Below are 56896 nucleotides of genomic sequence, written 5' to 3' on the forward strand. Positions count from 1 at the left end.
CGCCATACAAACCGCACCCCCCGAGCTCTCACGCGAAGCGGGGTCGAAGGGGCAGCCGCCCCTGGGGATGATGGGTGTCCCCCCCCGCTCGAGCGAAGTCGAGAGTGGGGGAGGGCAGGGGCGGCGGGGGCGAGAAAACTCTCAGGACCAGCGACCGGTACGACCCAGCAACAACGCCCCCGCCGCCGTCCCCGCGGTCGACGTACGCAACACACTCGGCCCCAACCGATACGCCAAGGCCCCCGCCTCCCCGAACAGCGCCAACTCCTCCGGAGACACACCCCCTTCGGGGCCCACGACAAGCACGATCTCCCCCGCCGAGGGCAACTCGGCCGTGGCCAGAGTCCCCTCCCCGCTCTCATGCAGCACGGCCGCGAAATCCGCCCCCGCAAGAATCCCGGCAACCTGCTTACTGCTCGCCAACTCCCCGACCTCGGGAAACCGCACCCGCCGCGACTGCTTCCCCGCCTCCCGAGCCGTGGCCCTCCACTTCCCGAGCGCCTTGACCCCCCGCTCGCCCTTCCACTGCGTGATGCAACGCGAAGCCGCCCAGGGCACGATCGCGTCGATCCCGACCTCGGTCATGGTCTCGACGGCCAGCTCCCCTCGATCCCCCTTGGGCAACGCCTGCACCACGGTGATACGGGGCTGCGACGGCGGCTCCTCGTGGACGGTCTCCAGGTCCATCACCACAAGCCGGTCCTTGCCCTCGGCGGCCTTGACGACCCCCTCCGCCCACCGCCCGCGCCCGTCCGTGAGGACGACGTCCTCACCGGCGCGCAGCCGCTTCACGGAGACGGCATGCCGTCCTTCCGGCCCGTCGAGGACGAACTCCCCACCGCACCCGCCCGGCAGCACAAGCGAGTCGACGACGAAGACGGGCGCGGTCATCGCACGTCTCCCCGGGACACGCCCCCGGCCCCAGCCCCGCTCGCACCCGCGGCGGCGGCGATCTCGGCAGCCAGCACCTCCACCAGCTCTCCGGCCGGCAGTTCCCGCGCCATCCGGTGCCCCTGCCCGGCCCACAGGGCCATGCCCTGTGTGTCCCCGGCCGCGGCGGCGGCCTTGCGCAGCGGCGAGGTGAGGTGGTGGACCTCGGGGTAGGCGACGGGCGCGTAGGGGCCGTGCTCGCGCATGAAACGGTTGACCAGGCCACGGGCCGGCCGCCCGGAGAAGGCGCGGGTCAGCTCCGTACGGACGAAGAGGGGGTTGGTCAGCGCCTGCTTGTGCATGGCGTGGGCGCCGGACTCGGGGGTGGCGAGGAAGGCCGTGCCGAGCTGGGCGGCGCTCGCGCCGGCGGTGAGTAGGGCGGCGATCTGACCGCCGCGCATGATGCCGCCGGCCGCGACGACGGGCAGGGCCACGGCCTCGCGGACCTGGGCGAGCAGGGAGAGCAGCCCGATGCCGGCGCAGTCCCGCTCCGGGTCGTCCCGGTGGGTGCCCTGGTGGCCGCCGGCCTCCACGCCCTGCACGATCACCGCGTGGGCGCCCGACCGCTCCACGGCCTGCGCCTCCTCCGCCGAGGTCGCGGTGACCAGGGTCAGCGTGCCCTTGCGGGCGAGGGAGTCGATCACCTCGGGCGTGGGGCAGCCGAAGTGGAACGACACGACGGGCACCGGGTCGTCGAGCAGCACCGCGATCTTCGCCTCGTAGCCGTCGTCGCGCCCGCTGTCGGGGTCCCCCAGGTCGGCCTTGTACCAGGCGGCCTCGCCGGCCAGCTGCTCGGCGTACACCTCGACCGCCGCGGGGTCGCCGTGCTCCGGCTGCGGCATGAACAGGTTCACCCCGAACGGGCGCCCTGTCAGCCCCCTCAGCTGCTTGATCTCCTGATACATGCCGTCCGCCGTCTTGTACCCGGCGGCGAGAAACCCCAGCCCACCCGCTTCGGACACGGCAGCGGCCAGTCGCGGGACGGACACACCGCCCGCCATCGGGGCCTGCACGATCGGAAGCGGAAAAAGATCGGTCAGCGCGGAGGACATGACGGCATGTTGTCACGTCCTCCGGACAACACCGAATCCCCCCGGGGGTGAGCTGTTCGTCTGCGGACCGGTGGGGGCTGGTCGCGCCCACGCGGCGGAGCCGCATATGTCACAGCCCCGCGCCCCTAAAAGCATGGGGCGAGCCCGGTGTCTTCAGGGGCGCGGGGAACTGCGCGAGCAACCACGAACAACCCGCAGCCGACGAACAAACGGTCAGCGCCCGTTGAACGCGTCCTTCAGCCGAGAGAACAGCCCCTGCTGCCCGGGCTGGAACTGCCCGGTAGGCCGCTCCTCCCCCCGCAGCACAGCCAGTTGCCGCAACAACTGCTCCTGCTCAGAGTCGAGCTTCGTCGGCGTCTGGACCTCGACGTGGACGATCAGATCGCCACGACCGCCGCCCCGCAGATGCGTGACGCCCCGCCCGTGCAGCGGAATCGACTGCCCGGACTGGGTCCCGGGCCGGATGTCGACCTCCTCCAGCCCGTCCAGCGTCTCCAGCGGCACCTTCGTACCGAGCGCCGCCGCGGTCATGGGAATCGTCACCGTGCAGTGCAGATCGTCGCCACGCCGCTGGAACACGGCATGCGGAAGCTCATGGATCTCGACGTACAGGTCGCCGGCGGGACCGCCACCGGGCCCGACCTCGCCCTCTCCGGCCAGCTGGATCCGCGTGCCGTTGTCGACACCGGCCGGGATCTTGACCGTCAGCGTCCGCCGCGACCGCACCCGCCCGTCGCCCGCGCACTCGGGGCAGGGGTTGGGGACGATCGTGCCGAAGCCCTGGCACTGCGGGCAGGGCCGCGAGGTCATGACCTGACCGAGGAAGGACCGCGTGACCTGCGAGACCTCGCCGCGGCCCCGGCACATGTCACAGGTCTGGGCGGTGGTGCCCGGAGCCGCGCCCTCGCCACTGCACGTGGCGCAGACGATGGCCGTGTCGACCTGGATGTCCTTCGTCGTGCCGAAGGCCGCCTCGTCGAGGTCGATCTCCAGCCGGATCATCGCGTCCTGCCCGCGCCGCGTACGCGACCGCGGGCCCCGCTGGGACGCCGTACCGAAGAAGGCGTCCATGATGTCCGAGAAGTTCCCGAACCCGCCTGCGCCGAAGCCGCCCGCGCCTTGGCCGCCCGCCTGGGACAGCGGGTCGCCGCCGAGGTCGTAGACCTGCTTCTTCTGCGGGTCCGAAAGCACCTCGTACGCGGCGTTGATCTCCTTGAACCGCTCCTGCGTCTTCGGATCGGGATTGACGTCCGGGTGCAGCTCGCGAGCGAGCCTCCGGAACGCCTTCTTGATCTCGTCCTGGGACGCGTCGCGGCGCACGCCGAGTACGGCGTAATAGTCCGTGGCCACTTAAGACTCCGCCAGGATCTGTCCGACGTACCGTGCCACCGCTCGTACCGCTCCCATCGTTCCCGGATAGTCCATGCGCGTAGGTCCGACCACGCCCAGTTTCGCTACTGCCTCGCCGCCCGAACCGTAGCCGACGGAGACGACGGACGTGGAGTTGAGTCCCTCATACGCGTTCTCGTGACCGATGCGTACGGTCACGCCCGAATCCCCGGCCTCACCAAGCAACTTGAGGAGGACGACCTGTTCCTCCAAGGCTTCCAGAACGGGCCGGATGGTGAGGGGGAAGTCATGTCCGAAGCGGGTGAGATTGGCGGTGCCGCCGATCATCAGCCGCTCCTCGTTCTCCTCGACGAGGGTCTCGAGGAGGGTGGAGAGCACCGTCGAGACCGTGCCCCTGTCCTCCAGGTCGAAGGCCTCCGGCAGGTCCTCGACCAGGCGCGGTACGTCGGAGAACCGGCGGCCCGCGACCTTGCTGTTGAGCCGGGCACGCAGATCCGCGAGTGACGTTTCCCCGAAGGGCGCCGGGCAGTCGATCATGCGCTGCTCGACCCGTCCGGTGTCCGTGATCAGCACGAGCATCAGCCGGGCGGGGGCGAGCGACAGCAGCTCCACGTGCCGCACCGTCGACCGCGTGAGCGACGGGTACTGCACCACGGCGACCTGCCGCGTCAGCTGCGCGAGCAGCCGCACGGTGCGCGCCACCACGTCGTCGAGGTCGACGGCGCCGTCCAGGAAGTTCTGGATGGCGCGCCGCTCGGGCGGGGTCATCGGCTTGACGCCGGCCAGCTTGTCGACGAAGAGCCGATACCCCTTGTCCGTGGGGATGCGGCCCGCGCTGGTGTGGGGCTGGGCGATGAAGCCCTCGTCCTCCAGCGCCGCCATGTCATTGCGGACCGTCGCCGGGGAGACGCCCAGGTTGTGCCGCTCGGTGAGCGCCTTGGAACCCACCGGCTCCTCGGTGCCGACGTAGTCCTGGACGATGGCGCGCAGCACCTGAAGCCTGCGTTCACTGAGCATCGCGCACACCTCCAGCTCGGTCTCGTCGTCTCCGGTGACTCCCCCTTGGCACTCACCTCGGGCGAGTGCCAACACTCCCCGCCCAGTGTACGGCGGTGGGGTACGACCCCGGCAAGGCCGGTCCAGCCATGACATGGCGACGTGTACCGACCTGTCCGGCGATGTCGCACCGTTTTCTACCGACGGGTAGAGGCGGGCGAGGTTCCTTGCAGCTACGGCTAGCGTCGAGTCATGACGGTGAGTTGGGAAGAGTCCGGGTGGGAGGGATTGGCGCCTCGGGTCGGACGGTGCCGCCTCCCTGGCTGGGACTGCACGGTCGGGCTGGTGGCCGGGGAGGGTGCGGCCCTCATGATCGACACGGGGTCGAGCCTGCGGGAGGGCGCGCGGTTGCGCACCGAGGCGCGGCGACTGCTGGGCGGCGCCCGTGTGACGCATCTCGCGCTCACCCATCCCCACTTCGACCATGTCTTCGGCGCCGCCGCCTTCGCCGGCGTGGAGGTCTTCGGCGCGGTCGGCCTGGACGCGGTTCTGACCCACGACCGCGAGGAGCTCCGCGCCGACGCCGTACGGGGCGGCCTGGCCCCCGGTGAGGCCGCCGAGGCCGCGGACATCCTGGTCCCGCCCCGCCACCATGTCTCCGGCGAGTGGACCCTCGACCTGGGCGGCGGGCTCCAGGTGCTGCTGGCGAACGTGGGGCCGGGGCACACGGCGTACGACCTGGCGGTCCTGGTACCGGGCTCGCCCGGCTCTCCGGAGATCGTCTTCTGCGGCGACCTGGTGGAGGAGTCCGGCGAGCCCCAGGCCGGCCCCGACGCGGTCCCCGCCCACTGGCCGACGGCCCTGGACCGGCTCCTGGAGCTGGGCGGCGAGGACGCGCTGTACGTCCCCGGGCACGGGGCGGTGGTCGACGCGGCGTTCGTACGGGCCCAACGCGACGCGCTGGCACGCCGTTTCGGCGTGTCGTGACCGGCCGTACGGCCTCGACCGGCCCTCTTCTCCTATCGTCATCCGAATGCGCCAGTACTCACCCGACCTGACCCCTCCCTGGAAGAAGCCCAAGCCGGCCCCCGAGGTCCCGGCCGACCCCGGCCTGGTGGTCGAGGAACCCGGCACCGGTTTCTGCGGCGCGGTGATCCGCTGCGAGGCGGGCACGGTGACGCTGGAGGACCGCTTCGGCAAGCACCGGGTGTTCCCGCTGGAGCCCCGGGGCTTCCTGCTGGAGGGCAGGGTGGTGACGCTGGTCCGCCCCTCAGCGGCGCCGACACGGCCGAGCCGTACGGCATCCGGCTCGGTCGCCGTTCCGGGCGCCCGCGCCCGCGTGGCCCGCGCCGGCCGTATCTACGTCGAGGGCCGCCACGACGCCGAGCTCGTCGAGAAGGTCTGGGGCGACGACCTGCGCATCGAAGGCGTCGTCGTGGAGTACCTGGAGGGCGTGGACGACCTGCCGTCGATCGTCGCGGACTTCGCCCCGGGCCCCGATGCGAGGCTCGGCGTCCTGGTCGACCACCTGGTTCCGGGCACGAAGGAGTGGCGTATCGCCGAGTCGGTGACCAGCGAGCACGCCCTGGTCGTCGGCCACCCGTACATCGACATCTGGGAGGCGGTGAAGCCGTCGTCCCTGGGGATCCCCGGGTGGCCGCGGGTGCCGTACGGGCAGGACTGGAAGACGGGGGTGTGCCGGGCGCTGGGGTGGCCGACAGAGAACACGGGGGCGGTGTGGCAGGCGATCCTGGCCAGGGTGACGTCCTACAAGGACCTGGAGCCAGAGCTACTGGGCTGCGTGGAACGCCTTATCGACCACGTGACCGTGCCCTGAAGGGTTCTGGGACGATCAGCTCGTCCACGCGGCCCAACAGGTCGTCGTCCCCGCCCACGCGGGGTCAGCCGCTCAGTCCACCAGGTCCCGCACCACCGCGTCCGCCAGGAGTCGACCCCGCAGCGTCAACACCGCCCGTCCCTCGTCGTACGGCTCCGGCGCCAGCAGCCCCTCCTCCAGCGCCCGGCGTGAGGCCGTGAGCCCCTCCTCCCGCAGCAGCGACAACGGCGCCCCCTCCCGAAGCCGCAGCTCCAGCAGGATGCGTTCGACTCTCCTGTCCTCCTCCGACAGGAGCTCCCGGCCCGCCCCCGGAGAGCGTCCGGACGCCAGCGCGCCCGCGTACGCCCCCGGGTGCTTGACGTTCCACCAGCGCACGCCGCCCACGTGGGAGTGGGCACCCGGCCCCGCGCCCCACCAATCGGCGCCGCGCCAGTACAGCTCGTTGTGGAGGCAGCGGGCCGCCTCTGACGTGGCCCAGTTGGAGACCTCGTACCAGTCGAAGCCGGCGGACGAGAGCATCTCCTCCGCGATCAGGTACCGGTCCGCGTGGACGTCGTCGTCCGTCATCGGGACCTCGCCCCGGCGGATGCGACGGGCGAGCTGCGTGCCCTCCTCGACGATCAGGGCGTACGCGGAGATGTGGTCGGGGTCGGCACCGAGCGCGGCGTCCAGAGAGGCCCGCCAGTCGTCGTCGGACTCGCCCGGGGTGCCGTAGATCAGGTCGAGGTTGACGTGTGCGAAGCCGGCCGCGCGGGCCTCGGCGACGCAGGCCTCCGGGCGCCCCGGCGTGTGCGTACGGTCGAGAACCTTCAGGACGTGCTGCCGCGCGCTCTGCATGCCGAAGGAGACGCGGTTGAAGCCACCCGCCCTCAGCGCCTCCAGATACGCGGGGTCCACCGACTCCGGGTTCGCCTCCGTGGTCACCTCGGCGTCGTCCGCGAGGCCGAACTCGTCGCGGATGGCGCCCAGCATCCGTACGAGATCGTCAGCGGCCAGCAGGGTGGGCGTGCCGCCGCCCACGAAGACCGTACGGACCGTCCTCGGGTCGTCGCCGAGGACTTTGCGGGCGAGGCGGATCTCGTCGATGAGGGTGTCGGCGTAGTTGTCGCGGGAGGCGAGGACGCCACCCGTGCCGCGCAGCTCGGTGGCGGTGTAGGTGTTGAAGTCGCAGTAGCCGCAGCGGGTCGCGCAGTACGGGACGTGCAGGTAGAACCCGAGGGGACGCTCGGCGGCCCCGGCGAGCGCGGACGCGGGGAGCGTGCCGTCGTCGGGGACCGGTTCACCGTCGGGGAGGGCGGAAGGCATGCCTTCCATTGTCCAGCACCGGCCCGCCTTCCTTTACGAGCCGCTACTCAGCCTGGAGCACCAACAGCGCCAGGTCGTCCTCCGGTGGCCGCTGCCCGAACTCGTGCACGAGCCGCCGGATCCGTTCGGCGATCAGCTGGGCGCTGAGCCCGGCGCAGCCGACCAGGGCGGTGGCGAGGCCGTCCCCGTCGTCGAACATGCGGGGGCCGTTGCGCCGCTCGGTCACGCCGTCCGTGACGCAGAGCAGCGTGTCGCCGGGGTGCAGTTCGAACGTCTCCGAGACGTACGTCTCGTCCTCGATCACCCCGAGCAGGGCCTGCGGCTCGGCCACCGTCCGTACGGCGCCGTCGGGGCTCAGGAGCAGCGGCAGGGGGTGCCCGGCGGAGGCGAGTGTGCAGCGGACGGCGCCGTCGACGGGGACGAGTTCGCCGTAGAGGAGGGAGAGGAAGCGGGTCTGGGGGCCCTCAGGGTCGACGAGGGCGGGGTCGCCCGCCGTGACGAGGGCGCGGGCGGCGGCGTCTGCGGCCTCGGTGGCGTCGTCGAGGAGGAGCTGGTTGAGGCGGTCGAGGACGTCGGCGACGCCGTAGCCCTCGCGGGCGAGCAGCCGCAGCCAGGGCCGGGCGAGGCCGATGACTACGGCGGCCTCGGGGCCCTTGCCCTGGACGTCGCCGATCGCGAAGGACCAGCGGCCGCGGCCCGCCGGGAACAGATCGTAGAAGTCGCCGCTGGGTCCGGCCATGTCGCACGGCTCGTACACGAGGGCGCTCGACACACCGGGGATCTCGGCGACCGCCCCGGGCAGCAGTCCGCGTTGCAGGACCCGGCTGATGGTGGCCTGCCGGGCGTACTGCCGGGCCGCCCCGATCGCCAGCGCGATCCGCCGGCTGAGGTCCTCGACAAGGCCGGTCACCTCGTCCGGGAAGCGGAGCAGTCCGGCCCGGCCGATGACGAGGGTGCCGAGCGGGCGCCCACCGGCGATCAGCCGGTAGGCGAGGGCGGCGCCGCCGACGCGGTTCTCCCCCGGCCCGCCTTCATCACTCTCGGCCGTCCCGTCAGTCCCGTCAGTCCCGTCCGTCCCGTCAGTCCCGTCCGTCCCGTCCGTCCCGTCCGTCTCCTCCGGCAGCCTCGGCCACGGCACCGGCACCGCCCGCGACCGCACCGACTCGGGCAGCCGGGGTGGGTCCTTCTCCAGCGCTCGGCGGAATTCCTCGATGCGGTTCTCGCTGCCGTGCCAGACCCGGGCGAGCCGGGGCGCCGGGCCGAAGGAACCGTCGGCGCCGCCGCGCCAGCCCAGGCCCTCGTCCTCCAGCCACACGGCGCACCAGTCGGCCAGGCGCGGCACCAGGAGCTGTCCGGCGAGCGCGGCGACCAGGTCCTCGTCCAACTGCCCGGCGAGCAGGTCGGAGGCCTCGGCGAGGAAGGAGAGGGCGCCCCGGTTCAGCCACTCCCGGTCCCGCTCCCGCTCCCCGCGCTCGGCTCCGGCGTACGCCCCGAGGCCCACACCGCCCTCTCCACCGCCGTACGCCTCGACCTCTTCGATTCCCTCAAGCCCCTCAAGCCCCTCACACCCCTCGATCCCCTCGATCCCTTCCTCCACAGCCATCGCCCCATCAACCGACAGCCGGGCCCACACCGTCTTCACGCCCGTGCGGTACGTGACCCCCCAGGCCTCGGAGAGCGCGGCGACGAGGCGGAGGCCGCGCCCGTACTCGGCGGCTCCATAGGGGCGTTCGACGAGGTAGGGCCGCTCGGCGCCCTCGTCCCGTACGGCTCGGGAGGGGTGGTGGTCGGACACCTCGACGACGAGCCAACCGGAGGCGGTACCGGAGACGGTGCGGTCGTCGAGGTCGAATCGGCACAGCAGTTCGACGTCCGTGCCGGCGTGGACGACGGCGTTGGTGACCAGTTCGCTGACCACGACAAGCGCGTCCTCGACGAGGCGGGCGGTGAGGGAGGGGGCACCGGGCAGCTCCAGTTCGGCCCACTCCGCGAGCGCCGCGCCGACGAAGCGCCGGGCGGCTCCCGGCGCGAGCGGTCCACCGGGGAGCGAGACGTGCGCCACCGCGCGCCGGCCGGCTCCCGCGCACGCGGAGCCGACGTATGCACCGGTATAGGCGTCATACGCATCCGCGTCTCCCATGTACGCGGGCGTACCAGGAGCGCGGGACACGGTCTCCCGTTGCGTCGGAATGGCCCCCACTGAGCGGCTCCCTGAGAAGTTCGGACGAATAGGCCTCAGGCGGCACGGACAGAGTGACAGACTGGCCACGCCCATAAGCGCCGAGTTACCGAAGTGGGCCCTCATGAGTGAGAACAGTGGTACGCAGGTGCTCGAAGACGGTCAGAAAGACAGCCAAACGGACGGGCCAATGCGGGCATCCGATCTCGACGGGCCGATCCATGCCGACGGGCCGATCCAGGCGTCCCTCGACGGACTGATCCGGGCCTCCGATCTGCGCGCGCTGACCGCGGCCATGACCGCCGCCCGCGACGGTACGTTCACGAAGGTCGCGGAGACCGGCCCCGCGCCGGTGGCCGAACTGTGCACCCTGTTCAACCAGATCATCGACCGCAGCACCCACTTCGGCACCGAAGTCCAGCGCGTGCGACGGGAGTTGGCCCGGCACGGCCGCCTCGACGAGCGCCTCTCGGCCAGCCCCGGCCAGGGTGCCTGGGCGACCCGCGTCAACGACGTGAACCAGACCCTCGACGCCCTGGTCGCCCCCGCCGCGAACGCCACCCGCGTCCTGGACGCGGTGGCCGGCGGCGACCTGACCCAGCGTGTCGACCTGCACGACGGCAACCGGCAGCTCCGGGGCGACTTACGGCGGTTGGGCCGCGCCGTGAACAAGATGGTCGACCAGCTGTCTCTGTTCACCGGCGAGGTGACCCGGGTCGCCCGCGAGGTGGGCACGGAGGGGCGACTCGGCGGTCGCGCCAAGGTGCGTGGCCTGTCCGGGAGTTGGCGGGACGTGACCGAGGCGGTCAACACGATGGCCTCCCGGCTGACCGCCCAGGTGCGTGACATCGCCCTGGTGACGACCTCCGTGGCACGCGGCGACCTGACCCGTACGGTGACCGTCGAGGCGACCGGCGAGCTGCTCGAACTGAAGCTCACCGTGAACACGATGGTCGACCAGCTCTCCGCCTTCGCCGACGAGGTCACCCGCGTCGCCCGCGAGGTCGGCACGGAGGGCCAGCTGGGCGGCCGCGCCCAGGTCCGGGGCGTGTCCGGCGTCTGGAAGGACCTCACCGACAACGTCAACTTCATGGCGTCGAACCTCACCTCCCAGGTCCGCAACATCGCCCAGGTGACGACCGCCGTGGCGAACGGCGACCTCAGCCAGAAGATCACCGTCGATGCCCAGGGCGAGATCCTCGAACTCAAGTCGACGATCAACACGATGGTCGACCAGCTCTCCGCCTTCGCCGACGAAGTCACCCGCGTCGCCCGCGAGGTCGGCACCGAAGGAAACCTCGGCGGCCGGGCCCAGGTCAGAGGCGTGTCCGGCGTCTGGAAAGACCTCACCGACAACGTCAACTTCATGGCCGACAACCTGACCTCGCAGGTCAGGAACATCGCCCTGGTCTCCACGGCGGTTGCCCAGGGCGACCTCGGCAAGAAGATCACGGTCGAGGCGAAGGGCGAGATCCTGGAGCTGAAGTCGACGATCAACACGATGGTCGACCAGCTCTCCGCCTTCGCCGACGAAGTCACCCGCGTCGCCCGCGAGGTCGGCACCGAAGGAAACCTCGGCGGTCAGGCCCAGGTCAGAGGCGTATCCGGCGTCTGGAAGGACCTGACGGACAACGTCAACTTCATGGCCCTGAACCTGACGTCCCAAGTCCGCAACATCGCCCAGGTGACGACAGCCGTCGCGAACGGCGACCTCTCCAAGAAGATCACCGTCGACGCGCGCGGCGAGATCCTCGAACTGAAGGACACCGTCAACACGATGGTGGAGCAGCTGCGCGCCTTCGCCGACGAAGTCACGCGCGTCGCCCGCGAGGTGGGCACCGACGGCCGGCTCGGCGGCCGGGCCCAGGTACTGGGCGTGTCCGGCGTCTGGCGGGACCTGACCGACAACGTCAACTACATGGCCGACAACCTGACGTCCCAGGTCAGGAACATCGCCCAGGTGACGACGGCGGTCGCGAACGGCGACCTCTCCAAGAAGATCGACGTCGACGCACGCGGCGAGATCCTGGAGCTCAAGACCGCCATCAACACCATGGTCGACACGCTCTCCTCCTTCTCCTCCGAGGTCACCCGGGTCGCACGCGAGGTCGGTTCCGAGGGCCAACTCGGCGGTCAGGCCAGGGTCGAGGGCGTCTATGGCACCTGGAAGCGCCTGACGACCAACGTCAACGAGCTCGCCCTGAACCTGACCACCCAGGTCCGCGCGATCGCCGAGGTCGCCTCGGCCGTGGCGCAGGGCGACATGTCCCGTTCGATCACGGTGGAGACGCAGGGCGAGGTCGCCGAGCTGAAGGACAACATCAACCTGATGGTGGCCAACCTCCGCGAGACGACCCGCGCGAAGGACTGGCTGGAGTCCAACCTGGCCCGCCTGGCCGCCCTGATGCAGGGCCACCGCGACCTGATGGAGGTCGCCGACCTGATCCTGCGCGAGCTGACCCCGCTGGTGAAGGCGCAGTACGGCGCGTTCTATCTGGCCGACCCCGAGGAGGACGGCGCCGCGCTGCGCCCGGTGGTGCCCAGCAAAGGCCTCGCCTTCATAGCCGGCTACGGCTCGGCGCAGGACGCGACGGTCGAGACCGGCGGCCTCCCCGTGCACGGCCTCGTCGCCCAGGCGGCCCGCGAGAAGAAGCGGATCCTGGTGGAGGAGGCCCCACCGGACTACATCAAGATCAACAGCGGTCTGGGGGAGGCGTCCCCGTCCAGCGTCGTCATCATCCCGATCCTCTTCGAGGACAAGCTCCTCGGTGTGATCGAACTTGCCTCCTTCTCCCGCTTCTCCGACGTCCACCTGGCGTTCTTCGACCAGTTCGTGAACACCATCGGCGTCGCGATCAACACCATCATCGCCAACTCCCGCACGGAGTCCCTCCTGGGCGAGTCCCAGCGCCTGGCCATGCAACTCCAGGAACGCTCCGACGAACTCCAGAAGCAGCAGGCGGAGTTGCAGCGCTCGAACGCCGAACTGGAGGAGAAGGCCGCACTTCTGGCGACCTCGTCCCAGTACAAGTCGGAGTTCCTGGCGAACATGTCGCACGAGCTGCGGACGCCTTTGAACTCGCTGCTGATCCTGGCGAGGTTGCTGTCGGACAACCCGGACGGCCGTCTCTCCGACCAGGAGGTCCAGTTCGCGTCGACGATCCACCGCTCCGGATCCGATCTCCTGCAACTGATCAACGACATCCTGGACCTCTCGAAGATCGAGGCGGGCCGGATGGACGTACGCCCGAAGAGACTCCCGTTGATCAAACTTCTCGACTACGTCCACGCCACGTTCCGCCCGCTCACCCTCGACCGGGGCCTGGCCTTCGACGTCACGGTCGGCGAGGACGTACCGCGCGAGATGTACTCGGACGAACAACGCCTCCAGCAGATCCTGCGCAACCTGCTCTCCAACGCGATCAAGTTCACCGCGTCCGGCAGGGTCGAGCTGACCGTCAGCCGCGTCAAGGACCCCGACCGCCGCTCCACCCGCGAGGGTGACGACGAGGTGATCGCCTTCGCGGTCTCCGACACCGGCATCGGCATCGCGCCCGAGAAACTCCCCGTGATCTTCGAGGCGTTCCAGCAGGCGGACGGCACCACGAACCGCAAGTACGGCGGAACCGGCCTCGGCCTGTCCATCAGCCGGGAGATCGCCGGTCTGCTCGGCGGCCGCATCATCGCCGAGAGCGTGCCGGGCAAGGGTTCGACCTTCACGCTGTACGTGCCCGTCGTCAGCCCCGGCCACGCGGCGACCGGCCCCACCCCCGAGAACCAGGCCCTGGTCCCGGAACAGCTCACGGCCGAGCCGTACCCCGCCGCGCACGACAGCGACGACACCTGGCCGACGCCCATCAAGCTGGAGGCCTGGAAGGTGGGGCGGGCGGGCCGGGTGCTCCCCGGCCGCCGGGTGCTGATCGTGGACGACGACATCCGCAACGTCTTCGCGCTCACCCATGTGCTCGGCCGCGTCGGCATGCCGGTCCTGTACGCGGAGAACGGCCGCGAGGGCATCGAGACCCTGGAGCGCAACCCGGACGTCGAACTCGTCCTGATGGACATCATGATGCCCGAGATGGACGGCTACGAGACGATCTCCGCCATCCGCCGCACCCCCCGCTGGGCGGGCCTGCCCATCGTCGCCCTCACCGCGAAGGCCATGCCCGGCGACCGCGAGAAATCCATCGCCCGGGGCGCCAACGACTACGTACCCAAGCCGGTGGACGTCGACCAGCTGCTCACGGTCGTCTGCGCGGTCCTGGACCCCGAGGGCACGGAGCCGCAGACCGAAGCAACCGAAGAGAACGAGGCGCCCTCACCATGACCACACAGGATCGGACCGACACCCGCGCCGGAATCCTCCTCGTCGACGACATGGAGGACAACCTGACCGCGCTGGAGGCCGTCCTGGCATCCCTCAACGAGCCCCTCGTACGGGCCCGTTCGGGCGAGGAAGCCATGAAGGCCCTCCTCCGGCAGCGCTTCGCCGTCGTCCTCCTCGACGTCCGCATGCCAGGCATGGACGGCTTCGAAACAGCCGCCCACATCAAACGCCTCGACCAGACGAAAGACGTCCCGATCATCTTCCTCACCGGCACCGAAGCCGACCCCGGCTACACCTTCCGCGGCTACGCCACGGGCGCCGCCGACTACTTGACCAAGCCGTTCGACCCGTGGGTGTTACGGGCGAAGGTGAGCGTGTTCCTGGACCTGTACCGCAAGAACCAGCAGCTGGAGACCTTGCTGGCGAGGCAGCGGGAACACGGGGAGCAGGTCAATTCGAAGCTGGCAGCCTTGGAGAAGCAACTGTCCGAGGCATCCCCGAACCTGACGGAAGTACGAATACAGGTACGGGATCTCCGCGATCTTGTGGCGAGGGGCGACAGCAGCTGAGCCAGGGGCGCGGGGCTGTGTCGATCTGCGGCTCCGCCGCGTGGACGCGACCAGCCACGAACTACCCACAGCCGCCAAACAGTCCCCCGCCCCCCAGCCGGCGCTACTTCTCCCGAGCCCCCGCATACATCTCATCAATAAGGTGCTGGTACTCCTTCTCCACCACCGGCCGCTTCAACTTAAGACTCGGCGTCAACTCCCCGTGCTCCACGTCCAAATCCCTCGGCAGCAACCGGAACTTCTTGATCGTCTGCCACCGCTGAAGCCCCTCGTTCACCCGCTTCACATACCCGTCGATGAGCTCAACCGTGGCCGACGCCGAGATGACCTCCCCGTACGGCTTCCCCTCCAGCCCGTTCTCCTTGGCCCAGCCGAGGATGGACGGCTCGTCGAGGGCGATGAGGGCGGTGCAGAAGTTGCGGTCGGCGCCGATGACCATGACGTTCGACGTGAAGGGGCACAGCGACTTGAACTGGCCCTCGATCTCGGTCGGCGCGATGTACTTGCCGCCGGAGGTCTTGAAGAGATCCTTCTTGCGGTCGGTGATCCGCAGGTAGCCGTCGGGCGACAGCTCACCGATGTCACCGGTGTGGAACCACCCGTCGGCCTCCAGCACCTCGGCGGTCTTCTCCGGCAGCTTGTGATAGCCCTCCATGATGCCGGGCCCGCGCAGCAGGATCTCGCCGTCGTCCGCGATGCGCACCTCCGTGCCGGGAAGCGGCTTGCCCACCGTGCCCGTGCGGAAGGCCTCGCCCGGGTTGAGGAAGGAGGCGGCGGAGGACTCCGTCAGACCGTAGCCCTCCAGGATGGGGATGCCGGCGCCTGCGAAGAAGAAGCCGATCTCCGGCGCCAGCGCGACCGAGCCGGAGACACAGGCACGCAGCCGGCCGCCGAACGCCTCGCGCAGCTTCTTGTAGACCAGCGCGTCGGCGACCTTGTGCTTGGCCCCCAGCCCGAACGGAACAGACGCGGTGCCGGTGCGACGGAAGTTGTCCTGGCTGACCTTGGCGTACTCACGCGCGACCTCGGCCGCCCACTGGAAGATCTTGTACTTGGCGGGGCCGCCCTCACGCGCCTTGGCGGCGACACCGTTGTAGACCTTCTCGAAGATGCGCGGCACGGCGGCCATGTACGTCGGCTGCACGACCGGCAGATTCTCGATGATCTTGTCGACCCGGCCGTCGACGGCGGTGATGTGCCCGACCTCGATGTGTCCCGCGAGGAGCACCTTGCCCATGACATGCGCCAGCGGCAGCCACAGGTACTGCACGTCCTCCGGCTGGAGCAGGCCGGTCGCGCCGATGGCCTTCGCCATGTACGCCCAGTTGTCGTGCGGGAGGCGGACACCCTTGGGGCGGCCGGTGGTGCCCGAGGTGTAGATGAGGGTGGCGAGCTGGTCCTTGGTGATCGCGCCGACCTTCTCCTTGATCAGGTCGGGCTTCTTCTCCAGATACGCGGCGCCGCGCTCCTCCAGCTCGGCGAGGGAGAGGATCCAGTCCTCCGAGAGGTCCGCGCCCTCGGGGTCGATGACGACGACATGGGTCAGCTCCGGCAGCTCGGCCTTCTTCTCGCGGGCCTTGGCGAGCTGCGCGGCGTCCTCGGCGATGAGGACCCGGCTGCCGGAGTCGGCCAGGATGTACGCGGATTCCTCGGCGTTCGTCTGCGGGTAGACCGTGGTGTTGGCCGCGCCCGCGCACATGATGCCGAGGTCGCACAGGATCCACTCGATCCTGGTGGCGGAGGACAGGGCGATCCGCTGTTCCGGCTGCACGCCCAGCTCGACGAGCCCGGCCGCGATGGCGTTGACCCGTTCGGCCGCCTGCGTCCAGCTCAGCGACTTCCAGTCCGAGGGGCCCTGGCCGGAGGCAGGAGGCACGGGGTGGCGGAAGGCCTCGGCGTCCGGTGTGGCCGCCACGCGCTCCAGGAAGAGGGCCGCCATGGACGGCGGACGGTTCTCGATCAGGGTCTGTGTGTCGCTCACGACATCCTCCGGGGCCCGCGACAGTGCGGCTGGCTCATGGACTGTGTGCTCATGGACTGTGTACTCAACGACTGTGCGGCTGGCTCAAAGCGGCTGTTGTTTAACTCGCGAGTAACCATCGAGTGGTGATCAGAGTAGAGGGCTGCCCGCCCGTTGGTAAGGGGCGGCGGGCCGTCACTTTCCACCGAGAACGACCGTACAAACGCATGCGGGCCCGCCGCGCCGAAACGCGACGGACCCGCATCCTGCCCAAGTTTCCAGGGGTAACAGGTGGCTACTTCTTGCCCTTGCCCCCACCCGCGCTGTCGTCACTGGACAGCACGGCGATGAAGGCCTCCTGCGGAACCTCCACGGAGCCCACCATCTTCATCCGCTTCTTGCCTTCCTTCTGCTTCTCCAGCAGCTTCCGCTTACGGGAGATGTCACCGCCGTAGCACTTGGCGAGGACGTCCTTGCGGATGGCGCGGATGGTCTCGCGGGCGATGACGCGCGACCCGATGGCGGCCTGGATCGGCACCTCGAAGGCCTGCCGCGGGATCAGCTCGCGCAGCTTGGCGACGAGCCGCACACCGTACGCGTACGCCGCGTCCTTGTGGGTGATCGCCGAGAAGGCGTCCACCTTGTCGCCGTGCAGCAGGATGTCGACCTTGACCAGGCTGGAGGTCTGCTCGCCGGTGGGCTCGTAGTCGAGCGAGGCGTAGCCGCGGGTCTTGGACTTCAGCTGGTCGAAGAAGTCGAAGACGATCTCGGCGAGGGGGAGGGTGTACCGGATCTCGACCCGGTCCTCGGAGAGGTAGTCCATGCCGAGCAGGACACCGCGCCGGGTCTGGCACAGCTCCATGATCGACCCGATGAACTCGCTCGGCGCCAGGATCGTCGCCCGTACGACCGGCTCGTACACCTCCCCGATCTTCCCCTCGGGGAACTCGCTCGGGTTGGTGACGGTGTGCTCGCTGCCGTCCTCCATCACCACCCGGTACACGACGTTCGGCGCGGTGGCGATGAGGTCGAGCCCGAACTCACGCTCCAGCCGCTCGCGGATGACGTCGAGGTGCAGCAGCCCGAGGAAGCCGACGCGGAAGCCGAAGCCCAGCGCGGCGGAGGTCTCCGGCTCGTAGACGAGCGCGGCGTCGTTGAGCTGGAGCTTGTCGAGGGCGTCGCGCAGTTCGGGGTAGTCGGACCCGTCGAGCGGATACAGACCCGAGAAGACCATGGGCTTGGGGTCCTTGTACCCGCCCAGCGCCTCGGTCGCCCCCTTGGCCTGGCTGGTGATCGTGTCACCGACCTTCGACTGCCGGACGTCCTTCACACCGGTGATGAGGTAGCCCACCTCACCCACGCCCAGCCCGTCCGCGGGGAGCATCTCGGGCGAGTTGGTCCCGATCTCCAGCAGCTCGTGCGTGGCGTTCGTCGACATCATCCGGATCCGCTCACGCTTGTTGAGCTGGCCGTCGATGACACGGACGTACGTGACGACGCCCCGGTAGGAGTCGTAGACCGAGTCGAAGATCATCGCGCGGGCGGGCGCGTCCTTGACGCCGACCGGCGCCGGAACCTCGGCGACGACCCGGTCGAGCAGCGCGTCGACACCCACACCCGTCTTGGCGGAGACCTTGAGGACGTCCTCGGGGTCGCAGCCGATGAGGTTGGCGAGCTCCTCGGAGAACTTCTCCGGCTGGGCGGCCGGCAGGTCGATCTTGTTCAGTACGGGGATGATCTTGAGGTCGTTCTCCATCGCCAGGTAGAGGTTGGCGAGGGTCTGGGCCTCGATGCCCTGGGCCGCGTCGACGAGGAGGACGGTCCCCTCACAGGCCGCCAGCGACCGTGACACCTCGTACGTGAAGTCGACGTGCCCGGGGGTGTCGATCATGTTGAGGATGTGCGTGTTGCCCGGCTCGGTGGTCGGCGCCCAGGGCAGACGCACCGCCTGGGACTTGATCGTGATGCCGCGCTCACGCTCGATGTCCATGCGGTCGAGGTACTGAGCACGCATCTGCCGCTGCTCGACCACACCGGTCAGCTGGAGCATCCGGTCGGCGAGCGTGGACTTGCCGTGGTCGATGTGCGCGATGATGCAGAAATTGCGGATCAGAGCCGGGTCGGTACGGCTCGGCTCGGGCACATGGCTAGGGATCGCGGGCACGCAGGGTCCTGATTCTTGAGGCGTCCGCAGCCGTCTGCGGTCTCGGGTCGGATCGGATCTAGCGGGTCTATACGTAGGCTCCATGGTCCCACGGGTGGAGAGCTGCGACCGGTTTGGGCCGACCCGAGGGCTGCTGGTAACGTGGGCGGCTGTGTCTCATGCCCTCTCAGCAGGAGACACAGCCAAGGAAAACCAAGCTCAAACCAAGCTGAAAAGGCTCATTCGTGGCGAACATCAAGTCCCAGATCAAGCGGAACAAGACCAACGAGAAGGCGCGCCTTCGCAACAAGGCCGTCAAGTCGTCGCTCAAGACCGCGATCCGCAAGGCCCGTGAGGCCGCTGCCGCGGGTGACGTCGAGAAGGCCACCGAGTACCAGCGCGCTGCCGCGCGTCAGCTCGACAAGGCCGTCTCGAAGGGCGTCATCCACAAGAACCAGGCCGCCAACAAGAAGTCGGCGCTTGCTTCCAAGGTCGCCACCCTCAAGGGCTGAGCCCTTCTGATCTGACCGCCGGCTGGACCCAGAGCGGGCCCTCTCTCATCCGCTCCCACCCGGCACCCCGGATTCGCACGCGGCCTGCGTTCGCCACGCGGGTGCGGATCCAGCATCATCCCGAGGCCCCGCCGCACTCCCCTTCCCCAGGGTGGTGAGACGGGGCCTTCGGCGTTGGGGTGCGATGAGCGCCCCGAAGGGGCGCGGGGAACTGCGCGACAAGCCGCGACGCACCCGCACGTACGAACTCTTCCGCGGGGGTCGGGGGCAGCGCCCCTGGATGGGGGTCCCCCCGCTCGAGCGAAGCCGAGAGTGGGGGAGGGACGGATAGGGGCGGCGGGGGCGAAACCCCTCAGGTACGAACCCCCTCAGCGCCGCCCAGACCGCGCGGCCCGCGCAATCGTCACCACGGCCTTCTCCAACGCGTACTCAGGATCATCCCCCCCACCCTTCACCCCCGCATCGGCCTCAGCCACAGCCCGCAACGCCACAGCAATACCGTCCGGCGTCCACCCCCGCATCTGCTGCCGCACCCGATCGATCTTCCACGGCGGCATCCCCAACTCCCGCGCAAGATCCCCCGGCCGCCCACCCCGCGCCGACGACAGCTTCCCGATCGCCCGCACCCCCTGAGCCAACGCACTGGTGATCAACACCGGCGCCACCCCGGTCGACAACGACCACCTGAGCGCCTCCAACGCCTCCGCCGCCCGCCCCTCGACGGCCCGATCGGCCACCTCGAAGCTCGACGCCTCGGCCCGCCCCGTGTAGTACCGCCCGACGACCGCCTCGTCGATCGTCCCCTCGACATCCGCGACCAGCTGCGACGCCGCCGACGCGAGCTCCCGCAGATCACTCCCGATCGCGTCGACGAGCGCCTGGCACGCCTCGGCCGTGGCGGACCGCCCGAGCGCCCGGAACTCCCCCCGCACGAACGCCAGCCGCTCCGCCGGCTTCGTCATCTTCGGGCACGCCACCTCCCGCGCCCCCGCCTTACGGGCCGCGTCCAGCAGCCCCTTCCCCTTGGCGCCGCCCGCGTGCACCAGCACGAGGGTGATCTCCTCGGCCGGAGCCCCGAGATACGCCTTCACGTCCTTGATCGTGTCGGCCGACAGATCCTGCGCATTGCGTACGACCACGACCTTCCGCTCGGCGAAGAGCGACGGACTCGTCAACTCGGCGAGCGTGCCGGGCTGCAACTGGTCCGAGGACAGATCACGTACGTCCGTGTCGGCGTCGGCGGCCTTCGCGGCGGCCACCACCTCCCGCACGGCACGGTCGAGCAGCAGGTCCTCCTGGCCCACGGCAAGCGTGAGGGGGGCGAGAGGGTCGTCGTTCGCAGTCTTCTTGGCCATCCCCGAAAGCATCCCACGCCCCACTGACAAGGGGCCCTCCGGCCGTCAGGCAGAGGTCACCGAGCCCTCCCAGCGGGGGCCGTCACGGTTCTTCCCGCCACCCCTCCCACTCCCCCGCGAACTCGTCCAACGCCACCGGATCGAGCCGCCCCTTCGCGTCCCGAAGCACCAGCAGCCACTGCGCGTCCTCGGCGTCGTCCTCCCCGGCCAGCGCGTCCCGCACCAGCTGCGGTTCCTCGTCCAGCCCGAACCGCTCCCCGAGCGCCTCCGCCGCCTCCTCCGCGGCATCACGGTCGGGCAGCACCAGCACATGTCTCACATCACTCACGCCCCCATTTTCCGCCACCGGCGGGCCCACCCCGCGCCGGGCCGCCAACTAACGCATCGCCCTCACCTCCGGCAGCCTCCCCAGCTCCATCCCGAACCGCTCCCGGTACACGCCCAGCACCTCCTCGTCCGTCGTCAACTCGGTCACCTCCCGGTGGCCCTCGGCCGACGTCACCGTGAGGGTGCGCCCGCTGAGCGTGATCCGGCCGCCCTCGTCGCCGACCCGGGAGCAGACGAGCGACTGCGTGAAGTGCGAGGTCGGTGACGTGCTGTGCCACCAGGCCCCGGCCACGAAGTCCCCAAGCTCCCTCGGCCGGAGTTCCAGTCGGTACTGCGGCTTGCCGTCCCGCAGGACGTCCAGGTTCCCGAACTCCCGTGCCCCGCTCTCCCGATCCGCCTCCACCAACCGGAACAGGCCAGCCGGGTCCTCCTGCTCCCCCCGGTCCCCGAACTCCAGCGGATAGTGGCTGTTCGCCCCGAATCCGACGTCGGCCAGCCAGTCACCCCCGTCCACCGTCCGCACCCGCAGCGCGAGATGGTCGTACGGAATCCCGAGCCGCCCCTCCTCGCCGTACACCCGTGCCGCGAGCAGTGTCACGTCGAAGCCCAGCGCCGCGAGCAACGCTCCCAACAGCCCGTTCAGTTCGAAGCAGAAGCCGCCTCTGCGCTCCCCGACCACCTTGTCGAACAGCCGTTTCTCCTCCAGCACGATCTCCTCTCCGAAGTGGATCGACAGGTTCTCGAACGGCACCGCCTTCAGATGGCGCAGGTGCAGCTCACGCAGTACGTCAACGGTGGGCCAGGCCGGATGCTCGGCCCCGATGCGGCGAAGGTAGGCATCAAGCTCTGCGGTATCCATGACCTCAGTCTCTCGCCACCAGCAACTCCTCGGCCGTGCCCGCGACGGCGATCGCTCCGTCCTCGTCCGTGCGCAGCACCGTGGCGCCCTCGGCCCGCAGCGCCGCGACCGTACTGGGGGCCGGGTGCCCATACGGGTTGTCCCTGCCCGCTGAGATGAGCGCCAGCCGCGGGGCGACCGCGCGTATGAGGTCCGGATCCTGGTAGGCCGACCCGTGATGGGCGACCTTCAGTACGTCGACGGCTCGCAGCTGAGCGGCCTCGGGGGATCTCGACAGCTCCCGCTGGGCGGGCGGTTCGAGGTCGCCGAGCAGCAGCATGGTCAGCCCGGCCGTCCGTACGAGCATGGTCACGCTGGCGTCGTTCGGCCCGTCCGGGGTGGTGGACGCGTCGCCCGGCGGCCACAGCACCCGCCACGCGAGGCCTTCCGTACGCCGCTCCTCTCCGGCCACGGCCCGCGTCACCGGGATCCGCCGGGCCGCCGCCTCCCGGTGCACGAACTCGGCCTGATCCGCGGGCTCCGCGAACCCCGTCGTCTGGATCGCCCCGACCGAACGCCCCCGCAGCACTCCCGGCAGCCCCGTCACATGATCGGCGTGGAAGTGGGTGAGGACGACGAGCGGAATCCTGGTGATGCCTAGCGCCGTCAGACAGCGGTCGACCAGCACCGGATCGGGACCGGCGTCCACGACCACTCCGCTGCCGTCGCCCGCTGCGAGCACGGTCGCGTCGCCCTGTCCGACATCGCACATCACCAACCGCCAGCCCGGTGGCGGCCACCCCGTGATCACCCTCGTCAGCGGCGGCGGCTGCACCACGACCAGCAGGAACACCACCAGGCACGCGCCCACCAGCCACGGATGGCTCACGAGCCGCCGCCCGACCAGGACGGCGACCACCGTGACGAGGGCCAGCAGCAACGCCCCCGTCCAACTGCCCGGCCAGTCCACGCCGGCGCCGGGCAGGGACGCCCCCGTGCGCGCGATGTCCGCGATCCAACCGGCGGGCCAACTCGCGCACCAGGCAAGGCACTCGGCCACGGGCATCGCCACCGGGGCCGTCGCCAGCGTGGCGAACCCGAGCACCGTGGCCGGCGCCACGGCGAACTCCGCCAGCAGATTGCACGGCACCGCCACCAGGCTCACCTTGGCCGACAGTACGGCGACGACCGGCGCGCACACCGCCTGCGCGGCGCCCGCGGCCGCCAGCGCCTCGGCGGGGCGCGGCGGCACCCCGCGCCGCTGGAGCGCCGCACTCCAGCGCGGGGCGAGGGTGAGCAGGGCCCCGGTCGCGAGAACGGACAGCAGGAAGCCGTAACTGCGGGCCAGCCACGGGTCGTACAGCACCAGCAGCACAACCGCCGTCGCCAGCGCGGGGATGAGCGACCTGCGGCGGCCCGTCGCGATGGCCAGCAGCGCGATCGACCCGCAGGCAGCGGCCCGGACCACACTCGGGTCCGGGCGGCACACGATCACGAAGCCGAGCGTCAGCGCACCGCCGACCAGCGCCGTCGCCCGCAACGGAATGCCGAGCCGGGACGCGAGCCCCCGCCGCTCGGCACGCTGGGCCAGCCCGGGCGGCCCGATGAACAGCGCCAACAAGATCGTGAAGTTGGCCCCGCTGACCGCGAGCAAATGCGTGAGGTCGGTCGCCTTGAACGCCTCGTCCAACTCGGCCGGGACCCGCGAGGTATCCCCGACGACGAACCCCGGCAACAACGCACGCGCGTCCACGTCCAGCCCATCGGTCGCCTCCCGCAGCCCCTCGCGCAACCGCCCCGCGAACCGCTGCGCCCCACTCGCCTCCCCCACCACCTCCGGCGGCCCACCCCCGCGCACCCGCAGCACGGCCGCGACCCGGTCTCCCCCGGCAAGGGCCGGTACGACCTGCGCGGCCACCCGCACCCGAGTGGACGGCAGCAACGTGAGCCAAGGCGAACGCCTGCCCTGCCCCTGCCCCTCCCCCGCACCCGCACCCGCACCCGCACCCGCACCCGACCGCACGTCAGCGTCCGCATCGACGTCGACGATGACCAGCACCGGCGTCCGCGTGGCCACGACCGCCCCGTCCTGGCCCCTCACTCGCCGCACCTCGGCCTGGAGGAGCACGGCGGTCGGAGCCACATGGTTGCCCTGGAGCCGGGGACGGGTGAGGCGTGGGTCTGCGGTGAGCTCCACCTCAGCGGTCACCTGGGCGTACCGCCCGGCCAGAGCAGGCACCGGCCCTCGGCGCAGATCCGCCCCGTGCAGCCCGGCGGAGGCCGCCGCGGCGGCGACGCACAGCAACACGGCGGCCACGGACGCCCCCGTCCAGACCACTCCGCGCGGCGCCCGCCGTCCCTCCTCAGCCCGCTGCCCCTCCTCAGGAGCCCGCCCTCGCCGAGCGACGAGAAGGGCCACACCCACGACCAGGCAGACCACGACCACACCCGCGACCCACCCGGCCGAGACGTGCACCATCAGCGCCGCCGTCGCCCACGCGGCCAGCGCCGATGGCACCAGCCGCAGATCCGTCGGCCCTTCCTGCCTCGGGTGCGCGACACCGAGCCGGTTCCTGGAGGCCGCGTGCAGCGCCTGACGCCGAGGAACACCCCGCACCCCGCGCGCCCCGGCCATCGCCGGTTCCTCTCCCGCTCGCGGCGCGTTCATGGCCGTACGAGGTTCCGCAGATCGGCGAATCGGCGATCGCCGATTCCGTTCACCTCTCGCAGTTCGTCGACGGAACGGAAGCCGCCGTGCTGAGTGCGGTAGGCGATGATGTGCTGGGCCAGGACCGGGCCGACTCCGGGCAGAGTGTCCAGTTGATCGACAGTGGCCGTGTTGAGGGAGACGGGGGCCGCGGGAGCCGCTCCGGCGACTGCTCCGCCGGTCCCGGCCACGCCTGAGCCGACCCCCGGCCCAGTGACCGTTCCCGCCCCGGTCGCCGGGCCACCGACCAGGACCTGTTCGCCGTCCACGAGGAGGCGGGCGCGGTTGAGCCCGTCCGTGTTCGCCCCTGGTCGCACTCCGCCCGCCGCCCGCAGCGCGTCGGCGACCCGGGAGCCGGCCGGCAGCCGCTGGATCCCAGGGCTGCGCACCTTTCCACCGACATCCACCACGATCGAGGGCCCGGCCGTGGGAGCGATCACCCCGGCCGAGGCACCCGGCACCGCTCCGTGCCCCTCGCCCGCCGCACCGAACGAGGCCCCCGGCACCGCCGGACCTCCCGCCCGCACCACCTCGGGCGCTCCCACCTGCTGAGTCCGCCCCGTCCAGAAGTGTTGCGCGGCGAACACCGCCGCCACGACCAACACCACGCTCAGCGCGACGACACTCTTCCTTTCGACGCCACACCGCGCCTGCAACCACAACGGCAGCCGTTCCCGCACTGCGGGCCCAACCCGCCCCCGCCACGACCCTCCCGAGACACCGCCGACACAGTCGACGTCGACAACCCCGCCGACATCGACGACCTCGACGACATCCCCGCCGGCGACGCCCCCATCACCGACACGGCCACGCGGAACGTCACGCTCGGCACGTCGCCCGAACTCACCGACGGCACCAAGGGAGGAAGAAACACCAGAGGAAGAAGCACCAGAACGGTCCGCCTCATCCGCCCAGGCGACCCCGGCCCCCACCGCTGTCCTCCCCCTCGGCGCCGGCGGCCCATGCCCCGACTCCCGCGGCTCCCGCACGCTTTCGGGAAACAGCGCCTCGGCGCGCAGCCGAAGCGTCTCCGCCGAAGCCTGGTGGCGGCGTCCGGCCCGGCCCCCGGGCCGCCGCGACCGGTGTCGGGCACGGCTGTCGGAGGACGGGCCCCGCCCCGGCCCACTGGTGACTGTCGCTGTACGTGAACGTGATCGAAGTGCCATGCGACGAGGATCGGGCAAGACCGCCCACCCGCGATGATCTTGCTCAATTCCCGTGGATTACTGTCCAGTTGTGGATAACTCCATCACCCACACGAGCGACAAACACCGGCACCAGCCCGCAGCGGGCCGCCCCTCACCGAGGCGAGACAACCGCCGCCAACAACCCAGGCCCGGTGTGCGCCCCGAGCACCGCCCCGACCTCGCTCACATACAGATCCGCCAGCCCGGGCACCCGGTCCCGAAGCCGTTCCGCGAGCGCCGAAGCCCGCTCGGGCGCGGCGAGGTGGTGGACGGCGATGTCGACCGGCGCACTGCCGGCCCGCTCGGCGACGATCTCCTCCAGGCGGGCGATCGCCCTGGACGCCGTACGCACCTTCTCCAGCATCTCGATGCGGCCGCCGTCCAGCTGGAGCAGCGGCTTCACCGCGAGCGCGGAACCGAACAACGCCTGCGCCGCCCCGATCCGGCCGCCCCGCCGCAGATATTCCAGCGTGTCGACGTAGAAGTACGCGGACGTACCCGCGGCCCGTTTCTCGGCGGCCGTGACGGCCTCGTCCACCGTGCCGCCCGCCTCCGCGGACTCGGCGGCGGCCAGGGCGCAGAACCCGAGGGCCATCGCGACCATCCCGGTGTCCACCACGCGCACCGGCACGGGTGCCTGGCGCGCGGCGAGCACGGCCGCGTCGTACGTGCCGGAGAACTCGGCGGACAGGTGCAGCGAGACGATGCCCGTGGCCCCCGACTCGGCCACCTTGCGGTAGGTCTCCGCGAACAGTTCGGGGCTGGGGCGGGAGGTGGTGACGGACCGTCTCTTCTGCAGTGCCTGGGCCAGGGCACGGGCCGAGATCTCGGTGCCCTCTTCGAGCGCCTGGTCGCCGAGGACCACGGTCAAGGGCACCGCGGTGATGCCGTGACGCTCCATCGCCGGCGGCGGCAGGTAGGCCGTTGAATCGGTGACGATCGCGACATGGCGGGACATGAGCTGGAGGTTACCCGCCAAGGCCCACCGACGGCAGCCCGGCCCCTCCCACCTGCGGGCGACGCCGAGCGCCGCCGGTCGCGGAGGCGCGGGCCCGGATCAAGTCGTGCTCTCCGGGCGGGGCTTCTTCTGCCACGGGTACGTCGGCCTCGGCCCCGACGGATTGATCGCGGGCCGGGGCGGTTCCTCACCGGACCGGGACTCGGTGGACCGGGACTCGCCGGACCGGGACCCGGGGGTCTCCTGCCAGGTCTGCCCGGTGGAGGCGGTGGGTTCGGGCTTCGGGGCCTGGGGCCAGACCGGTGTGGGCTCCGTCGTCCAGTGCCGCAGCGCGTCCGCCTCGACGTCTATCTGGGCGCTGAGCGTGTCCAGGTCGTCCTCCGCGAACTTGCGGGCCCGGTCGTGCGCCGCCCAGCGCAGGGAGTCGGCCGACTTGATGACCCGCTCCGTACGCTCGCGCAGCGCGGGCAGCCGCTGGGCCAGCTTGGCGCGGTCGGGCTCGGGCTCCAGGCGCTTGAGCTCGTCGTCCAGCTCCCGGCCGTGCCTGCTGAGCTGCTCGAACAGGGCCAGGGACTCCTTCAGCGACTCGTCCTCGCCCACGCCCGCCTGCAAGGCCTCCTGGGTGGCCCGCATCGAGGTGCGCAACTTCAGCCGCAGGTCGGCCAGTTGGCCCACCGGGCCCGGCTGGGCGAGGCTTCGGGCGCGCAGGGTGGTGTCCTCGACCGACCGCTTGGCCTGCGTGATCGTACGGTCCACGCCGCGCTTGGCCGCGCCGATCGCCTTCACCGTGGCGTACGCCCCCAGCACCACGAACAGCACGAAGAACAGGGCGACCACTGCGATGACGGCTTCCACGGCGCGCTCCTCCTTCGACCCACGCGGCACATACTGCTGCGCTCTTCAACGGTAAACGCAACGGGCAGGCCCGGGGTTCCATCGGAACCCTGAACCTGCCCGTAGGGGACGCCCCCGAACCTCGTCCGGGACAGACCTACGTGACGATGTTCACCAGCTTCGGCGCCCGTACGATCACCTTCCGGATCGGGCCCCCGGCCAGCGCCGCGACCACCTTCTCGTCGCCCAGGGCCACCTTCTCCAGCTCCTCCTCGGAGATGGTCGGCGGCACCTCCAGGCGGGCCTTGACCTTGCCCTTGATCTGGACGACGCAGGTGACGGCCTCGTCGACGATGTACGCGGGGTCGGCGACGGGGAAGTCCTGGTGGACGACCGAGTCGGTGTGGCCCAGCTTGCGCCACAGCTCCTCGGCGATGTGCGGGGCCAGCGGCGCGATCAGCAGCACCAGCTGCTCGGCGACCGTGCGCGGAACCGCTCCGCCCGCCTTGGTCAGGTGGTTGTTCAGCTCGGTGACCTTGGCGATGGCGGTGTTGAACCGCATGCCCTCGAAGTCCTGGCGTACGCCGTCGATGGCCTTGTGCAGCGCCCGCAGGGTGTCCTCGTCGGGCTCGGCGTCGACCACGGTGACCTCGCCGGTCGCCTCGTCGACGACGTTGCGCCACAGCCGCTGCAGCAGCCGGAACTGGCCCACCACCGCGCGCGTGTCCCACGGCCGGGAGACGTCCAGCGGGCCCATCGCCATCTCGTACAGGCGCAGCGTGTCCGCGCCGTACTCCGCGCAGATGGACTCCGGGGTGACCGCGTTCTTCAGGGACTTGCCCATCTTGCCCAGCAGCCTGGAGACCTTCTCGCCCTGGTAGTAGTACGCGCCGTCGCGCTCCTCCACCTCGGCGGCCGGTACCGCGAAACCACGGCTGTCGCGGTAGACGAAGGCCTGGATCATGCCCTGGTTGTACAGCTTGTGGAACGGCTCGGCGGACGAGACGTGCCCCAGGTCGTACAGGACCTTGGACCAGAAGCGCGCGTACAGCAGGTGCAGTACGGCGTGTTCCTGACCGCCCACGTACAGGTCGACGCCGCCGTGCGGCTGGCCTTCGCGCGGGCCCATCCAGTAGCGCTCGATCTCCGGGTCGACCAGCTTCTCGGAGTTGTGCGGGTCCAGGTAGCGCAGTTCGTACCAGCAGGAACCGGCCCAGTTGGGCATGGTGTTGGTCTCGCGCCGGTACCGCTTCGGGCCGTCGCCCAGGTCCAGCGTGACGTTGACCCACTCCTCGTTGCGCGACAGCGGCGTCTCGGGCTGGGTGTCGGCGTCGTCCGGTTCGAAGGTGCGCGGCGAGTAGTCCTCGACCTCGGGCAGCTCCAGCGGCAGCATCGACTCGGGCAGCGGGTGGGCGACGCCGTCCTCGTCGTAGACGATCGGGAAGGGCTCGCCCCAGTAGCGCTGGCGGCTGAACAGCCAGTCGCGCAGCCGGAAGTTGACGGTGCCCTGGCCGATGCCGGACCGCTCCAGCCACTCGGTGATCCGGGCCTTGGCCTCGGCGACGGGCAGGCCGTCCAGGGAGATCTCGTCGTTGGCGGAGTTGATGATCTTCGCCTCGTACGAGGCGAAGGCGTTCTCCCATGTGGAGGTGTCCGTGCCCCGCCCGTCGGTCGGCTCGACGATGCAGTGGATCGGCAGTTCGAAGGCGCGCGCGAACTCGAAGTCGCGCTGGTCGCCGGCCGGGACGGCCATGATCGCGCCGGTGCCGTAGCCCATCAGGACGTAGTCGGCGATGAAGACGGGGATCTGCTCGCCGTTGACCGGGTTGGTCGCGTACGAGCCGATGAAGACGCCGGTCTTGTCCTTGGCCTCGGCCTGCCGCTCGACGTCGGACTTGGAGGCGGCCTGCGCGCGGTAGGCGGAGACGGCCTCGGCCGGGGTCGCGTGACCGCCGGTCCACACGTCGTGCGTGCCCTCAGGCCATTCCTGAGGCGTGAACTTCTCCACCAGCGGATGCTCGGGCGCCAGGACCATGTAGGTCGCGCCGAACAGGGTGTCGGGGCGGGTGGTGAAGACCGTGATCTTCTCGCCGTCTACGGGGAAGTCGACGCGGGCGCCCTCGGAGCGGCCGATCCAGTTGCGCTGCTGCAGCTTGATGGCCTCGGGCCAGTCCAGCTCGTTCAGGTCGTCCAGCAGGCGGTCGGCGTACGCCGTGATGCGCATGTTCCACTGGCGCAGCTTGGCCTTGAAGACGGGGAAGTTGCCGCGCTCGGAACGGCCGTCGGCGGTGACCTCCTCGTTGGCCAGGACGGTGCCCAGGCCGGGGCACCAGTTGACCGGCGCGTCGGAGGCGTACGCCAGGCGGTACTCGCCCAGGACGTCGGCGCGCTCGGCGGCAGTCAGGTCATGCCACCCTCGCTCACCGGGAACAGCACGCTCACCGCTCTCGAACTGTGCGACCAGCTCGGCGATCGGGCGGGCCTTCTTCGCCTCGTCGTCGTACCAGGAGTTGAAGATCTGCAGGAAGATCCACTGGGTCCACTTGTAGTAGTCCGGGTCGATCGTGGCGAACGACCGGCGCTTGTCATGGCCCAGGCCCAGCTGACGCAGCTGGGACTTCATGTTGCTGATGGCCGCCTCGGTGGTGATCCGAGGGTGCTCACCGGTCTGCACGGCGTGCTGCTCGGCGGGCAGGCCGAAGGCGTCGAAGCCCAGGGTGTGCAGGACGTTGTGGCCGGTCATCCGCTGGTAGCGGGCGGAGACGTCGGTGGCGATGTACCCCAGGGGGTGGCCGACGTGCAGGCCCGCACCGGACGGGTACGGGAACATGTCCATGATGAACTTCTTGGGCCGGGCGGCCAGCTCGGGGTCGCCTGCCAGGTCACCCTTCGGGTTCGGCGCCGCGTACGTGCCCTCGGCGTCCCAGAAGTCCTGCCAGCGTGCCTCGATCTCGGCCGCGACGGCGGCCGTGTAGCGGTGTGGCGCTGCATCCACCGACATACCAGTGGCGGCAGCGGGGTTCGTCTCGCTCATGATCCTCAAAGCTCCATCGATCGTCTCTGCCAGCGGATATGTCGTCCGGAAACGAAAAATCCCCTCGCACAGGAGGGGACGCCGCGCCGATTCCGACCTCGCCGTTCATTGGCGGTCGGGACTGATCAGCGCGGCTCGCTAAGCAGAAGGCGTACGGCACGCATGGGCTCAGGGTACCGCAGCCCCCATGGCCGTCGCGACGAGGTTCCCGCCCGGTCGCGACGATGTTCCGGCCCCGTCGCGACGGCTCGTCGACACCGAGTCGCGGTGTGTCAGCCACGAGAACCGGCCAAAAAAGTTGAACAACGTTCAAATATTACTTCGCGTAACAACCCCTAAGGGGACAACGCAGATGTGAGATTGACCCTTGATAACAGCGCAATAACTCAAACCTCGTACCGCTCGGTTTGCCACGTCTTACAGTTCGACGACGGGACCGCTTTCCCGAAACTGTTCGGAGTTGCCCCTATGAACCCTCGTAGCAGTAACAGCCCGCTCTCCACGCCGGGCCACTTGGCCCATGGCGCTGGGGCGGCCACCGTTCCGCTCTTCACACCCTTCAGCATGATGTGGGGAGGTATGCCGTGGTAACGGAGACTACGAGCGACGGCACGGTAGACGACTCGTTGGTGGAGTTCTTCGACTTCGGTGCAGGAGTCCTGTCGCTGGTCTGTCTCACCGTTTCCGTGCTCTGGGGACTCGTCGCCCAGGACCGGATGATGCTCGCGACGCGCCAGCGGATCATGGCGCAAGCGGTGCACCGGATAACCGCGATCGCGTCGATCGTCTTCCTACTGGTGCACATCACGGTCAAGGTGGCGCTCGACCATGCCCCGTTCCTTGCCGCGCTGATCCCCTTCAGCCTCGCCTTCTCGAACGATGGGTTCGCGGGCAGGACCGTACTCATCGGATTCGGCTCGCTGGCCGCGCTACTCATGATCGCCACGGCTGTCACCGGCGCGCTCCGCAGCCGGTTCGCGAGCCCGGCGCCGGTCGCGGCGCGTTGGCGGGCATTCCACATGATGGCCTACCCCGCCTGGTGCTTCGCGCTGCTCCACGGACTCTACGCGGGTCGCGAGGCGAAGCCGATCTTCGTGATCCTGTACTCCCTCGGGCTCGTCGCCGTCGCCGGGGCGCTGATGCTGCGCGCTGCGCCGCGCCCGGTCAAGCGCCAGGTGGCCGACTGGATCACCACGATCATGGGTGGCGACGGCCAGCGTCCCCCCGAGGTCGAAGAACTCATGAAGTCCCGCAGCGCCCTGCAGTCCCGCGAGGAGCCCGGCGACCGACGCAAGGGCGGACAGCGCGAGGGCGGACAGCGCGACCAGATGCGCGACACCGGCCAGTTCCCGCTGCCCGGCTTCGGCGGCGGACAGAGCCCCGGCCCCGCGCTGGGCGACCCGCTGGGGGTACCCCCGCAGCGTGCGGCGTCCGCCCCCGCGGCCGACTCCGGCCCCGGCTTCGCCGCCGCCTACCGCGCCGTGTCGATGACCCCGCGCGCCGCGGAGCCCACGGCGCCCTACCTGACCCAGCAGCAGCCACCGCTGGACATGCAGCCCACCCAGGCCATGCCGCGCATGGACGACGGCTCGACCACGGGAAGCACCCGCTGGCCCGCGCCGTCCCCGCCGCCGGTCGGCGAGGCACCCCCGTCGGCGTACGACCCGATGCAGGACACCTTCGCCGGGCAGGCGTTCGCGGGCGACGGCCAGACCTATCCGGGCCAGGCGCACCAGGCGACTCCCGAAACTTTTTACGGAACGCCTGAGACGAACGCCCCCTACGGCACGTACAACCCGAATGACACGTACAACAGCGGTCCCGCCACTGAAACGCTGCCCGGCTACGACTACGACCAGCCGCCGGGCTCAGGCGAACCCTGGAACGCGCCTTCCGGAGGCTTTAAGTGAACGAGGCCCTTCCCGACGTCCCCGAAGTCCGTGTGGTGGGGCTCCCCCAGCTCACCTCGGGCTTCGACCTCGTCGAGAGACTCGACCTCCCCATGCACCTGAAGGTGCACGGTCCGCTCGAACCGATGGGCGGCGAGCAACTCGCCCAGCTGTCCGAGCGGATCAACCTGAAGGGCAGGGGAGGCGCGGGGTTCCCGTTCCACAAGAAACTGCGCTCGGTCGCCGAATCGGCGATCAAACGCGGCATCCGGCCCGTCGTGGTCGTCAACGGCAGTGAGGACGAACCCGCCTGCCGCAAAGACACGGTGCTGATCAACCGTGCCCCGCACCTCATCCTGGACGGCGCCCTGCTGGTCGCCGAGGCGCTGGGCGCCCGCCAGTTGGTCATCGGGGTGACACGTGAATCCACCGAGCGCTCGATGGAGGCCGCCCTCGCCGAGCGCGGGCTGAGCAACCGGCGGGGCGCCGCCATCCGCGCGAGCGTGCAGCGCAACCCGGTCCGCATGGTCACCGGCGCGGCCGGCTCGCTGATCCGTTCGATCGACGGCGGTCCACCCATCCCGCCGGGCCGTAAGACCAGCGCGTCCAAGAGCGGTGTCGGTGGCGCGCCGACGCTGCTGTCCAACGCGGAGACCTTCGCCCAGCTGGCCATCGGCGCCCGCATCGGCGCCGAGCGGTACGGCAACACCGGCCTGTACGACGAGCCGGGCACCGTCATGCTCACCGTCTCCGGCGCGGTCGCCCGCCCCATGGTGATCGAGGCCCCCACCGGTGTGCCGCTGCGCTACATCCTGCAGCTCGCCGGTGCGCCGCCGGTCCCGCAGGGCGTGCTGACCGGCGGCTACCACGGCAAGTGGATCGACGCCGCCACCGTCAACGAGGCGGTCGTCTCCCGGAATTCACTCGACGCCGTGGGCGGTGCGCTCGGCGCGGGCGCGATCCTGCCGATCAGTCAGGACACCTGCCCGCTCGGCGAGTCGCTCCAGGTCGCCAAGTGGCTCGCCGAGGAGAGCGCGGGACAGTGCGGTCCCTGCTACCTCGGTCTGCCGGCCGCCGCGCGCGGCATGGAGGACATCCTGGGCGGCGGCGGCCCGGCCGCCCTGGAGGCCCTCAAGCAGGTCGCCAAGAACGTGAAGCGGCGCGGCGCGTGCTCGCACCCGGACGGCTCCGCGATGTTCCTGGAGTCGACCATCAAGGCGTTCACCGACGACCTCGCCGCGCATGTCCTCGGCAACGGCTGCGGGCGCCCCGTGGAAGGCGTGCTGCCGCTGTTCGAGGGCGGCAGGATGCCGACCGGCATTCCGGGCGGCGCGGGCGAGGAGGAGAGCGGCGCCAGCCGCCAGAAGATCTTCGTCGACTGGACGCTCTGCCGCGGCCACGGCCTGTGCGCCGACATCCTCCCGGAGGTCTTCCAGCTGGGCGCCGACGGCTTCCCGACCGTCGCCCAGGCGAAGGTCCCCCAGTACGCCGAGGCCAAGGCGCTCCGCGCGGTGCGGCGCTGCCCCGCGCTCGCCCTGCGCATCGAGGAGGACACCCGCGGCAACGCCCCGTCCCGCAACCTGCCGGTCCTCTCCCAGGGCCGCGGCCGCCGGGCTCTGGGCAGCGGTCGCTGAGCACGCGGAAGGGCGGGTCACCTCGATGGGGTGGACCCGCCCTTCTCTCTGCCTCTGTTCTCTGCCTCTGTCACGCTCGCCGTCAACAACGCGAAGACCCCGTCCACTTGGACGGGGTCTTTTCTGTGGAGCTAAGGAGAATTGAACTCCTGACCTCCTGCATGCCATGCAGGCGCTCTACCAACTGAGCTATAGCCCCTTACCTTGGTCCGCCGGGTTTCCCTGGCGGCGACGCCAACATTACCGGTCACCCGCGCGCTCCACCAAATCGTTTCCGTCGCGTGCGGATCGGGGGCGGATCGGGGGTCGATTTCGTCGCTAATGTCGGCTTCCGTGACCGTGATCGCGTTCCCCGGAGTCCATCGCCGCGTCCCGGTCGCCCTGGGGGCGTGTCTGTTCTCCTTCGCCGGCTTCTGGATCGCGCAGCGGGCCGCCGACGTCTCGATGATCGACCTGATGGTCTACCGGGCGGAGGGCGAGACCGTACGGGCCGGCGGGGACCTCTACGCGCTGCGGGCGACCGAGGCCGAACTGCCCGCCACGTACCCGCCGTTCGCGGCCCTGCTGTTCACCCCGCTGACGCTGCCGGACCCGGCCTCCCTGCGCACCCTGGCGACGGCCGGGAACCTGGCCCTTCTCGTCGTCTTCGTGGGTTTCGCGCTGCGGATCGCCGGGCACGCGCGCGTGGAGACCGTCTGGTGGGTCGCGGCGGCGGCCGTGTGGTGCGAGCCGGTGTGGACGACTCTGCGGTACGGGCAGGTCAATCTGCTGCTCGCCGCTCTGGTGTTGTGGGACCTGTCCGGGCGGCCGGGGCACCGGTGGGCCGGCGTCGGTATCGGGCTGGCGGCGGCCGTGAAGCTGACTCCCGCGCTGTTCGCGGTGTTCCTGTTCGCCACCGGCGTCGTCGCCCGGTCCAGGCATCGCTCCGGCGGGCCCTGGCTGCGGCACGCGCGCGGGGCGGCCCTCACCTTCGCAGGCGCCACCCTGCTGGCGGCGGCCGTCCTGCCGTACGACTCCTGGCAGTTCTGGACCCGTACGGTCTTCGCGGCGGGCCGGGTCGGGCATCCCGAGGACACCGCCAACCAGGCCCTGCGCGGGGTACTGGCCCGGCTGCTGCACACCCCGGAGCCCGGCATCTGGTGGCTCGCCCAGGCGGCCCTCACGGGGGCGCTGGGCCTCGCGGTCGCGGTGGCCGCCGAGCTGCGCGGACGGCGCGGCCCGGCGGTGGCCGCATGCGCGGTGACGGCGCTGCTGATCTGCCCGGTGTCGTGGTCCCACCACTGGGTGTGGTGCGTGCCGATGGTGCTCGCGGTGGCTCGGCGACACGTGATCGCCGCCGTTCTGGCGCTGGTCTTCTTCTCGTACGCCCTGTGGTGGGTGCCACACGGACCGGGACGGCTCGAACTACGACAGAACGGCGTCGAGTTGACGCTGTCGGGCCTCTACGCGGGTGCCGGGCTGCTGTTCCTGGCCCTCACCGGTACCGAAACGATCAGGCAGTCACGAACGAGTAGAAGCGCTTGAGCGTGCAGTGCTCTTCGAGGAGGCGGCCGTAGATCGGCTCGCCCTCCAGCTCGCGGTACGTCTCGATCGGGTCGCCTTTTATGATCAGCGCCCGTGCGCATTCCTCGCACCAGTACTGGTAGTCGGCGTTGACGGGCTCCATGTCACGGACGATCGGCGTGCCGCTGCCGCACCAGTCGCACTTTCTCCTGTGTGCACCCATAGATCAGCTCCAGCTGTGGCCGCAGGCCGTGCACACGTAGGAGATCCCTCCGTTGTCACCGAGCACTTGGGCAACGTGGAGCGAGCCGCAGGAAGGGCAGAGGAGGGTGGTCTTGCTCCGCATCGCCACCAGCTCGGGGAGGCCGTGGACCTCCCCGCGGATGCTCGCAGGCATCGCTTCTCCCTCCCGTCGGGCCACGCCCCCTTCCGGCCGTTTGATTCTGCCACGGCCGGACCAATACGGTCAGCGACGCCTTCGTACCAGTCCGGACACGCGGCGGGAAAGAAGGTCGTCCGAAGAGGTATACGCCCGATGGGCCACTCATGCTCAAGCAGGGACGCAGGTCACATACGAAAAATCCCGCCCCCTCGTGGGAACGGGATCTTCTGCACCGATCTGATCTGTTCTGTGGAGCTAAGGAGAATTGAACTCCTGACCTCCTGCATGCCATGCAGGCGCTCTACCAACTGAGCTATAGCCCCTTGCTGCTTCCATCCGGCGAAGCCGTATGGTGTTTCGCCCCGCTCGGCGGGGCGAACAAGAAGAACTTTAGCCTGCGACCAGCCGGAAAGTGAAATCCGGGTCCCGGCCCCGGTACGAGGCCGTGTACGACGGTCAGTCGCCCCGTACGACGGTCAGTCGTCGTCGCCGAGCACCGGTTCCGGCAGCGTGCCGGCGTTGTGCTCAAGGAGCCGCCAGCCCCTGGCACCTTCACCGAGGACGGACCAGCAGCAGTTGGAGAGGCCGCCGAGGCTCTCCCAGTGGTGGGGCTCCAGACCGAGGAGGCGCCCTATGGTGGTGCGGATCGTGCCGCCGTGGCTGGTCACCACGAGCGTGCCGTCGTCGGGGAGCTTGTCGGCGTGCCGGAGGACCACCGGGGCGGCGCGGTCGGCGACCTCGGTCTCCAGTTCGCCACCGCCGCGGCGGACCGGCTCGCCGCGCTTCCACGCCGCGTACTCGTCGCCGTGCCGGGCGATGATCTCGTCGTGCGTGAGGCCCTGCCAGACGCCCGCGTAGGTCTCGCGCAGGCCCTCGTCGTGCGTCACCTCCAGGCCGGTGAGCATGGCCAGCTCGGCGGCCGTCTTCGCGGCACGCTGAAGGTCGGAGGCGACGATCGCGTCGGGCTTGAGGGAGGCGAGCAGCCGGGCGGCGCGGCGGGCCTGGCCGAGGCCGGTCTCGGTGAGCTCGACGTCCGTGGTGCCCTGGAAGCGGCGCTCCACGTTCCACGAGGTCTGGCCGTGGCGCCAGAGTATGACCCGGCGCCCTCGGCCCTTGCGGTCCGCCGAGTCGATCCCGCCCGTCACCGCGGCTCCCCGCCCAGCTCGGCGGCCTCCTCCGCGGCCCGCAGCTTCGCGTGCTCCTCGCCCTTGCCGCGGGTGGCCTTGGCGTCGGCGGGCAGCTCCAGCTCGGGGCAGTCCTTCCACAGCCGCTCCAGGGCGTAGAAGACCCGCTCCTCGCTGTGCTGGACGTGCACGACGATGTCGACGTAGTCGAGCAGCACCCAGCGGGCCTCCCGGTCGCCCTCACGGCGCACGGGCTTGGCGTCGAGTTCCTTGTTCAGCCGCTCCTCGATCTCGTCGACGATCGACTTGACCTGGCGGTCGTTGGGCGCGGAGGCGAGCAGGAAGGCGTCCGTGATGGACAGCACGTCGCTGACGTCGTACGCGATGACGTCGTGCGCGAGCTTGTCGGCGGCCGCCTGCGCGGCGGTGTTGATGAGCTCGAGAGAGCGGTCAGTGGCGGTCACTACATGGCTTTCCGTAGGCGGTCAGGAACCCTCACGGGCTATCACAAGGGTCTCACGGACCGCCGACAGCGCCTCACGGGTTAAACCATCAGGCCCCGGAGCGACGCACAGGCGGCTCCGGGGCCCCGGTTCGGATCCTGGCGACCGTCGGTCAGCCCCTGGATCCCGACACGTCGGTCAGCCCGTGGATCCCGTCGTGTCCGTCGTCGTATCGGTCGTGGTCTCGTAGTTCTGGCCGAGCACGACGGAGACGTCAGCGTTGGAGGTGGTCTTGCCCTTCTTGACGGCGCCGGCCGGGAGGCCGAGGGTCTTGGCGACCTCGACGGCGTCCTGCTTGCGGGCCGCGTCGGCGTAGGTGACCTGTGAGGTCGCCTGGGCGGTTTCGACCGTGCCGGCGTCGAGGAAGGTGTAGCCGCCGTTGAGCAGGACCACGCGGGCCTGTTCGGTGGCGTCCTTGTCGCCGGTGGCGTTGCGGATGCCGACGCGGACGGCGTCCCCGGCGTCGGGGCTCTTCGCGGTGCCGCCGAGCAGGTCCTTGACCACGCTGTCGGAGTCCTCGGCGCGGAGGGTGCCGTCCTGCTGGAGGGGCAGCAGCTCGGTCTTGTAGTCGCCGCCCTTGGCGTGGTCGGCGAGCTTGGCGAGGAAGGCGCCGAGGTCCTTGTCGGTGAGCGAGGGGTCGAGGATCTGGGCCAGCGTCTGCACGGTGGTCGTGGCGGCCTGTGCGTCGGAGGACAGCTTGCGCAGCACGCCCTGCATGACCTGCCCGAACCGCTCCAGCTGGGCGTCCTGCGACTCGCCGGAGGCCCGGTAGGTGGCGTAGGCGACGGCCATCTTGCCGCTGAGGGTCTGCCCCTTGCCCTTGTTGACGAGGGGGGCCTCGGTCTTCTTCTCGGCCTCGGGGTCGGGCACGGCGGTGTTCGTGTCGACGTCGATGTTGCCGACGAGCTCGACGAGGTTGTTCAGGTAGGGGGTGTCCAGCCGCCAGGTGCCCTCGATGTCGGTGCCGAGCACGGTGTCGAGTCCGTCGCGGGTGCCGGCGGAGCCGTCGTCCTCGACCGACTTGGCGAGGGTGGTCGTGGTGCCGTCGTCACCGGTCAGGGCGAGGGAATTGGGTATCAGGACGGTGGCACCCTGCTTCGCGGTGGTGTTGTTCACGAGCAGCGCCGTGGCGGTGCCGCCCTTCTTGGTGTCGTGCAGATGGACGACGACCACATCGCGCTTCTGCGCTGCCGCCGAGGTCGTGGTGCCGGTCTGCTCCTCCGAGGACGAACCGGGCAGCATGTCCGCGAACCACAGATAGCCGATACCGCCGGCCACGACCAGCGCGAACGCCACCGTCAGCGCGACCAGCCGGCTCTTGGCGCGGCGCTTGGCCTCCTCACGGCGCTCGGTGCGGTTCTCCGTGAAGTTCAGCCAGTCGATGACGTCCTCGGAGTCACCGTCGGGTTCCTCGACGAAGGCGAACTGCTCGGTGCGGTAATCCCGTTCGCCGGAATCCCTCCCCTGGGCAGGGGCACCGGCCCGGGGCTCACTCTCCTCGGCGGCGCCGGTCTCCTGCGGTCCCGCCTGCTGCGGGATGTAGGCGGTCTGCTCGGTGACAGGGGCCTGGTGGCCGGTGCTCGCGGTCTGCCCGTAGGGGTCGTAAGGGGCGTACGGGGCGGCGGGGGCCTGCTGACTCGTGTCGTAGGAGGACACCGGTTGCTGCTGACCGGTCGCGTACGGGTCGTAGCCGTAGCTCTGTGGCTGCTGATACTGCTGTGGTTGCTGCTGTTGCTGCGTCCAGTAGGGGTCGTACGCCTGCTGCTGGGGCACCTGTCGGTACACCGGCTGCCCGAACTCGTCGTAACCCACGAGTTCGTACTGCTGGTCGCCCCCGTAGCCAGCGTCGTATCGGTCGTTCACCGGTGCCCCTCTCGGCTCACTCGCCGCGGTACAGCTGCCGCTTGTCGATGTAGCGCACCACGCCGTCCGGCACCAGATACCAGACGGGGTCGCCCTTCGCGACTCTCGCACGACAGTCGGTGGAGGAGATGGCGAGCGCCGGGACCTCGACCAGCGAGACCCCGCCCGCGGGCAGGCCGGGGTCGGCCAGGGTGTGACCCGGACGGGTGACCCCGATGAAGTGCGCGAGCGAGAACAGCTCCTCGGCGTCGCGCCAGGTGAGGATCTGGCCGAGCGCGTCGGCACCGGTGATGAAGAAGAGGTCCGTGTCCGGGTTGAGCTCGTGCAGCTCGCGCAGGGTGTCGATGGTGTACGTAAGACCCTTGCGGTCGATGTCGATGCGACTGACGGAGAACTGGGGGTTCTCCGCGGTCGCGATGACCGTCATCAGATAGCGGTCCTCGGCTGCCGAGACCTTGGTGTGCGATTTCTGCCACGGCTGTCCGGTCGGTACGAACACCACCTCGTCGAGGTGGAACTGCGAGGCGACCTCCTGGGCCGCGACGAGGTGACCGTGGTGGATCGGGTCAAACGTGCCACCCATGACGCCGAGGCGGCGCCGGCCCTTGTCGTGCTGCGGATCGTGCCGCGGGCCGGTAGGCATTTCCTGCTCTCCCATGCGTCGAGACCCTACCGGCCCGGTCACCGCCTCTTGTTCGAACGACCATTTGCGCGGATTGGCGGAATCAGCGGTCCCGGTTGAAGCGGGTGGTGATCCACAGCAGCAGCATCAGAGCGACGAACGCTCCACCGCCGGTCAGGTAGGGGCTGAGGCTCTCGTGGTTGCCGCCGTGCTCCCCGCCGCCCTCGGCGGCGAAAGTGACCAAGTCGGCAGCGGTGCTGTGGAAGCTCATCGTCGGCGTGACCTATCCGGGTGTGGGATCGGGATAAAGACTGGGCCCATCGTAAGCGGGGCGCTCATCGGCGATCACGTCGACTCCGCCCAGGACGGAACGCGGGGGCCGCCGCGCGCGTACATCCCGTACGACGCAGCCGTTCGCGTACGTACTTCCCGTACCTTCCCGTTCGAGCAACCGCTCGCGTGCGCCGGACGTCCTTTCCGTCGGCGGGCGTCAGTCGTCCCGCTTGTATCCCCGCAGGAGGAACCACGCCATCAGGACGGAGCCCAGGACCATCACGATGAGCACCACGCGCAGCAGGTTGCCCGCTCCCTGTTCCTTCGCGGCGGCGTCCGCGGCCTCGGTGAGCCAGCCCGCTGCCGGGAGGTGGGGGAGATGCACCATGAGATCGCTCCTTACCGGTTGATGCCCTGCCACCGTAACTCCGCCTAGGCTGGAACCCGCTTCGGGGGCAACATGGGCACTCAGACGCATGGGGGAAAACATGCCGGACGACAGCCACGAGCAGAACGGGCACGAGAACGTGCCGAGCAGGCAGCGCAGGCGCTTCGAGGGAATCTCCTCGCGGGCGTACGAACATCCCGCGGACCGCTCGGCGCTGGTGGCGCTGCGCAAGCTCAGCGGCTTCGACACGGTGTTCAAGGCCCTCAGCGGTCTGCTGCCCGAGCGCAGCCTGAGGCTGCTGTTCCTGTCCGACTCCGTACGGGTCTCGGACCAGCAGTTCGCACACCTGAACGACATGCTGCGGGATGCCTGCTACATCCTGGACCTGGAGAAGGTCCCGCCGATGTACGTGAACCAGGACCCGACACCGAACGCGATGTGCATCGGCCTGGACGAGCCGATCATCGTCGTGACGACCGGGCTCGTCGAGTTGCTCGACGAGGAGGAGATGCGGGCCGTCATCGGCCACGAGTGCGGTCACGCGCTCTCCGGTCACGCGGTGTACCGCACGATCCTGCTGTTCCTGACCAACCTGGCGCTGCGGATCGCCTGGATACCGCTGGGCAACCTCGCGGTCATGGCGATCGTGACCGCGCTGCGCGAGTGGTTCCGCAAGTCGGAGCTGTCCGCCGACCGCGCCGGGCTGCTCGTCGGCCAGGACCTCCAGGCCTCGATGCGCGGGCTGATGAAGCTCGCCGGCGGCCACCACCTGCACGAGATGAACGTGGACGCGTTCCTCGCGCAGGCCGATGAGTACGAGGCCGGGGGCGACCTGCGCGACTCCGTCCTCAAGATCCTGAACGTGCTGCCCCGCTCGCACCCCTTCACCACCGTGCGCGCGGCCGAGCTGAAGAAGTGGGCCGAGTCCCGCGACTACCAGCGGATCATGGACGGGCACTACCTGCGGCGCAGCGAGGACAGGGACACCTCGGTCACCGACTCGTTCCGTGAGTCGGCGGCGCACTACACGAGCCACGTGAAGAACTCCAAGGACCCGCTGATGAAGCTGGTCAGCGACATCGCGGGCGGCGCGGGCGACCTCGGCGGCCGGGTCCGGCGTGGCTTCGGCGGCTTCGCGGGCGGCGGCAGCGGCTCCTCCGGCTCCGGCGGCGCGGCCACCGGCACGGACACCGCCGAGGACAGGCGCCCGGACGACGAGTGAGGACCGGCTACCGCCGCTGACAGCCATACAGAGCGCCCGGCCCGGAGGTTCACCCTCCGGGCCGGGCGCTCTTGTGCCTCGGGTGCGTCACACCTTCGGCTGGGCGCTCTGCGCGAGGGAGCCGCACAGGGCGGTGGCGCCACCGGTGGCGTAGGGGTCGGTGCCGGCCGGGCCGCCCTCCTTGTCCGTCTGGCCGGCGAGCAGCGGGCGCAGATGGTTCGTGGCGTCGTCGGCGCAGGCCAGGGGGCCGGCCTGGACGTAGGCGACGACGACCTCGGCCTGGCGGGTGCGCAGGTCGTCCTGGTCGAAGCGGAAGTGCAGCTCGCGCCGGACGGTGAACAGCGAGGCCTCCGTGTCGTCACCGGAGGCGGGCCGCAGCGCGTACACGAAGGTGTGGGCGGCGACGACCTCCAGGGTGCCGGAGTCGTACTCGGCGGCCTGGAGGGTGCCCTGGACGCGGACCTTGGGGTCGGCGAGCTCGGCGCGGGAGGGGTCGAAGCGGACCAGCCAGCCGGTGGGGGCGTGCCGGCCGTCGGCGGTGGGGCGGTCGAAGCTCTGCTCGAACTGGTCGAGCTGCTGTGAGTCGACCAGCCTGCGCACCGGCTGGACGGTGCTGCCGCCGAGCACCTGCGGGTCGAGCGCGGAGGCGACCAGATACTCCTTGGCGATGGTCAGCGAGGTGACGACCTGGCTGTCGGTGAAGTGCTCGGTGCGCCGGGTGGCCGGCATCGTGATGCCCTCGGCGCCGATGCGGAACTGGGCGGCGGGGCTGTGCGCGAACAGTTTCTCGGGGTCCTCGGCGCCGGGTACCGCGGTCTGCGGCGCCAGGGGGATCACCGTCATCCGGAGCGGCTCGGCGGGCTTCGCGGCCGGGGCCTCGTAGGGGTGGCGGACGCCCATGTAGATCGCGGTGCCGAAGGCGAGGGCGATCAGCAAGATGAGGATCAGCGCCTGCCGGGAGAAGCCGCGGCGCAGGGGCGGGCGGCTACGAACGGCCGGGCCGTGGTCGGTGAGGCGCTCCTGCGCGGAGAACTCCTGGATACGGGCAGCGCGTACGAACGATTCGTCGAAGACGACGGATCGGTACTCGTCCTCTCCACCGCCGGGGCCGCCCTCGGGAGTCCCCTCAGGTGGGTTTCCAGGCCCGCCCATACCTTCAGAGTAGGTCTGCGGACGCCCCTGTAAACGCGCTGCTGGTCAGGGCGTGCGGGGCGTCGCCGGTGCCGCCGGCTGGGAGAAGTCCGCGGAGGCGGAGGGGCCTGTCGAGATGCCCTGTTCGACGCCGGTGGTGGCGGTGGGGGGCGGTGGGACCTGTTCGCCGCGGCCGCCGGAGGAGGCGCCCCGGTAGACCGCGGTGAAGGCGAGCGCGACCATGCCTATGCCCATGACCAGGGCGAGGACCCAGGCGACGGGCCGGTGCCAGCGGGTCTGCTTGCCGTACGGCCTGCCGTACGCCCCGTCGGCGCCGTAGCGGCCCTCAAGGATGTCGGGGTCGTCGAGGTCGTCCAGGTCGTCGTCACGGCCGTGGCCGAAATCGGAGCCGTCGGGTCCGAAGCCGTCGTCATAGCGGTCGTCGTCGCCCCGCGCGCCTCTGGAGTGCGCCCGGCGCGCTTCGGCCTCCTGGGCCGCGGCACGGGCCTCCGCCGCTGCGAGCAGGCGCTCGACCGCGGTCGGCTCATGGACCACGGCCGCCCGGACGAAGGCCTCGTCGAAGACCACGGAGGCGAACTCTTCGTCCATACCCCCGCGGTCGCGGTCGTCGTCGGGCTCCCAGCCGTCAGGAAACGGCGTGCCCCCCACGTCCTCCGGCACGGGATCCAGAGTAGACCGGGGTGGTCAATTTGGGCAGACGGTAAGGAAATTCATCCGATTTGCTGAGCCGTTTCACGGGGACGCCTACCGGCGTCCCCGTGCGGCGCCCGGGTCAGCGGCGTACGTGCCCGTCGCCCGTCACGATGTACTTCGTGCTGGTCAGCTCGGGCAGGCCCATCGGGCCGCGGGCGTGCAGCTTCTGTGTGGAGATGCCGATCTCGGCGCCGAAGCCGAACTGGCCGCCGTCGGTGAAGCGGGTTGACGCGTTGACGGCGACGGTCGTGGAGTCGACCAGCTGGGTGAAGCGGCGGGCCGCCTGCTGGGAGGTGGTGACGATGGCCTCGGTGTGGCCCGAGGTCCACAGCCGGATGTGCTCGACCGCCTTGTCGAGGGAGTCGACGACCGCCGCCGCGATGTCGTAGGAGAGGTACTCGGTCTCCCAGTCCTCGGCGGTGGCCTCCACGACCGCCGCCTCGGAGTCCTTGGCGTACGCCATGACCCTCTCGTCGGCGTGCACCGTGACCCCGGCCTCCGCGAGGGCGTCCAGGGCGCGGGGCAGGAACTCGGGGGCGATGTCCTGGTGGACGAGGAGGGTCTCGGCGGCGTTGCAGACGCTGACGCGCTGGGCCTTGGAGTTGATCAGGATCTCGATCGCCGTGTCGAGGTCGGCGTGCGCGTCGACGTAGACGTGGCAGTTGCCCGTGCCGGTCTCGATCACCGGGACGGTGGACTCCTCGACGACCGTGCGGATCAGGGAGGCGCCGCCACGCGGGATGAGCACGTCGACCAGGCCGCGGGCGCGCATCAGCTCGCGTACGGACTCACGGCTCTCGCCGGGGACGAGCTGGACGGCGTCGGCGGGCAGCCCGGCGCCGCCGACGGCGTCGCGCAGCACGCGCACGAGGGCGGTGTTCGACTCGTAGGCGGAGGACGAGCCGCGCAGCAGCACCGCGTTGCCGGACTTCAGGCAGAGGGCGGCGGCGTCCACGGTCACGTTCGGGCGGGCCTCGTAGATGATGCCGACGACACCGAGCGGGACGCGGACCTGGCGCAGGTCGATGCCGTTCGGGAGGGTCGAGCCGCGGACGACCTCGCCGACCGGGTCGGGCAGCGCGGCCACGTCGCGGACGTCGGCGGCGATGGCGCGGATCCGCTCCGGGGTCAGCGTCAGCCGGTCGACGATCGCCTCGCTGGTGCCGGCCTCCCGGGCCTTGGCGATGTCCTTCGCGTTGGCCTCGACGATCTCACTCGTGCGGACTTCCAGCGCGTCGGCGATGGCGAGCAGCGCGTCGTCCTTCTCGGCGCGCGGCAGCGGCGCGAGGTCGGCGGCTGCGGCCTTGGCACGGTAGGCGGCCCGGGTGACCGGGGACATGGAGTCGTACGGCGAGAGCGTGGTCATGGTGGAAGGGTAGTGCGCCGCGGAGGGCCGCCCCAGCGGCTGTCCCACAAACCGAGACAAGTTCCGAATACGCCCCACGCACCGCAACCATCAATTGAGGCACCCGAACGGTGAGCAACCAGGTCCGCGAGAGCGGCGCCGGTTCAGGCGCACTAGGGCCTGTGTCGAAAGTGGCGTCGTCCGCCCGGAGGGCGGGCCGGGCGGCGTCATGGGGGTCCTCCCGCTCGAGCGGAGCCGAGAGTGGGGGAGCGTGCCAGGCGTCGCCCGGCAGGCGCCACTTTCGACACAGGCCCTAGAACGGGTGGACTCCGACGGGCGTCGCCGGTGGCGGGCCGTATCCCTCGGCGATGCGCTGGTGGTACGTCTGGCGGTCGATGACCTCCAGGCCGACGATCTCCCAGGGCGGCAGCCCGGCCGTACGGCGGTGCTCGCCCCACAGGCGCAGGGCGACGGCGGCCGCGTCGTGGAGGTCTCGGGCCTCCTCCCAGTAGCGGATTTCGGCGTGGTCGCTCGCATAGCGGCTGGTCAGCAGAAAGGGGTGGTCGTGGGCGAGCTGTTGCAGGCCGCGGCGCAGCTCCTTCAGCGGGGTCTCGGGGCCGGAGACGCTCAGGGTGACGTGCCACAGCCGGGGCAGGTCCCGCGGCTCCTCGACGCCCTCGCTCTCGTACGTGTCCGACGAGCTGACGCTGGTGAGCGTCCGCTCCTCGCCGACCGTGCGGGAGGTACCACCACCACGGGACACCGCGGTCCCGGGGCGCACTCGTCTCACGACGGCCTCCTTCACAACGAACTGTGCTTCGCGGCGAACTGTGCTTCGCATTGGGTCGTGCGGAATCTCCCCCGAGACAAAGTTGAGCAGGCTCAGGGGCTTCGCGTGGCCGTTTTACGGAACGCACACCGGCGGGGCCCGTGCTTCGGCCCCTCCAGGGGGCCGCTGGTCAGGGGTGCAGGAGGACAAGGTCGTCCCTGTGTACGACCTCTCGTTCGTACGCGGGACCCAGCTCGCGCGCCAGTTCCCGGGTCGAGCGGCCGATCAGCTGGGGGATCTCCTTGGCGTCGAAGTTGACCAGCCCGCGCGCGACGGCCCGCCCCTCGCCGTTCCGCAGCTCGACGGGGTCGCCCGCGACGAACTCGCCCTCGACCGCCGCGATACCGGCCGGCAGCAGCGACTTGCGCCGCTCCACGACCGCGCGTACGGCGCCGTCGTCGAGGGTGAGCGAACCCTGCGGGGTGGAGGCGTGCTGGAGCCACAGCAGCCGGTCGGCGGAGCGCTTGCCGGTGGGGTGGAAGTACGTGCCGGTGTCGCGGCCGGTGAGGGCGTCCGCCGCGTGGATCGCGCTGGTCAGGACCACGGGGATGCCCGCTCCGGTGGCGATTGCCGCCGCCTCGACCTTGGTGACCATGCCGCCGGTGCCGACGCCCGCCTTGCCGGCACTGCCGATCTCGACGTGCGCGAGGTCCTCGGGCCCCCGTACCTCCGCTATCCGCGACGTGCCGGGCTTGCTGGGGTCGCCGTCGTAGACGCCGTCCACGTCCGAGAGCAGGACCAGCAGGTCGGCGCGGACGAGATGGGCGACGAGGGCGGCGAGGCGGTCGTTGTCGCCGAAGCGGATCTCGTCCGTGGCGACGGTGTCGTTCTCGTTGACGACCGGCAGGGCGCCCATCGCGAGCAGCTTGTCGAGGGTGCGGGAGGCGTTGCGGTGGTGGGCGCGGCGGCTCATGTCGTCCGAAGTGAGGAGCACCTGTCCCACGCGGATGCCGTGGCGGGCGCAGGAGGCCGTGTAACGGGCCACCAGCAGCCCCTGGCCGACGCTGGCGGCCGCCTGCTGCCGGGCGAGGTCCTTGGGGCGGCGACGCAGCCCCAGCGGCGCGAGGCCCGCCGCGATGGCGCCGGACGAGACGAGCACGATCTCCCGTTCACCCCCGCTGCGGACCTTGGCGAGCACGTCCACAAGGGCGTCCACCCGGTCCGCGTCGAGGCCCCCGGAGGCCGTCGTCAGCGACGAGGAGCCCACCTTGACGACGATCCGGTGCGCTTCCGCCACGCCCTGCCTTGCCGCTGACACCCGTATCCCCAATGTTCTGAACCAGCCCGGTGTGTGCAGTCTGCAATCTACGGGAGGACGCGGATCGGACGCCTGAGCATTTCGCTGGGCGGGACGACACCGACTGTTCTCCGACTGTTCCCTGAAGCGTTTATGAGAAGACGGTGACGTGCCTCTCAAGGTTGCAGCCGTCATGCCTGATATGTGGTGACCTGTCCTCGCGGCAGATTGCTCCCCGGCCTCCCTAGGTCATACGGTCAGGGATCGGCCTCCGGCCGCCCTCCTACTTTTCGTTCCCCCCTCTGTCCGTCGCACCCTCCGCAGGAGCCCAGCCCGTGCCCTCCGCAGGCCTCGCCCCCCGCCGCATCGCGCAGCTGTCAGCGCTGCTGGCGATGTTCGCGCTCTTCACGGCCCAGATCGTCTCCGCGCTGCTGCCGAACGTCCCCGTGTTCGTCGCCGCGAGCGCGGCCGGCATCGCCCTGGACACCTACTTGCAGTACCGGGACCCCGGCCTGCTCGCACCGCTGGGCAAGGTCCGCTTCGAGGTCCTGGTACGCCAGTTGCTGCGCGACATGCTGATCCTGGTGGGGCTGCTGCGCATCGAGGGCATCGACCCGCTGCGCGAGCAGGCGCCGCTGCTGGTCGGCCTGTGCGTCTTCTACGCGGTGCACTTCACCTGCCAGGCCGTCTCGGTGCTGGTCCGCCGCACCCGGACGCTGCCGATCGTCACCCGCAACATCGACGCCTCCGCGCTGCGTCTGACGGCCGCCCCGCCGCGCCTCCTGGCCCGCCGCCAGGCCCACCGTCTGCTGACGTTCTCCCTGCCGATCACGGCCGGTCTGCTGCTCACCGCGATCACGAAGGACGTCATCTGGGGCCTCCTGGGCCTCGGTACCGGTCTCGTCCTGCTCGCGGGTGGTACGGCGTACCTGGCGACCTGGCTGCTGCCGAAGAAGCGGGCCAAGAGCGAGCAGCAGGTCATGGACTGGCTGGACAAGTGGCTGGCGCGCTACCAGCCGACCGTCGCCATGTACTTCTCGGGCGGTACGACGTCGGCGTACCAGGCGAACATGTGGCTCTCCACGCTCTCCCAGCTGGAGAAGCCGCTGATCGTGCTGCGTGAGCGTTTCATGGTGCAGAAGATCGACGCGACGGACGTGCCGGTCATCTGCTTCCCGAAGGTCTCGACGATGTTCTCCCTGGAGAACTCGACGCTGAAGATGATGCTGCACCCGGCCAACGCCGCGAAGACCTCCCAGGTGCTGCGCATCCCCACCATCAAGCACGCCTTCATCAACCACGGCGAGAGCGACAAGCTGTCCTCCTGCAACCCGTACGCGAAGGCGTACGACGAGGTGTGGGTGGCCGGTCCCGCGGCGCGCGAGCGGTACGCCCTCGCCGAGGTCGGCGTCGAGGACAAGGACATCGTCGAGGTCGGCCGCCCGCAGCTGGCGCCGATCCGCCCGTACGCCGGCCCGCCGACCGGCACGTTCACGACCGTTCTCTACGCCCCGACCTGGGAGGGCTGGGACGGCAACCCCGGCAACACCTCGGTGGTCCTGGCCGGCGAGAACATCGTCCGCGCGCTGCTCGCCGACGACAAGGTGCGGCTGCTGTACAAGCCGCACCCGATGACCGGGTCCGTCGACCCGCGCGCGGGTGCCGCGAACGAGCGGATCAAGGCGATGATCCGCGAGGCGAACACGAAGCGCTCGGGCGCGCGGCCGGGCCCCGAGACCGCGGCCGAACTGGCCCGTCGTACCGCCGCGTTGGACGAGCTGACCTCGACGTCGTTCCGGGTCAGCGCGGACGAAATGGAGCGGATGCTGCTCCAGGGAACGCCTAGCGGGGACCGTGAGGCGGCCATCGCCGAGGCGACGCTGGCCTGGGAGAAGGCGTACTGGGCGTCCTTCCCCGAGTGGGAGCACCTCATCGTCACCGAGGCGCGGCCCGCGATCTTCGCCTGCTTCAACACGTCCGACCTGCTGATCAGCGATGTCTCGTCGGTCGTCTCCGACTGGCTGTCCAGCGAGAAGCCGTACGCCGTCGGCAACACCTCGGGGCTGTCGGAGGAGGCGTTCCGCGCGGCCTTCCCGACGGTGTCGGCGGGTGTCGTCATCGCCCCGAACGCCGCCGAGGTCCCGGCGCTGCTGGACTCCGTCCGCAACCCCGAGAAGGACCGGTTCACCAAGGCCCGCGCCGACCTCAAGGAACACCTCCTCGGACCCTCCGACCCGCCCTCCCTCGTCCGCTTCGACTCCGCCGTCAAGGCCCTGTGCACCAAGGCCGACGAACGCCGGGTCCGCATGGAGTCCCGCCTCGCGGACGAGGTCCCTTCGCCGCGGGAGGTGGGGGACGACTCGGGGGCCGAGGGCGAGACAAGCGACTCGGAAGACGCGGTGAACGCGTAAGCGCTCCGCTGATGACGTGATGCAGGGCCCCGGAGGCGTTTGGTCCTCCGGGGCCCTTGTGCAGGTCGAGCGCCTTATAGCTCGGGGGAATGTGTTGTAGGCGACTGCGGGTCCGTCGTGGCTTGTCGCACAGTTCCGCGCGCCCCTTACGGGGCGCAGCGGCGCCCTTAGAACGGCTCGAAGTCGTCGTACGCCTTCTCGACCTCGTCCCGCTCGGCCTGCCGGTCGCGGCGGCGCTGGACGGCGGGCCGGGACGTCTCGAGGCGGTGGTCCTCGCCCCGGCGGCCGAGCATCTCCGCCCCGGCCATGACGGTCGGCTCCCAGTCGAAGACGACCGCGTTCTCCTCGGGCCCGATGGCGACGCCGTCCCCGGACCGGGCACCCGCCTTCATCAGCTCTTCCTCGACGCCGAGCCGGTTGAGGCGATCCGCGAGGTAGCCGACCGCCTCGTCGTTGTTGAAGTCGGTCTGCCGCACCCAGCGCTCCGGCTTCTCGCCCCGCACCCGGAACAGCAGCTCTCCGCCGATCTCCTCGCGCGTGACGGTGAAGCCCGCGTCGTCGACGGCCTTGGGCCGGATGACGATCCGGGTCGCCTCCTCCTTGGGCTTGGCGGCCCGCGCCTTGCCGACGAGGTCGGCGAGGGCGAAGGACAGCTCCTTCAGCCCCGTGTGGGCGACGGCGGACACCTCGAAGACCTGATAACCACGGGCTTCGAGGTCGGGCCGTACCATCTCGGCGAGGTCCTTGCCGTCGGGTACGTCGATCTTGTTGAGGACGACGATCCGCGGCCGGTCGCCGAGACCGCCGTACTCCTTGAGCTCCTCCTCGATGATGTCGAGGTCGGAGACGGGGTCGCGGTCCGATTCGAGGGTCGCCGTGTCGAGGACGTGCACCAGCACGCTGCAGCGCTCCACATGGCGCAGGAACTCAAGCCCGAGGCCCTTGCCCTGGCTGGCGCCCGGGATCAGGCCCGGCACATCCGCGATCGTGTACACCGTCGAGCCCGCGGTCACCACGCCCAGGTTCGGGACGAGCGTCGTGAAGGGGTAGTCCGCGATCTTCGGCTTGGCGGCGGACAGGACGGAGATCAGCGACGACTTGCCCGCGCTCGGGTAGCCCACCAGCGCCACGTCGGCGACCGTCTTGAGCTCCAGGACGATGTCCCGCAGATCTCCCGGCACGCCGAGCAGCGCGAAGCCGGGCGCCTTGCGGCGGGCGGAGGCGAGGGCCGCGTTACCGAGGCCGCCCCGGCCGCCCTGCGCGGCGACGTACGACGTGCCGTGTCCGACGAGGTCGGCGAGGACATTGCCCGCCTTGTCGAGGACGACGGTGCCGTCCGGCACGGGCAGGACCAGATCCTGGCCGTCCTTCCCGGACCGGTTACCGCCCTCGCCCGGCTTGCCGTTGGTGGCCTTGCGGTGCGGGGAGTGGTGGTAGTCGAGGAGTGTGGTGACGGACTGGTCGACGGTGAGGATGACGTCGCCGCCACGGCCGCCGTTGCCCCCGTCGGGGCCGCCCAGCGGCTTGAACTTCTCACGGTGGACGGAGGCACAGCCGTGACCTCCGTTACCCGCGGCGACATGCAGTTCGACGCGGTCCACGAAGGTGGTCATGGTAGGTGCCTCCAGAGACTTACGGGTTCAGTTATCGGTTAACACGCGAAAGGCGGACCCGCCTTCCCGACCGGGAAGTGAGGTCCGCCTCGCGAAAGACTTCCGATCAGCCGACCGGAACGATGTTCACGACCTTGCGCCCACGGGCGGTGCCGAACTCGACCGCACCGGCGTTCAGCGCGAACAGCGTGTCGTCCTTGCCGCGGCCGACACCCGAGCCCGGGTGGAAGTGCGTGCCGCGCTGGCGGACCAGGATCTCGCCCGCGTTGACGACCTGACCGCCGAAGCGCTTCACGCCGAGGCGCTGAGCGTTGGAGTCACGACCGTTACGGGTGGACGATGCGCCCTTCTTGTGTGCCATCTCTCCTCAGTCCCTTACTTCGCAGCCGCGGGGATCTCAGTGACCTTGATCGCCGTGTACTGCTGGCGGTGGCCCTGACGACGGCGGTAGCCGGTCTTGTTCTTGTAGCGCAGAATGTCGATCTTCTGGCCCTTGTGGTGGTCCACGACCTCGGCCTGGACCTTGATGCCGGCCAGCACCCACGGGTCGCTGGTCACAGCGTCGCCGTCGACAACGAGCAGGGTCGAGAGCTCGACCGTGTCGCCAACCTTGGCGGTGGAAATCTTGTCAACCTCAACGATGTCGCCGACAGCAACCTTGTGCTGGCGACCACCGCTGCGCACGATGGCGTACACGCGGATCTCACTCTCTCGCTCGGGAACGGCACCCCCGCAGTCCAGCCGCCCGACATCGATGCGGCCTCTCCCGGAGCGCCCGGCGCCCGGAAGGGATGAGGTTTACGGGGATGTGGCGCGTCCGAGTGAACATCCAGCCGGATATCTGTGGACACGCCGAGGGTCAAGGTTACGGGGCCTTACCCGGAGCGGGCAAATCGAGCCCTCCCCCGTCATGTGGTCGGCTTCTCGCCGTCCGCCGGCAGGGGCTTCACGCCCTTGCACAGGTCCGTGGTGTCGGCCTTGCCCGGGTAGGCGACGCCGATCACCTTGTCGAAGTGGGCCCGGTACATGTCGTGCACGGCGTCGTCGTCGACCTTGACGATCGACTCGTCGTTCTCGCGCAGCGCGGGCCCGGTGTAGTTGCCGGAACCGGTGAAGCTGATCTTGTTGCGGACCCCGTCGTACGCGCCGTCGATCAGGATGTACTTGGAGTGGATGATGTACGGCGTGGTCAGCTTCTGGCCGGGGTTCAGCGGGTCCCGGTCGTCGTTGTAGCAGCGCACGGTCGGCCCGCCGGACGTGTGCAGCTTCTCCCACGTCCCGGCCGTCCCGCCACTGCTCTTGGCGCTGTCCGACTCGGCGTAGACGATGCTCACGTTGCAGCCGGCCTTCTTCAGCGCGACCAGCTTCTCGGCGATCGCCAGCCGTGTGATCTTGAAGATCGACACCCGTACCCAGGTCCTCTGGGTCACCCCGGCGCTGTTCTTGTACGTGCACTGCACGTTGTTGAGCACCGAGTACACGGTGTCGGTGGCCCGGGTGTTCCCGGCCCGCGGGAAGAAGTACGCCTTGTAGAGGCCATTGCTGACGGTCCGGTACTCCCAGCTCGGCCAGTCCTTGGCCACCATCGTGTCGAAGTAGTCGGCGTACGCGTCGTACATCGTCGGGTTGTTCGGCAGCAGCAGCGCGTCGTTGAAGAACTTGGTGTGCGCGGAGGGCGTCGAGTTCGACGTCGTCTGCACGACCACGTTCGTGGCGCCCTCGACCGCCGAGAACAGCCAGAACTTGTTGTGCATGATCGACTGCCCGTACTTCGGGTCACCGAGGCAGGACTTGTCGACGGGACAGGTCGCGACGTACGACCCCTTCGTACGGTCGGTGCCGAGCGCGGCGGCGAGGCTGTTGTACGAGGTGTTGGTGGGCCGGTCGCTGATGCTCGACTCGTCCAGCAGCACCTGGACGTTCACGCCGCGGTCCTTGGCGGCGACGAGCGCGTTGACTACGGACGCCTCCCACACGTGGTAGACGGCGACCTTGACGGTGGAGCCGGGCAGCGCGGTGGCCATGAGCTCGATGAGCCGCGCACGGATCGCGAGCTGCTCGCTCTCGGTGCCCAGCGGATCGTTGAAGATGGGGCCCTCGGTCCACGTCGGGGCGGCCTGCGCGGTCCCCGCGGACACCGCCGCCTGCACCCCGGCCGCCGACAGCACCGTGGCCAGCGCCACCGCCTTGCGTCCACCCCTGACGGGCTTCACAGCCCGGTGCAGCCCAGCGCTCTTCAGGCGCACGCGCGCCATGCGGCCCTCCCCCAACTGTGCTTCGTATGACCACGTGAGTTTTACAGGTACCTGGCCGCGCTTCGAAGCGGAGGGGGTTTTATGAGACGGAGGAGACTCTCAAACCAGCCCAAACCCTCCCACCCGTTGCGAAGTTCCTCTCCCCGGACGGAACTTCCTCCCCCGGACACGCCGGTGCCCCGGCCTGACGGTGAAACCGCCGGGCCGGGGCACCGGTTGGAGCGTAACTACGCAGCCGCGCCCGGGAGGCTCAGCTCTCGTCGGTCGAAGCGGTGACCGTGGCCGACGTCTGCTCGGCGGCCACCGTGGTCTTCTTCGCGGCCGACTTCTTCGTCGCCGCCTTCTTGGCCGTGGCCTTCTTCGCGACCGTCTTCTTGGCCGCCGCCGTCTTCTTCGTGGCGGCCTTCTTCGCCGTCGCCTTCTTGGCCGTCTTGCGCGCGGTCTTCTTGGCGGGGGCCTCGGTCTCCGCCTCCTCCGCGGCTACCTCGGCCTCGGTCGCACCCTCCGCGGATGCCGACGGAACCACCACGACAGCGGTGTCCTCCGGCGCGGTGGGCGCCGTCGCCTTGCGCACGGCACGCCGCCGCGGACGGGCGGGAGCAGCGCTCTCGGCAACGGGGGCCGCTTCCGTCTGCTCCGCCACCGGCTCGGCAGCAGCAGGCTCCGGAGCGGGCTCGGTCACGGGCTCCGCGACCGGCTCGACGACCGTCACCACGGCGTCGTCCGCCGCGGCCCCGGCCGGGGCGCCCGCGGGCGCGGACACCTTCCGGGTCACCCGACGACGCGTACGCCCCTTGGGCGCGGCCTCCTCGGCGGCACGCACGGCGGCCGGCGTCTCGACGACCGGGTCCTCCACCGCGACCGGCTCCGCCTCGGCGGCCTCCCGCGACTTCGGCGCCCGCTCCTCGACGACCTCGGCGGGTACGACGGTCACGGCCTCCCGCTGCTTCGGCGCGCCCGAGGGCGCGGAGGCCCGACGGGTCGCCCGACGCCGCGAACGACCGCGCGCGACCGACGCCTCGGCCTCGGCGACGCTGCTGTACAGCTCCTCGTCCGGCTCGAACTCAGGAGCCGGAAGCGCCACCGGCACGGCGACCTCGGCGGCCACCTCGGCCTCGACCAGCTCCGCCGCCTCGGCCGGCTCGACGGCCTCGACCTCGGCCGCCGCCACGTGCTCGTGGTCGATCTCCACACCGCCACGCCCGCGCTTACGGCGCTTGCCGCCACCACCGACGGCGGTCGGCTGATCCATGTGCACGATCACGCCACGCCCGTTGCAGTGGACACAGGTCTCGGAGAAGGACTCCAGCAGCCCCTGTCCGACCCGCTTCCGGGTCATCTGGACCAGGCCCAGCGAGGTGACCTCGGCCACCTGGTGCTTCGTACGGTCGCGGCCCAGGCACTCCAGCAGACGCCGCAGGACCAGGTCCCGGTTGGACTCCAGCACCATGTCGATGAAGTCGATGACGACGATGCCGCCGAGGTCGCGCAACCGCAGCTGGCGCACGATCTCCTCGGCCGCCTCCAGGTTGTTCCTGGTGACCGTCTCCTCCAGGTTGCCGCCCTGGCCGGTGAACTTGCCGGTGTTGACGTCGACCACGATCATGGCCTCGGTCTTGTCGATCACCAGCGAACCACCGCTGGGCAGCCACACCTTGCGGTCCAGCGCCTTCATCAGCTGCTCGTCGATGCGGTACGTCGCGAAGACGTCGACCTCAGAGGTCCACTTCTGCAGGCGTTCCGCCAGGTCGGGCGCGACATGGGAGACGTACCCGTGGATGGTCTCCCACGCGTCGTCACCGCTGACGATGACCTTGGAGAAGTCCTCGTTGAAGATGTCGCGGACGACCCGGACCGTCATGTCCGGCTCGCCGTAGAGCAGCGTCGGCGCGCTGCCGCTCTTGGCCTTCTTCTGGATGTCCTCCCACTGCGCCTGCAGTCGCTCGACGTCGCGGCGCAGCTCGTCCTCGCTCGCGCCCTCGGCGGCGGTGCGCACGATGACGCCCGCGTCCTCGGGGACGATCTTCTTGAGGATGGTCTTCAGCCGGGCCCGCTCGGTGTCGGGCAGCTTGCGGCTGATGCCGGTCATCGACCCCTCGGGGACGTAGACCAGGTAGCGGCCCGGCAGAGAGACCTGGCTGGTCAGACGCGCGCCCTTGTGCCCGATCGGGTCCTTGGTCACCTGGACGAGGACCGACTGGCCGGACTTGAGCGCGCTTTCGATGCGGCGCGGGCCGTTGGCCATGCCCAGCGCCTCGAAGTTGACCTCACCGGCGTACAGGACGGCGTTGCGGCCCTTGCCGATGTCGATGAAGGCGGCCTCCATCGACGGCAGCACGTTCTGCACCTTGCCGAGGTAGACGTTGCCGACGTACGAGGTCGCCTGCTCCTTGTTGACGTAGTGCTCGACGAGCACGTTGTCCTCAAGGACGCCGATCTGGGTGCGCTCGCCGCTCTGGCGGACGACCATGACGCGCTCGACGGCCTCACGGCGGGCGAGGAACTCGGCCTCGGTGATGATCGGGACGCGACGACGCCCCTGCTCACGGCCTTCCCGACGCCGCTGCTTCTTGGCCTCCAGACGGGTCGAGCCCTTGATGGACTGCACCTCGTCGGACGGCTCGGTCTCCTTCGCGCGCCGCTCGCGCGGCTCACGGACCTTCACGACCGTGCGCTCGGGGTCGTCGGACGCCGCCTCGGCCTCCGTACCCGAGTCACCGGCGCGACGACGACGGCGACGGCGACGACGGCTGCTGCTGGAGCCGGAACCACCGGCCTCCTCGCGCTCGTCCGCCTCGTCCTCGGCGTCCTCGTCCACCTGCTCGGCGGTGTCCTCGGCGTCCTGCGCGGCCTGCTCGGCGGCGAGCTCCTCGCCCTCGGCGGCCTCACCCTCGGCCTCGGCCGACTCGCCCCGGCGACGGCGACGGCCACCACGACGACGGCGACGACGCGACCCGGTGGACTCCTCCTCGCCGAACTCGTCACCTTCGGCGCCCTCTTCGAGCTCCTCGTTCTCCTCCGGCTGGTCCGCCACCACGGTGGCGGCCACAGGCTGCTCCGCCTCGGCGGGCTCACCCCGACGGCGACGGCGACGACGCGACCCGCCGGTGCCCTCCTCCTCGGCGAACCCGCCGAACTCGGTGGCCTCGGCGCTCTCGACGACCTCGGCGGGCTCCGCCACCGCCTCGGCGGCGGCCTGCGCGGCCGCCCGCTCCGGCGTCTGGAACATCGGCTCGGTGAACACCGGCGCCTGGAACACGGCCATGGCGGGCCGCGCGGGCCGCGCCGGGGCCTCCTCGGCGACCGGCGCCGCGGGCGCGGAGAACCCACCGGCGGCCTTGCGCGTGGCCCGACGCCGCGTACGCCGCGGCCCGGCCTCCTCGGCCTCGGCGGGAACCTCTGCTGTCGGGGCGGCGGGCGCCGTCTCGGCCGCGGCGGGCTCCGCCTGCTCCTCGGCGGCCTGCGGCTCACCGGCGGGCGTGGACACCCGGCGGGTCGCACGACGACGCGTACGACCGGCAGGCGCGGCCTCCTCGACCGGCGCGGCTACGGGCTCCT

The 56896-nt window shown here is 70.3% G+C and carries 44 protein-coding genes and 2 tRNA genes; 10 read left to right on the forward strand and 36 right to left on the reverse strand.

The window, feature by feature from the left end; translation table 11 throughout:
• Window positions 1-141 precede the first annotated feature (141 nt).
• The 4 genes from F3T56_RS36690 to hrcA form a co-directional block, all read right to left on the reverse strand.
• A complete protein-coding gene (locus F3T56_RS36690) occupies window positions 142-891 on the reverse strand; it encodes a 16S rRNA (uracil(1498)-N(3))-methyltransferase (protein WP_149829722.1) in 750 nt (249 codons plus the stop codon).
• Window positions 888-1982, reverse strand: coding sequence for a nitronate monooxygenase (locus F3T56_RS36695; protein WP_149829723.1), 1095 nt, complete (start codon window positions 1980-1982; stop codon window positions 888-890). The genes F3T56_RS36690 and F3T56_RS36695 overlap by 4 nt, the downstream gene beginning before the upstream one ends.
• Window positions 1983-2195: 213 nt before the next feature.
• A complete protein-coding gene (gene dnaJ, locus F3T56_RS36700) occupies window positions 2196-3332 on the reverse strand; it encodes a molecular chaperone DnaJ (protein WP_149829725.1) in 1137 nt (378 codons plus the stop codon).
• The gene (hrcA, locus tag F3T56_RS36705) at window positions 3333-4349 is read right to left on the reverse strand and encodes a heat-inducible transcriptional repressor HrcA (protein WP_149829778.1); all 1017 of its coding nucleotides are present in this window, start codon (window positions 4347-4349) and stop codon (window positions 3333-3335) included.
• A gap of 231 nt (window positions 4350-4580) precedes the next feature.
• On the opposite strand from hrcA, the gene F3T56_RS36710 reads away from it, so the two are divergent.
• Entirely contained in the window at window positions 4581-5315 is a 735-nt protein-coding gene (locus F3T56_RS36710; protein ID WP_149829726.1) for an MBL fold metallo-hydrolase, read from the forward strand.
• A 46-nt stretch (window positions 5316-5361) separates the two neighbouring features.
• Complete coding sequence (locus tag F3T56_RS36715) at window positions 5362-6165, forward strand: DUF3097 domain-containing protein (protein ID WP_149829727.1); 804 nt, start codon at window positions 5362-5364, stop codon at window positions 6163-6165.
• Window positions 6166-6237: 72 nt separating this feature from the next.
• Here the strand turns inward: F3T56_RS36715 and hemW are convergent, their stop codons facing one another.
• Together hemW and F3T56_RS36725 are read right to left on the reverse strand one after the other, a co-directional pair.
• A complete protein-coding gene (gene hemW, locus F3T56_RS36720) occupies window positions 6238-7470 on the reverse strand; it encodes a radical SAM family heme chaperone HemW (protein WP_149829729.1) in 1233 nt (410 codons plus the stop codon).
• 43 nt (window positions 7471-7513) lie between these two features.
• Window positions 7514-9670: an ATP-binding SpoIIE family protein phosphatase gene (locus tag F3T56_RS36725; protein WP_149829730.1), complete on the reverse strand. Its 2157-nt coding sequence runs from the start codon at window positions 9668-9670 to the stop codon at window positions 7514-7516.
• Between the two features lie 274 nt (window positions 9671-9944).
• Between F3T56_RS36725 and F3T56_RS36730 the strand changes: the two genes are divergently transcribed.
• Together F3T56_RS36730 and F3T56_RS36735 are read left to right on the forward strand one after the other, a co-directional pair.
• Window positions 9945-13976 carry a HAMP domain-containing protein gene (locus F3T56_RS36730; protein WP_149829779.1) on the forward strand — a complete coding sequence of 1344 codons (4032 nt, stop codon included), beginning with the start codon at window positions 9945-9947 and terminating at the stop codon, window positions 13974-13976.
• On the forward strand, window positions 13973-14545 hold the full coding sequence (locus F3T56_RS36735) for a response regulator (protein WP_149829731.1): 573 nt from the start codon (window positions 13973-13975) through the stop codon (window positions 14543-14545). Before F3T56_RS36730 ends, F3T56_RS36735 begins: the two co-directional genes overlap by 4 nt.
• 103 nt (window positions 14546-14648) lie before the next feature.
• Here the strand turns inward: F3T56_RS36735 and F3T56_RS36740 are convergent, their stop codons facing one another.
• Both F3T56_RS36740 and lepA read right to left on the reverse strand, forming a co-directional pair.
• Window positions 14649-16526, reverse strand: coding sequence for an AMP-dependent synthetase/ligase (locus tag F3T56_RS36740; RefSeq protein WP_149829733.1), 1878 nt, complete (start codon window positions 16524-16526; stop codon window positions 14649-14651).
• Window positions 16527-16800: 274 nt separating this feature from the next.
• Window positions 16801-18669: a translation elongation factor 4 gene (lepA, locus tag F3T56_RS36745; protein ID WP_149829734.1), complete on the reverse strand. Its 1869-nt coding sequence runs from the start codon at window positions 18667-18669 to the stop codon at window positions 16801-16803.
• 224 nt (window positions 18670-18893) lie between these two features.
• Between lepA and rpsT the strand changes: the two genes are divergently transcribed.
• Window positions 18894-19160: a 30S ribosomal protein S20 gene (gene rpsT / locus F3T56_RS36750; protein ID WP_129309226.1), complete on the forward strand. Its 267-nt coding sequence runs from the start codon at window positions 18894-18896 to the stop codon at window positions 19158-19160.
• A gap of 368 nt (window positions 19161-19528) precedes the next feature.
• Here rpsT and holA read toward each other — a convergent pair whose 3' ends face one another.
• From holA to leuS, 8 genes are all read right to left on the reverse strand, one after another.
• On the reverse strand, window positions 19529-20515 hold the full coding sequence (holA, locus tag F3T56_RS36755) for a DNA polymerase III subunit delta (RefSeq protein ID WP_216373050.1): 987 nt from the start codon (window positions 20513-20515) through the stop codon (window positions 19529-19531).
• An 82-nt stretch (window positions 20516-20597) separates the two neighbouring features.
• Window positions 20598-20843 carry a hypothetical protein gene (locus tag F3T56_RS36760; protein WP_149829737.1) on the reverse strand — a complete coding sequence of 82 codons (246 nt, stop codon included), beginning with the start codon at window positions 20841-20843 and terminating at the stop codon, window positions 20598-20600.
• A 48-nt stretch (window positions 20844-20891) separates the two neighbouring features.
• Entirely contained in the window at window positions 20892-21701 is an 810-nt protein-coding gene (locus F3T56_RS36765) for an arylamine N-acetyltransferase family protein (protein WP_149829739.1), read from the reverse strand.
• Between the two features lie 4 nt (window positions 21702-21705).
• A complete protein-coding gene (locus tag F3T56_RS36770; RefSeq protein WP_172639319.1) occupies window positions 21706-24315 on the reverse strand; it encodes a ComEC/Rec2 family competence protein in 2610 nt (869 codons plus the stop codon).
• A 29-nt stretch (window positions 24316-24344) separates the two neighbouring features.
• The gene (locus tag F3T56_RS36775) at window positions 24345-25553 is read right to left on the reverse strand and encodes a ComEA family DNA-binding protein (protein ID WP_149829741.1); all 1209 of its coding nucleotides are present in this window, start codon (window positions 25551-25553) and stop codon (window positions 24345-24347) included.
• 133 nt (window positions 25554-25686) lie between these two features.
• Entirely contained in the window at window positions 25687-26532 is an 846-nt protein-coding gene (locus F3T56_RS36780; RefSeq protein ID WP_149829743.1) for a DegV family protein, read from the reverse strand.
• Window positions 26533-26631: 99 nt separating this feature from the next.
• Window positions 26632-27387 (reverse strand): hypothetical protein, encoded by a 756-nt coding sequence (locus F3T56_RS36785; protein WP_172639313.1) that lies wholly within the window; start codon window positions 27385-27387, stop codon window positions 26632-26634.
• Between the two features lie 136 nt (window positions 27388-27523).
• Entirely contained in the window at window positions 27524-30400 is a 2877-nt protein-coding gene (leuS, locus tag F3T56_RS36790) for a leucine--tRNA ligase (RefSeq protein ID WP_149829747.1), read from the reverse strand.
• 584 nt (window positions 30401-30984) lie between these two features.
• Between leuS and F3T56_RS36800 the strand changes: the two genes are divergently transcribed.
• Window positions 30985-32310, forward strand: coding sequence for a ferric reductase-like transmembrane domain-containing protein (locus F3T56_RS36800; protein WP_149829749.1), 1326 nt, complete (start codon window positions 30985-30987; stop codon window positions 32308-32310).
• A complete protein-coding gene (locus tag F3T56_RS36805) occupies window positions 32307-33923 on the forward strand; it encodes an NADH-quinone oxidoreductase subunit NuoF family protein (protein ID WP_149829751.1) in 1617 nt (538 codons plus the stop codon). Before F3T56_RS36800 ends, F3T56_RS36805 begins: the two co-directional genes overlap by 4 nt.
• Before the next feature lie 126 nt (window positions 33924-34049).
• Here F3T56_RS36805 and F3T56_RS36810 read toward each other — a convergent pair.
• A tRNA-Ala gene (locus tag F3T56_RS36810) sits at window positions 34050-34122 on the reverse strand.
• 134 nt (window positions 34123-34256) lie between these two features.
• Here F3T56_RS36810 and F3T56_RS36815 point away from each other — a divergent pair.
• A complete protein-coding gene (locus F3T56_RS36815) occupies window positions 34257-35447 on the forward strand; it encodes a glycosyltransferase 87 family protein (protein ID WP_149829753.1) in 1191 nt (396 codons plus the stop codon).
• Here the strand turns inward: F3T56_RS36815 and F3T56_RS36820 are convergent.
• From F3T56_RS36820 to F3T56_RS46590, 9 genes are all read right to left on the reverse strand, one after another.
• On the reverse strand, window positions 35416-35649 hold the full coding sequence (locus F3T56_RS36820; RefSeq protein WP_005479297.1) for a hypothetical protein: 234 nt from the start codon (window positions 35647-35649) through the stop codon (window positions 35416-35418). The genes F3T56_RS36815 and F3T56_RS36820 overlap by 32 nt on opposite strands.
• Window positions 35650-35652: 3 nt before the next feature.
• Complete coding sequence (locus tag F3T56_RS46585) at window positions 35653-35823, reverse strand: hypothetical protein (RefSeq protein WP_172639316.1); 171 nt, start codon at window positions 35821-35823, stop codon at window positions 35653-35655.
• A 235-nt stretch (window positions 35824-36058) separates the two neighbouring features.
• Window positions 36059-36131 (reverse strand) — tRNA-Ala (locus F3T56_RS36825).
• A 153-nt stretch (window positions 36132-36284) separates the two neighbouring features.
• Entirely contained in the window at window positions 36285-36953 is a 669-nt protein-coding gene (locus tag F3T56_RS36830; protein WP_149829755.1) for a histidine phosphatase family protein, read from the reverse strand.
• On the reverse strand, window positions 36950-37396 hold the full coding sequence (gene rsfS, locus F3T56_RS36835; protein WP_149829757.1) for a ribosome silencing factor: 447 nt from the start codon (window positions 37394-37396) through the stop codon (window positions 36950-36952). Before rsfS ends, F3T56_RS36830 begins: the two co-directional genes overlap by 4 nt.
• Window positions 37397-37573: 177 nt before the next feature.
• On the reverse strand, window positions 37574-39298 hold the full coding sequence (locus F3T56_RS36840; protein WP_149829759.1) for an LCP family protein: 1725 nt from the start codon (window positions 39296-39298) through the stop codon (window positions 37574-37576).
• 16 nt (window positions 39299-39314) lie between these two features.
• Complete coding sequence (gene nadD / locus F3T56_RS36845; protein WP_149829760.1) at window positions 39315-39956, reverse strand: nicotinate-nucleotide adenylyltransferase; 642 nt, start codon at window positions 39954-39956, stop codon at window positions 39315-39317.
• Between the two features lie 67 nt (window positions 39957-40023).
• Window positions 40024-40191, reverse strand: a complete 168-nt coding sequence (locus F3T56_RS36850; RefSeq protein WP_149829762.1) for a hypothetical protein — start codon at window positions 40189-40191, stop codon at window positions 40024-40026.
• Window positions 40192-40410: 219 nt separating this feature from the next.
• Window positions 40411-40581, reverse strand: coding sequence for a hypothetical protein (locus F3T56_RS46590; protein ID WP_172639317.1), 171 nt, complete (start codon window positions 40579-40581; stop codon window positions 40411-40413).
• A 100-nt stretch (window positions 40582-40681) separates the two neighbouring features.
• Between F3T56_RS46590 and F3T56_RS36855 the strand changes: the two genes are divergently transcribed.
• Window positions 40682-41803 carry a M48 family metallopeptidase gene (locus tag F3T56_RS36855; protein WP_149829764.1) on the forward strand — a complete coding sequence of 374 codons (1122 nt, stop codon included), beginning with the start codon at window positions 40682-40684 and terminating at the stop codon, window positions 41801-41803.
• Between the two features lie 87 nt (window positions 41804-41890).
• Here F3T56_RS36855 and F3T56_RS36860 read toward each other — a convergent pair whose 3' ends face one another.
• The 5 genes from F3T56_RS36860 to proB all read right to left on the reverse strand — a co-directional run bounded on the left by F3T56_RS36860 (window position 41891) and on the right by proB (window position 47059).
• Window positions 41891-42955: an SCO2583 family membrane protein gene (locus F3T56_RS36860; RefSeq protein ID WP_149829766.1), complete on the reverse strand. Its 1065-nt coding sequence runs from the start codon at window positions 42953-42955 to the stop codon at window positions 41891-41893.
• Between the two features lie 45 nt (window positions 42956-43000).
• Entirely contained in the window at window positions 43001-43615 is a 615-nt protein-coding gene (locus tag F3T56_RS36865) for an SCO2584 family spore wall biosynthesis protein (RefSeq protein ID WP_149829767.1), read from the reverse strand.
• 112 nt (window positions 43616-43727) lie between these two features.
• Window positions 43728-45014: a glutamate-5-semialdehyde dehydrogenase gene (locus tag F3T56_RS36870; RefSeq protein WP_149829769.1), complete on the reverse strand. Its 1287-nt coding sequence runs from the start codon at window positions 45012-45014 to the stop codon at window positions 43728-43730.
• 292 nt (window positions 45015-45306) lie between these two features.
• Window positions 45307-45774 carry a hypothetical protein gene (locus F3T56_RS36875; protein ID WP_149829782.1) on the reverse strand — a complete coding sequence of 156 codons (468 nt, stop codon included), beginning with the start codon at window positions 45772-45774 and terminating at the stop codon, window positions 45307-45309.
• A gap of 178 nt (window positions 45775-45952) precedes the next feature.
• Window positions 45953-47059, reverse strand: coding sequence for a glutamate 5-kinase (gene proB, locus F3T56_RS36880; RefSeq protein ID WP_149829770.1), 1107 nt, complete (start codon window positions 47057-47059; stop codon window positions 45953-45955).
• Between the two features lie 335 nt (window positions 47060-47394).
• On the opposite strand from proB, the gene F3T56_RS36885 reads away from it, so the two are divergent.
• Window positions 47395-49470, forward strand: coding sequence for a hypothetical protein (locus F3T56_RS36885; protein ID WP_149829772.1), 2076 nt, complete (start codon window positions 47395-47397; stop codon window positions 49468-49470).
• 167 nt (window positions 49471-49637) lie between these two features.
• Here the strand turns inward: F3T56_RS36885 and obgE are convergent, their stop codons facing one another.
• The 5 genes from obgE to F3T56_RS36910 all read right to left on the reverse strand — a co-directional run.
• Window positions 49638-51083 (reverse strand): GTPase ObgE, encoded by a 1446-nt coding sequence (gene obgE / locus F3T56_RS36890; RefSeq protein WP_149829773.1) that lies wholly within the window; start codon window positions 51081-51083, stop codon window positions 49638-49640.
• A gap of 106 nt (window positions 51084-51189) precedes the next feature.
• Window positions 51190-51444 carry a 50S ribosomal protein L27 gene (gene rpmA, locus F3T56_RS36895; protein ID WP_033525817.1) on the reverse strand — a complete coding sequence of 85 codons (255 nt, stop codon included), beginning with the start codon at window positions 51442-51444 and terminating at the stop codon, window positions 51190-51192.
• Window positions 51445-51458: 14 nt separating this feature from the next.
• Window positions 51459-51779: a 50S ribosomal protein L21 gene (gene rplU, locus F3T56_RS36900; protein WP_004931419.1), complete on the reverse strand. Its 321-nt coding sequence runs from the start codon at window positions 51777-51779 to the stop codon at window positions 51459-51461.
• A gap of 212 nt (window positions 51780-51991) precedes the next feature.
• On the reverse strand, window positions 51992-53338 hold the full coding sequence (locus F3T56_RS36905) for a phospholipase D-like domain-containing protein (protein ID WP_149829775.1): 1347 nt from the start codon (window positions 53336-53338) through the stop codon (window positions 51992-51994).
• Window positions 53339-53588: 250 nt separating this feature from the next.
• A partial coding sequence (locus F3T56_RS36910) for an Rne/Rng family ribonuclease (protein ID WP_149829776.1) occupies window positions 53589-56896 on the reverse strand: 3308 nt, incomplete at its 5' end.

Source organism: Streptomyces tailanensis (genome assembly GCF_008386495.1).
Lineage (GTDB): Bacteria > Actinomycetota > Actinomycetes > Streptomycetales > Streptomycetaceae > Streptomyces > Streptomyces tailanensis.

What these genes read in the sequence shown, in the direction of transcription:
- F3T56_RS36780 (WP_149829743.1), bottom strand. Translation starts at nt 26,532, where the DNA reads ATGTCCCGCCATGTCGCGATCGTCACCGATTCAACGGCCTACCTGCCG.
- F3T56_RS36695 (WP_149829723.1), bottom strand. Translation starts at nt 1,982, where the DNA reads ATGTCCTCCGCGCTGACCGATCTTTTTCCGCTTCCGATCGTGCAGGCC.
- F3T56_RS46590 (WP_172639317.1), bottom strand. Translation starts at nt 40,581, where the DNA reads ATGGTGCATCTCCCCCACCTCCCGGCAGCGGGCTGGCTCACCGAGGCC.
- leuS (WP_149829747.1), bottom strand. Translation starts at nt 30,400, where the DNA reads ATGAGCGAGACGAACCCCGCTGCCGCCACTGGTATGTCGGTGGATGCA.
- F3T56_RS36690 (WP_149829722.1), bottom strand. Translation starts at nt 891, where the DNA reads ATGACCGCGCCCGTCTTCGTCGTCGACTCGCTTGTGCTGCCGGGCGGG.
- rpmA (WP_033525817.1), bottom strand. Translation starts at nt 51,444, where the DNA reads ATGGCACACAAGAAGGGCGCATCGTCCACCCGTAACGGTCGTGACTCC.
- nadD (WP_149829760.1), bottom strand. Translation starts at nt 39,956, where the DNA reads ATGGGAGAGCAGGAAATGCCTACCGGCCCGCGGCACGATCCGCAGCAC.
- F3T56_RS36860 (WP_149829766.1), bottom strand. Translation starts at nt 42,955, where the DNA reads ATGGGCGGGCCTGGAAACCCACCTGAGGGGACTCCCGAGGGCGGCCCC.
- F3T56_RS46585 (WP_172639316.1), bottom strand. Translation starts at nt 35,823, where the DNA reads ATGCCTGCGAGCATCCGCGGGGAGGTCCACGGCCTCCCCGAGCTGGTG.
- F3T56_RS36715 (WP_149829727.1), top strand. Translation starts at nt 5,362, where the DNA reads ATGCGCCAGTACTCACCCGACCTGACCCCTCCCTGGAAGAAGCCCAAG.
- F3T56_RS36735 (WP_149829731.1), top strand. Translation starts at nt 13,973, where the DNA reads ATGACCACACAGGATCGGACCGACACCCGCGCCGGAATCCTCCTCGTC.
- hrcA (WP_149829778.1), bottom strand. Translation starts at nt 4,349, where the DNA reads ATGCTCAGTGAACGCAGGCTTCAGGTGCTGCGCGCCATCGTCCAGGAC.
- holA (WP_216373050.1), bottom strand. Translation starts at nt 20,515, where the DNA reads ATGGCCAAGAAGACTGCGAACGACGACCCTCTCGCCCCCCTCACGCTT.
- F3T56_RS36775 (WP_149829741.1), bottom strand. Translation starts at nt 25,553, where the DNA reads ATGGCACTTCGATCACGTTCACGTACAGCGACAGTCACCAGTGGGCCG.
- F3T56_RS36870 (WP_149829769.1), bottom strand. Translation starts at nt 45,014, where the DNA reads ATGACCACGCTCTCGCCGTACGACTCCATGTCCCCGGTCACCCGGGCC.
- F3T56_RS36770 (WP_172639319.1), bottom strand. Translation starts at nt 24,315, where the DNA reads ATGGCCGGGGCGCGCGGGGTGCGGGGTGTTCCTCGGCGTCAGGCGCTG.
- hemW (WP_149829729.1), bottom strand. Translation starts at nt 7,470, where the DNA reads ATGCCTTCCGCCCTCCCCGACGGTGAACCGGTCCCCGACGACGGCACG.
- F3T56_RS36905 (WP_149829775.1), bottom strand. Translation starts at nt 53,338, where the DNA reads ATGGCGCGCGTGCGCCTGAAGAGCGCTGGGCTGCACCGGGCTGTGAAG.
- obgE (WP_149829773.1), bottom strand. Translation starts at nt 51,083, where the DNA reads ATGACCACCTTCGTGGACCGCGTCGAACTGCATGTCGCCGCGGGTAAC.
- F3T56_RS36850 (WP_149829762.1), bottom strand. Translation starts at nt 40,191, where the DNA reads ATGAGCTTCCACAGCACCGCTGCCGACTTGGTCACTTTCGCCGCCGAG.
- F3T56_RS36730 (WP_149829779.1), top strand. Translation starts at nt 9,945, where the DNA reads ATGACCGCCGCCCGCGACGGTACGTTCACGAAGGTCGCGGAGACCGGC.
- F3T56_RS36855 (WP_149829764.1), top strand. Translation starts at nt 40,682, where the DNA reads ATGCCGGACGACAGCCACGAGCAGAACGGGCACGAGAACGTGCCGAGC.
- F3T56_RS36820 (WP_005479297.1), bottom strand. Translation starts at nt 35,649, where the DNA reads ATGGGTGCACACAGGAGAAAGTGCGACTGGTGCGGCAGCGGCACGCCG.
- F3T56_RS36710 (WP_149829726.1), top strand. Translation starts at nt 4,581, where the DNA reads ATGACGGTGAGTTGGGAAGAGTCCGGGTGGGAGGGATTGGCGCCTCGG.
- F3T56_RS36765 (WP_149829739.1), bottom strand. Translation starts at nt 21,701, where the DNA reads ATGGATACCGCAGAGCTTGATGCCTACCTTCGCCGCATCGGGGCCGAG.